A 57,671-nucleotide genomic window follows, 5' to 3' on the forward strand; every position below is an offset into this window, starting at 1 on the left:
CATTACGCAATTAAACCATGGCGAAGTTGACGGCACGGCGTATGTACCTGCCGAAGTAGACGTTTCTATCCGTCCAAGCTGGTTTTATCACCAGGAGGAAGATGCCCATGTTAAAACGGTTGCTGGCTTGTGGGACCTTTATTTTAATTCTGTAGGTCGTAATAGTGTGCTGTTATTAAACTTTCCACCGGATAAGCGGGGATTAGTTTCTGCTATAGATTCTGTAAGGGCTGCCGGTTTACACAATTTGATCGCCGGAACGTTTAAAAAAAACCTTGCTGCCGGCGCTGCTATCACATCACTTCATCCTCGGGGTGGAAAATATAATTTAAGCCTGTAACGGCATCAAGAGTCAGGTTACGGGTTACTTCGGGCAAGGCTTGTTTAGCTATCCATACTTTTAGTATTTGTAAGCAACCGTCGCTGCAATAAGGTTCAGGTGGCGGCGAACATTTAAATAGTCACTTGTTTGCTCCGTTGAGTTTTTTGATAGCATAAGGACTATTTTTGGGCAAAAAGAAAGACCGCAAAACAGGTGCTAAATCTGATTTGCGGTCTGCTTTTTTTGGGTGTTTGAATACTTCAGTTGCTACCGTGGTAATTAAAATTGATCATATTGCTTGTTCACAAAGTAAGGGCAATATGCTCTCGTAGTGGTAGCCTGGCGAAAATTGCTGATACTTTAATAAGTTTGAGCATTTGCAGTAAGGTTATATATAGTTAACCTTATAAAAAAGCGCCCTGATTTGCACCAACAAATCTTCGGCCATGTGAATATCCGGTCTATCAGGTAATGCCGATCTTTGATAAACTGATTTTATCCCCTCCATCTTTACTTCAACCATGCGCATTAGTTCATCAAATTCAAATTCTCCGTTGCGGATCTTTAACAGGAAATCGCGATCTTCTCGTTTTACTATAACCTGATGATATAGGGCGATCTCTTCAGCCATGATCAAAAGCCGAAAGGTGTGCATCATATTCTTCGCATCATAACTTTTGCCATGTGATAACGTACTTTGATAACGATGCTCATTTCGTTTTTCTTCCCATTCTAAATACTCTTTATATTCCCGGCAATAAATGGAGTAACTATCCTTATTGAAGTTCATTACAGCTATGTTTTCTACACCTTTAGGTATAGAACTTAATTGAACGTCATCAGCATCGGGACCCGACGATATTCCTTTAAATCGCCCATCTGTTAACTGTTTTTGATGATACAGTAAGTAAACATTTCTGAAATGATCCAGGTTCACCAAGCCACATTGTTCCTGACTAAAATTATGTTCCTTCAGCCATTCCTTTAGTGAAATGCTACCATTGTTATGGATCACAAAGCAGAAGTCCAGCACAGATTTACGTTCGGCATCTAATGGTTTATTGATCTTTTTATTTAAGCCTCTGGCTTTCTTGATTTGTGTTTGTGCATATCCTGCGAATGTATCCAGGCAAAGTTTGGACAGAAAATCTTTCGGTTTGATTAAATCCATTAGCGGATGACGAAATAATATGTGCTCTTCAGGCGTACTTAACAGTTCCAATATATTAGGATTGTTTTTCGTCAATAATTCAAGGAAACGACCTATCTCGAAATAAACTTCATCATTGGTCGCATTAGCAATCTGATCTTGTCGCTCAAAACCATAAAGCTGCTTTTGAGGCATGATGAAGATTCCTTTCTTATCCACGTCAGAACCGGCAACATTCAGGTTATAAGCCGTACTGCCACTGATACAATCCAACAGGATCAGTTCTTTTTGCTGTTTTAGCTGTGCATAAGTCATGGCTGTATGTATTTTCTAAAAACTTCATTCAATTTATCTGCGTCTTTCTTCTCCGATGGCATTAGCGGCATTTGTTCCCTGCAATAATTTAGTGTATCAGTTAACCACTCGTTAAGTAATGCAAAAGGTGTTATAAAAGCCTTTTCATCGGCGGCCTTTTTTTGTTCCAGTAAATCATCTATACTTTTTTGAACTTTGTCATCACTTATTAACACCCGCAATTGATCAAATTCCATTGGCGGTACGGTTTGTTTCTCCACTATCCATTGGCAAGCCAATGCCGGCCGCAGCGCATAAAAGTAACGCTTCAACTTTACCTGGTCGCCCTGCAGATCATCTCTAAGTGTATTGTTAGCCATTGATAAATAGTGATTCCCACCCGAACGTAAGGAAAAATAAGCAGGCATTAAATTCCGCATTTCATCAGCGAAAGCATTGTCCTGACGATATATGACAGGTGATTGTAACCACTCATATAAGGGGCCGTTAGATTTGAGGAATAGCTTTAAAGCTTTCTTCAAATCCCACCCGCCAATATCCAATACTTCATTAACCGGCAGGCCAACCACATCCGGCATTTCTTCAATGCTCAGATAATGTTTAACATTCCGGGTGTAAATAAATCGAACATCAAAGTCACTATCGGTTGAGGCAAAACCCCAGGCCCGGCTGCCCGACTCGCAAGCGTATAGAATTTTTATATTTTCCGATTGCTCAAGCTTAGATAATTTTTGCAGGATGATTTGTTTCATGTTCGTAATTATTATTTCATTTTACAATCTTGGATCCACCGGTTCGCTTTCCATAGCCAGCACACCAAATACACATTGATGCACGCGCCTTAACGGTTCTTTATCGGTGAAACGTTGTAAACCTTCTATTCCCAATGCAAACTCGCGCATAGCTAACCCTCGTTTAGCGTTTAACCCGCGTGATTTTAAGCGGATGATATTTTCAGAGGCCGTATATTCAGGGCCATAGATGATCCGTAAATATTCTTTTCCCCTGATTTTGATAGCCGGTTGTATTAGTCCTTTACCATCTTTTTCAATAAAATTATAAGGCTTCACTACCATGCCTTCTCCGCCCTTGCCGGTTAAGGCTAACCACCATTCTGTAGCTTCATTGATGCTGGCTTCGTTATTTAGTTCCACTATTTTGTAAGGGGTAGCTAACAATATAGCAGGATCGCCCGCGCAGATTTTTTTAATCTGCTCCATATGCCATTCGTGGTTCTCGCTTGTCCAAAGTTTTCCTTCGGATGCTAAGATATGGAACGGTGCCAGCTTGTAATCGTCCAGGCTGTTTACCGGCCAGCAATACTGCTGATAGGCCGTAGTGAATTGCTTAGCTTCCTTTTGCTTTTCACTGTATTCCGCTAACAATTCTTCACCGGCTGCATCCCTTTGAGTCAATTGTTTTAGTGCATCCATCACATCGCCTAAAGCATGCGTTGCAGCAGCGCCAACCGCCGCATATTGTGTTTGGAGTAAAGCCTGCGCTTTAGCGCTCCAGGGCATTAATTCGGTATCCAAACAAACCCAATCGGTATTAAAAGCATCATAAAATCCTGAAGTGATCAACGCCTCATTCAATCGTGTTAATAAGGCCTGCTCGGTTACTTTGTCATTGAAGAATGCGCGACCTGTACGGGTATAAACTGTACCAATGCCTTCTCCCGTAATTCCGAATGCTTTGCTGATCGCTTCTTCATTTTTACCGACGATAACCACTGCCCTTGAACCCATATGCTTTTCCTGACATACTACTTTACTAATCCTGGCTGCTTTGTAATAATCAAAAGCTTCAGTCGGAAATTCCAGGTAGTCATCCAGTATGCTGGTTTTGGATGGACTCATGGTAGGTGGCAAATAGATCAGCCATTTTGGATTGATAGCAAACCTGCTCATTACCTCTAGCGCAGCTATAGCATTTTCTTCCCTTATAGTGATGTTATTCCCCAAGCGTGTTTCTACAATTTGTTTTCCTGTAAATTCGGCTATATCCAACACATTGTCGTTTTCCTGTTGCATGGTTAAGTTTGCCACACTGGTTTTACCATGATCCAGAGGCCTTACTGGCTCGCAGTAAACCTGAGCAGCTTTTACAGCTACCAATTCCCGTTCAGGATAACGAAAAGCGGTTAATGATCCGCCAAATACACAACCGGTATCAATATCAATGGTATTATTGAGCCACTGTGCTTCAGGAACAGGCGTATGCCCATAAACAACCATAGCCCTGCCTTTATATTCTGCAGCCCAGTTAAGCCTAACCGGTAAACCAAATTCATCTATCTCACCTGTAGTTTCCCCGTATAAGCAAAATTCGCGTACAGCACCTGAACCGCGCCCCTGCATACTTTCTTTTAAACCAGCATGGGCAACAACTAATTTGCCATTATCGAATACATAATGGCTGATCAAGCTATCCAAAAACTTTTTAACCTGATCCCTAAATTCCTGTGTTTCCAGGCTTAATTGATCAATAGATTCCTGCAGCCCATGTTTGGCCTGCACGTTTTTACCGCTCAACCAGCGCATCAATTTAATATCATGATTACCGGGCACACAATAAGCGTTGCCGGCAGCAGTCATGCTCATTACCAACTTTAATACCTCGGGTGTTTTAGGCCCACGGTCAACCAGGTCACCGGCAAATACAGCTTTCCGACCTTCGGGATGAACCCACGTTTCACCATTGTTGATGTATCTTAAATCTGCTAAAAGTTGTGTTAATTCATCGTAGCAGCCGTGTATGTCTCCTATGATATCTAATGGGCCTGTTTCTCCCTTTTTATTGTTGTATAAAGGATCGCGTACAATACCGGTTATCGCATCAACTTCTTCAGGCGTACGTAATTCGATAATATGGCGAAAACCTTCATATTTCAACTTTTTAAAGCTTCGTTTTAATTGCGAGATATGCTGCGGTATTACATGCGCACCGAAGTTTCGGTCGGGTCGCAATGCATTTCGTTGCGCACAAACCTTTTCGGGCATATTCAATATGATAGCGACTGGCAGGCAATGGTATTCCTTAGCCAGTTTTATCCAGTCTTTACGCGCTTCTTCCTGCACATTGGTAGCATCAATTACGGTTACCAGCCCGTTCTTTAAGCGCAAACCGGTAATATACCTGGCCAATGCAAAAGCATCGGCAGAAGCCGCCTGGTTGTTTTCGTCATCACTTACCATGCCACGGCAGATATCAGAGGAAACAATCTCCGTTGCCTTGAAGTGTTTTCGGGCAAATGAAGATTTTCCTGACCCGGTAGCACCTATGAGTACAACCAACGATAATTCAGGTATTTGTATAGTTTTATTTGTTAACATTCTTTTCTTTTTAATTGTGATTACACCAATTGTTCCGCTATCTCGTCACGGTGGCTAAATACCGCCATCTGGCTTAATGCCCCAACTTCAGCATCAACTTCTCCAACAGGTTTAAAGATCACATTGTAGTTGTATTTTACAGCCAGATCGGTACTCCAGCTTTCAAATTCTTTTCTTGTCCATTCAAAGCGGTGGTCATTATGTCGCATTTTGCCTTCCTGGTAATCTGCAAAACGTACATTGTATTCGGCATTAGGGGTGGTAATGATCACTGTTCCAGGTTTAGCATATTCAAATACTGATCTTTCCAGTGCCGCTAACCGCGGCTCATCCAAATGTTCTATTACTTCTACCAATGCTGCACCATCAAAGCCTTCCAACCGTTTGTCCCTGTATGTTAATGACCCTTGAATTAATTGTATTCTTTGCAATTGCTTTTCAGACATGCGTTCCAGCTTCAACCTTTCTTTAGCGATCTCCAATGACCGATAACTCACATCCATTCCCAAAACAAATTCAAATTGCTTCTCGGTCTGTAAAAGTTTGATGAGTTTGCCCTCGCCGCAACCCAAATCTGCTACCCGTTTAGCGCCGGCCAACAATAACTCGTCTTTAGCTGCTTGTAAGCGCAATTCGTGTATGCGTAATTGCGGCTCTTCAATATCGGTCGCTGCTTCTACAATTATCTCGTTTTCCAAAGCTTCTTCAATTTCATCCTTGCTTAACAATACACCCAAAGCCTGATTAGCCAGCGACCGCTGATTTTTCAGATACCTGCGAACGATCATTTTTTTAGCCGGATGTGTTTCCAGCCAATCCTTGCCTTTGGCCAATAATTTTTCAACTTCTTCCTCGTTTACCCAATAGTGCTTGTCATTATCGCACACAGGTATCAGCACATACAAGTGCGAAAGCAGTTGCTGTAAGGTAAGCTTGTTACTTAACTCCACTGTAAAATATCGGCTGTAGCCCCATTCAGGAAAAGCGGGATCAAGCGGATGTTGTATGGTATTTACCAGGTAGCCCAGTGGCTCAAACAAGGATCGCAATATACCTTCGCCGCCCTTTACCGGCAACACCGACAGCTTAACTGTAAAAGGCATAGCTACATCTACCAGTTCCGGTTTGTCCTTACATCTGCCATTAAGGGCGGATGAATAAGCTTTGGCAATAGCTGCGCTCATAAATGAACTGGACACATATGGCCTGTCGTTTACATATTGCTCTAACGCAAAGTCGTTGCCTTTAGGCCCTGCACTTCTTACCAATCCCACCGGGTCAATATCCAGCAATAAGGCAGCTGTACATTTTTGATCACTTACTTCCGGATAAAAAATATGTGCTTTTCCAGCCGAGAGATCAACAGACTGTATTTTACCCGGATGTTTGTGCAATAAATAGCTCAGGTCATCTGCCGGGAAATGTGTGGTGGTTATAGTTAGTAACATCAGGTAATAGATTGTACGGTTAATATAGTTATTCTCCTCAATGTGGCGTGCATTGCCCTCTTTATCCAGCAATGCACGCTTTCAACACTACAAAGGTGAATGGCAAGTGCGCAGTCTTTTTGCGCAGTAAAAAAATAATTGCCATATTTATAAAATATATTTGCCTATGCCTGTTAATCGCAATGCCCTTATCCGCTACCGCACTATTGACAATTGCCTTCAAAACCGTTATAAAAAATGGACGTTAGATGATTTAATCGAAGCCTGTTCTGATGCCTTATATGAATTTGAAGGTATTGATAAGGGTGTAAGCCGGAGGTCTGTACAAGCCGATATTGAAATGATGCGCAGTAATAAGTTGGGCTACGAGGCACCTATTGTTGTGGTTGACCGGAAATATTATACCTACGCTGACAAAAATTATAGTATAACCAACAGCCCGATCAGCCAACAGGATATGCAGGTTTTAAGTGAAGTATCCAGTTTACTGAAACAATTTAAAGGCTTCAACCATTTTACCGATCTGAACGAAATGGTGAGTAAGCTGGAGGATAAGATCTATTCGCAAAAAACTCATAGTCCGCCGGTTATCGACTTTGAAAAAAATGATAACCTGAAAGGACTAGAATATATTGAAGGTATCCGTAAAGCGATTGTTGCTAAAAAAACGCTTTGCCTAACGTATCAATCATTCAAAGCTCGCGAAGCCAGTACATTTTGCTTTAGCGCCTATTTATTAAAAGAATACCGCAACCGCTGGTTTGTTTTGGGAGTACAGCATAAAAACAGGGGACAATTTTTGAATCTGGCCCTCGACAGGATACAATCTGTAGAAGAACAGGATGAAAAATATAGGGAGAACAGAATAATCGATCTTGCTACTTACTATAATGACGTAATAGGCGTTACCAAATCCCCTGGGCAGCGCGATTGTGAAGTGGTGTTCTGGATTAATAATGCCAACGCGCCCTATGTGATAACCAAGCCGCTGCATCATACGCAAAAACTGTTGGGTGAAGAAAACGATGGTAAAGTTTTCAGTATAAAAGTGATCCTTAACTTTGAACTGGAGCGGGAATTATTAGGGTTTGGTTCAAAGATGAAAGTGCTTCGACCAAGGATATTAGTCAAACAAATGAAATCGCAATTGCAAAAAACACTGGATCTCTATAACTTAAGGGCTATAGAAACTGAAAGTGCTATAGAAACTGAGAAAAATTAACTTGTTAAAAATCATTTTGATATATTTAAATCGATATCACAATTATTAATGGCCTATTTTTTAATCAAGATAAAGTTAATCTATCTGCAATTTCTGCTGGTGGCAATCGGCTTTATATTATCGTATTCGTTTTTGATTTGGCTGATTGTATACCAATTTTCTTTATTGGCCTTAAACGAGGATTTAATTAACTTTTGGCTGCCATTTTGCCTGCCTGTGATACCTGTTTATATCTGGCTAAGGCCAAGGATTAAATTACTGGTATTAAAAGATAAGAAGGGTAATTTGCCATTTCTCTATTTTTTTGCGGCTTGCCTGGCTATTTCGGTGCCAACAATGGTGTTACAAGAATATTTACTAACAGCCACAGGTAAATTAACAACGGTTGAAAATATTAGCGAAATAAGTAAAAAGCCTATCACAAGATATTACACAATTGCAAACCATTATATAGATAAACAACACGCAACGGTACATCGTAGAACAGAAGTAAGTGGCAGAAATAACGAATATTTAACTTTTCATCTATATGTTGCCTGCCCTCTTTTAGACAAGGCCCCGCAAATAGACACTGGTAATAATAGTAGTTTTATTATGCCCGCGGCATGGCTGGGAACCGAATACACAAAAGGCATTAGTAATCGCAGCAGTGACGTTGAAAAAGAACAGGCATTTAAAGAATTAGGAATAGAAACTTATAATAAACTCAAAGAACAAAACCTCGATCAGTTTATTTACTTAGACCATATTGGCAACAATGATCGCCATAAGGGTTATTACGCCGCAATTAAATCAATTCCTCAATATAATGGTGCAGAGCCGTTAATTCTGGAAGCCAAAAATGAGCCGTTCGAAACAAGAAACGGAGATAAATTTGGATGGATATTTAAATCATTCGGGATTGGCGCAGGAGTTTGGTTGCTCATGTTGATTTTTCCTAAGTTTAACAATGCGCAATTAAAAAAGCTTCCAGAATACAGCCTCGAGCGTCAGCGGGAGTCGTTCAATAAATTTGCCTCATCAATAAAAATTACCAGTAAATCGTCCGTTTCAATATTCATTATTGCATTAAACATTTTGGTTTTTATCATTATGGTTTTTGCAGGATTAGGTTTTATCTCATTTGACGGACAAGACTTATATGCCTGGGGAGCTAATTACCGGCCGGCAGTGGTTAACGGGCAGTGGTGGCGATTGTTAACTAATATCTTTTTGCATGGAGGATTAATGCACTTGATATTTAATATGTATGGACTACTTTTCGTCTCTATTTTCCTTGAACCTATTTTAGGGAGAGCGAAATTTATAATTGCATATATTTTATGTGGGTTGTTAGCAAGTCTTGCCAGTATATGGTGGCATCCGGCAACCTTAAGCGTTGGTGCATCTGGGGCGATCTTTGGGTTATACGGTGTGCTAACCGCTTTATTAACAACCAACAAAGCCGACGCAAATTCCAAAAAGGGGTTGTTAATAAATAACGCAATATTTATAGGGATTAATTTAATAATCGGGTTTACCGGAGGTATTGACAATGCTGCTCATATTGGCGGTTTGTTAACAGGATTTATTATGGGTTATATAATGTATTTTTTTATCGACAAACCTAAACCCAAGAGGGTCTATAAGAAAAGGATAAAAGTTATCGAGAACAAGGAAAATATATTAGAAAAGTAGAACTGAATAAACCATCTATGCGCCTGAAACAAAAATTACCTGTAACCTATCTGCTATTTACCGTTAATGGTCGTTTATCAAAAGGGGCTTTTTGGCTGGCTTCCCTGTTTTACTGGTGCACGTTTTATGTATTGTATAACCTATTGCTATTCAGTATAGGTGAACAAGCTACATTTATATTATATCCATTATTGTTCTGGATCATTGCCGCAACCGCTATCAAGCGACTCCACGATCAGGGCTATTCTGGTTATTGGCTATTTACTGTTTTGATACCTGTGCTTGGTCCGTTATGGTTAATATGGCGATTGGGATTTAAGAAAGGTAATTATGCTGCAAATAATTATGGCTCGGTACCCGGTTCGGCGCCTGATTATTTAAAAAATGACGAAGGCAAGGAAATTCCGCATCTTAAAACTGATGAGCGTATTATTGATGATGTAACCCGATTGAACCCGGTACTGGTAGCAAAAATAATGCGGCCAACTTCGGTTGAGGAGGTCTGCGAGATTGTGAAAAATACTACCGGGTCTATTTCAGTGGGCGGTGGTCGCTTTAGTATGGGTGGGCAAACGGCCAGTCCGCATAGCGTGCATGTGGATATGCGTGGCATGAATAAAGTATTGGATTTTTCGGCAGCTGATAAACTTATTAAAGTACAAACTGGTATCCGTTGGTGCGATATTCAACAATATATTGATGAGCACAACCTCAGCATCAAGATCATGCAGACCTATGCTAACTTTACAGTAGGTGGGGCATTAAGTGTGAACGCCCATGGCCGATACATGAGCATGGGGCCGGTAGTGTTATCGGTGCGGTCTATCGATGTAGTATTGGCCGATGGCTCATTAGTGCATGCCACCAGGGCAGAAAATCAGCAAATATTTTTCGGCGCGATAGGCGGATATAACGGCATCGGCATTATTGTACAGGCGGAGTTGGAACTGGCCGATAACATGGCCATCAAACGCGTCGATAAAAAGATGAAGGTGGAAGAATATAAGGATTACTTTTTTAAAACTATCCGAAACAATGCCCAGGTTGTTTTTCATAATGGTGATATATATCCACCCAAATACAAACGTTTACGTGCCGTAAGCTGGATAGAAACAACCGAAAAACCAACTGTTAAAACCCGGTTAATGCCCTTGAAAGAATTTTATCCGCTGGAGCGGTATTTCTTATGGGCATTTACGGAACGGCCGCTAGGAAAACCTTACCGGGAGTTTGTGATAGACCCGTTATTATTCAGAGGAAAAAAAATACACTGGCGTAATTACGAGGCTGGGTATGACGTAGCCGAACTGGAACCGAAATCAAGAATCAACAGCACCTACGTTTTGCTGGAGTACTTTGTGCCGGTAAACCGTTTTGAGGAATTTGAAAAGGCCATGGCCGAAATATTTATCCGCTTTAATGTAAATGTGTTGAATGTTTCTATCCGCCATGCCAAAGCCGATCCTGGTACTTACCTGGCTTGGGCACGCGAGGAAGTATTTGCCTTTGTTGTTTACTATAAACAGCGTACAGATGCTGCATCAAAACACGCCGTAGCCGTATGGACACGCGAACTTGCCGATGCGGTGACCGCAGTAAACGGCGCCTATTATTTGCCATACCAGGTACATCCAACGGCTGGGCAGTTTCATAAGGCCTATCCCAATGCGCAAAAAATATTTGATTTGAAAGCCAAGCTTGACCCTGAATATAAATTCAGGAACATTTTTTGGGATACCTACTATAAACCATTAAAACCACAAAACAATGGCTAATACATCCGAATTTAAAGCAGTATTCAACGATACCAAATGGAGCGACGACTTTTACCGCTTTTTGCAGGTGATATTTCATTTGTATCCCGAAGATAAATTCCATCAGCTTATAAAAGAAGAAACCGCTGCCGGCAAAAGCGATGAAGAAATTTACAAATCGGTACAAAGCAAGCTGAAAAGCATCAAACCTTTTTTATCGGAGCTGACCTACGCCTTGCCGGCGCTAAAAAAGCAAAAAAAGGAGATAGTAAGGCAAACGCTGGAATTATTAGGAGGTGTAAAGCGGATTGATGGGTATGCAGAGATAGGGTCAACAGGTAGGTATATTAGTCAGCTTAGAAAAGAAACAGAAGTTGCAGGCCATATCTATCTCATTAATGACCTGGCGCCAACCAACTCACCCGCTGATATTATGGAGCGGGGACAGTTAGGTAAACAAGGTACATTTATTAATATTAATGGTTACGACACTATCAGCAAGTCGGTTATTCCAGATAGTAGCCTTGATGTAGTTACCTGCTATATTGGTTTGCATCACTGCCCAGTAGTTAAACTGGATGGATTTGTAAAATCTATTCACCGTATCCTGCGGCCTGGTGGTTCATTTGTTATCCGGGATCATAATGTAAAAACGCGGGAGATGGCCACCTTTGTTTCGCTGGTGCATACGGTGTTTAATGTAGGATTGAACGAGAGCTGGGAGTTTGAAGCCAAAGATTTTAAGAACTTTAAACCTGCAGACGAATGGGCAGCAATTATTGAAAAAAACGGATTTAAAGATGCTGGTAAACGAATACTACAGGACAAAGACCCATCTGACAATACTTTAATGTTGTTTACCAAAATATAACCATGAGAAGGCTAAGGATCCTGACATTAATTGCGCTGCTACTATCCATAATAACATTTGCTGTTAAAAACAGGAAGCCATCCACCGTGCCCGCCGGGAAGGGACTATTGGTTGATAAATCCTGGCTGACTTCCAATCAGCATCCGCTAACACCGCAAAAAGATGTGCGCCCGCCTGATCAAACTTTTTTAACCTACCCCGAGTGGTTCCTGGTGTTTAGCCCGGCAGAACAGGCAGATTATTTTAAAAACCACACCTCAACCACTTTTCCGTATATGAAACACGTTGACCAAATGTGGGGTGGCTATGGCGTGGTGTACGATCAGATAAAAGGCAATTTTCCATTCAATACGGGCTATCATGTGATGATAATGGTGATAGCCGGCAGTACAACAGTTGAATACAGTATCAAATCATTTTACGAAACCATTATTGGCCGGATAACCGATACCAGCCCCAACGAGGAAATGACAGCTGAGGATATGTTCAACGCAGGTTATGAATATAATTACGTAAAATTTATTGACGAACTTCCTTGGTACGAATATGATTTTAATCATCAGCTTAAAACGTTGTGGAGTAATACCTCCCTCAACGGGCCGCATTTACTGCGCAAACTGGAACGTCGGTATTATTTAACTACCGAATTATTGGTTAAGAGCGGTTATGGCTGGTTGATAGGTTTGGGTACTAAATCGGCATATGAAACAGCTTCACTGCAAACTGCGGTGGTGATGGAAAAACTACCCGCCGGACTGGACACAACTGGGTTTGTTCATCACTTAAAAATATTACCAAATGGTATGATGCTGGCCAACTTACCTCGTTATGCCCAATTCAATACTTCAGTTAACAAGCTGGCTGAAAAGGGTGTTGTCTTTAATGAAATTGCAGGTAACAAAGGTGCTATTATGCTCACTGTTTTAACTAATGAGCCTGCAATTCAGACTGGAAATTGCAAAGTACTGTTTATCCAACCCATTGTTACTAAACCCGGTTTAATTAGAATAGCGATAGTAACAACAGTTGGCAATTTAAGTACTGTCGTTAAAACGCTATTAGATGATAAGGTTACTATTGAACATGTGTATGACTACTGATGTCACCTTCTTTTAATAAGATGTTAAAAGAGAACAGCGTTAAAACTGCCTCTGGAACTCAAAATGATTTTTTCGGGTTCGGATTATGAGGAAGAAGGCTGGCTGGTTGAGAAGAATCTGTGCTTCCTGGAAGGTAAATTGCAATTTGATTTTGTGTTGTATTTGGGTAAACAGATTATAAATTAGTTTCTTACATTTGCGTCAACAAAAACGCTATAAGTATTGAGCCATGTAATCGCCCGCGCATAAATCATTTATGATCTTTCCCATCCCAGGGAAGGAAGCGATTTTTATTTTCTTATTTTAATCTTGAAAACATGGCTATATCACAAAAATATGGTCGTACCTATCATTATCCGTTTTCGCCGGGCACAACCAGCGATGATCGTATAGCGCACGACTACTGGGACCACTTACAGCGTATCCCAAACTTAATACATACTGAAAAACTGGATGGCGAAAATAATTGCCTTTCCAAAATCGGCGTTTTTGCCCGTTCGCATGCGGCACCAACTACCTCATCCTGGACAGAAAGCCTCCGGCGTTTCTGGCAGTTGGTGAAATATGATCTGGGCGATCTGGAGATTTTCGGAGAGAATCTGTATGCGATACATTCCATTGAATATCGCAAACTGGAGCACCATTTTTATGTGTTCGGGATTCGTGAGCACGATCGGTGGCTTAGTTGGGAGGAGACTCAGTTCTACGCCAATATGCTTGATCTGCCTACGGTTCCGGTAGTTAAAGCGGAAGGTATGCCAGATGAGCGACAACAGTTTGAAACGGAAATACTGACACTGGTAAGGGGGCCAGGCGCGTTTGATTCTTATGATGTGTATGATCAGAAAGCAACTACCATGGAAGGTATTGTTAGTCGTAATGCCGATAGTTACGCCGTGGACGCTTTTGCGCAAAATGTATTTAAATATGTACGAAAGGGGCACGTTAAAACCGATGAACACTGGACCCGCAACTGGAAACGCGCACCATTGATAAATGAAGGAGGTAAGCATGTGGACGTTTAGTGAAAATAAAGAGTGGACATATCTTGAAGGAAAATTTGACTGGATAAGGCGCATGAACAACGTTGAGCAAGACCCGCGCTATCATGCTGAGGGCAATGTGGCTACCCATACGCAAATGGTATTGGCTGCCTTGGAAAATGAACCAGTTTTTCAAGGTTTATCTAAACAGGAACAGCAAATACTATGGGCTGCCGCTTTATTGCACGATGTTGAAAAATACAACACTACAGTTTTTGAGGCCGATGGCAGCATTACCTCTAACGGGCATGCCCGTAAAGGCGCGCAATTTGCAAGGCAATTGCTTTATGTAAATGAACCTGCGCCTTTCATGATCCGCGAACAGATTGTGGGCTTGGTGCGTCATCATGGTTTACCGATATGGTTGTTTGAAAAGCCAGACCCGTTAAAAACGTTGGCGAAAGCCAGTATGGAGGTAAACACCCAATGGCTGGCTTTGTTGGCTCGTGCCGATATGTTAGGTCGTATTTGTGACGATCAGGAGGAGATGCTCTATCGTATCGACTGCTTTGAAGCATTTTGTCAGGAAAATGATTGCTGGGGAAATGCCCATAAGTTTAGCTCGGGCCAGGCACAAATGTATTATATGCAACATAATGATGCCTACCTGGACTATATTCCTTTTGAAGAACCTGTGTTTGAAGTGATTTTAATGAGTGGTTTACCAGGTGCAGGTAAGGACACATTTATTAAGAAGCAATACTTTGGATGGCCTGTGATCTCCTTAGATCATATACGTATGGAACGCCGTATATCCCCAACAGATAAAAAGGGTAATGGCCAGGTGATACAGGAAGCAAAAGAACGGGCACGCGTTTACCTGCGCAAACAGGAATCCTTTGTCTGGAACGCTACCAATACCACCAGCCAAATGCGGATGCAGCTGATCGAACTGTTCGGCACCTATAAGGCAAAGGTGGTTATCGCCTATATTGAGGTACCTTATCAGCATTTACATGGTCAAAATAAAAACCGCGATGCTGTCGTTCCCGCCGCGGTTTTAGATAAGCTGACATATAAACTGGAGGTGCCCGCACTGTGGGAAGCGCATGAGGTAACTTATCATGTTAGTTAAACAAAATAGACCACCTCTTGAATTTTATGAGGTGGTTTTAAATAAATAATTCTGACTGTACATTTTTAATTTTTATCCTATTTTTAAGGCAAAACAACACAAACCTTTTTCACAATAAAGTAAAGTACTTTGCAGCTAACAGAAGACCAGATATACGCCCTTGCGCCTGATGAAGCTTCAAAAAAGGCCGGGCGCGATTTGGCTGCACCCGCCAAATGGGTTACCAAGGGAATAAACGAACAAGCGCTTTGGGGCGAATGCCAGGGAAGCGGAAGCAAGCCATACCAAACGCAGGTCGATCTTACCGCTATCGCTTTCAAATGCTCATGCCCAAGCCGTAAATTTCCGTGTAAACACGGGCTTGGTTTGTTATTATTATGTGCCCGCCAGCCTGGTTTATTTGCTAATTCGGATATGCCTGCATGGGTAGGTGACTGGATCAGCAAGCGATCTGAAAAAGAAGAAAAGAAAACCGAAAAAGCGGAAAAACCAGTTGATGAAGCGGCGCAGGCTAAACGCCAGCAATCACGCGAGCAAAAAGTAAGCGGCGGTATCAGCGAGCTGCTGATCTGGATAAAAGATATTATTCGTAACGGCATTTTAACCGTCCCCGAAAAAGGTGGAGTTTATTGGGATAACATGGCCCGCCGTATGATTGATGCCCAGGCATCAGGGTTAGCCGCTATGGTTAAAAACCTTGGCGCCACAAATTTCTGGAATGAAGGCTGGCAAAGCAGTTTTATGGATAAGCTATTGCAGTTATACCTGGTGGCTGAAAGCTACCAGCATTTACCTGCCATTAATCCCTTATTACAGCAGAATATACGCTCGGCCATTGGTTTTACGGTTAACCAGGAGGAACTTAAAAAGCAGAACGGCATTACCGACACCTGGTTGGTGATAGGAAAAGAAAGCCGCGAGGAACAACAGATCACTGTTGATGAAAACTGGTTATACGGCATAAAAAGTAATCAATATGCACTTGTTTTGCAATTTATTGCCCGCGGGCAGGTTGGGCAATTGTCTTTGAGCTCGGGTATGTACCTGGATGCAGAACTGAATTATTTTCCATCCGCCATACAATATAGGGCTATCATTAAAAATTATACTATCGCCGGGGCTAATGCTACGCAAAATATACAAAGTTTTACGGGGTGGAATCAGGTAGTTGAGTGCGAAACCGTGCTTAACAGTAAGCTGCCTTTCAGAAATGAGCTGCCATTTGTGGTAGCAGCCTTAAAACCGGTACAATACCAAAAACAATGGTGGCTGCAGGACCAGGATGGTTTTTTGTGCCGTATTGCTTCTGATTTTAAAAATATATGGCAGCTAATGTCTTTAAGCGGGGGACAGCCATTGATGATGAGCGTTATCGGTAAAGAAAACGAATACCGCCCATTGGGTGTTTGGCATAAAAATAAATATAAAGCTATTTGATGAAAGCCTGGGAATATGTGATTAATACCGCTATGCTGGGCACGGATAAACCGATGCCTGGCAGCGCCGACTTGCCCGATGAGGTAGCCGAAATAGCAGTTATGATCGATGCTGCAGAATCTTCAGATAAAGAAGCGAAGTTTTTGCAAAAGGCCGCTGTAATTTACAACTATCGTCAATGTGGATTTACACCTGAGCAAAAGGAGCTGCCGGTAACCGTAGCGCCCGAAGAAATAAAATCCTACTGTTCTGAAGAGGCCGCGAATGTTTTAAGTGATATCCTTAACGAGGATAACACTGCGTTGCTGGAATTATGGATGGTTCTGTGTAATACGAAGCAACAACTGTTTTGGCCTGATGTTTTACCGGCCGTTATGGATATAGCCTTAAAGGATAAATCGTTACAACCCCTGGTTAATGCATGCAGTGGAAACCGTGGATGGTGGTTAAGTACGTTAAACCCTGCATGGGATTATTTTACAATCCTTACGAATGAAGAAATCTGGCAAACCGGCAAGCCCGAAGAACGGGTCAGTGTGCTTAAAAAGTTAAGGCAAATTAATCCGGAGCAAGCAAGGGAATGGCTACAGCAAACCTGGGCGCAGGAAAACGCTGCAAGTAAAGTTGATTTGTTGAAAGCGCTTCGTATAAATGCCGGTGCCGCCGATCTGGAATGGCTGGAAAGTTTGTTGAATGAAAAGGGGCAAAAGGTAAAAGATGAAGCCCTGGCTTTACTTAAATTGATACCTGGCTCTGCCATCGTAAATCTTTACCAGGATTTATTAACGGAATCCGTCATCCTTAAAAAAGAGAAAGCTTTATTGGGGATGATGACTAAGGTTTCCATTCAGCAAAAATTGCCGGATACAGTTGATGAGAACATCTTTAGATCGGGGATAGAAAAGTTAGCCGGGCAAAAAAGTGGCATTTCTGATGAAAGTTTTATTATATACCAATTGATGGCTGCTGTTCCGCCTTCATTTTGGGAAAAGCAATTTGAGGCCACAGCTGAGCAGGTGGTGAGCTACTTCGAAAAGTATGCCTTGTCGCAAATGGGCGCATTAATTAAAGCTGTAATAACATTTAAAGCCGATAGCTGGATTCCCTATTTGCTAAATCAGGCTGGTTTGTATGCCGATTTTGTCAATAAGCTACCATCACAGCAGCGGGACAAATATATGTTAAGGTTCTTTGCAAACGATCCGCAAAATACCATCAATATAGCACTTAATTGTGAGCAGGAATGGGGTGCAGAATTTGTCATATCTGTATTACCCTATATGGCTAATAACCCTTATATATATAACCGCGCTTTCTTTAATAAACATATTAAACTCATCCCGACAGCCGTTATCAATCAGCTTGAAAAAATAGAGTCTAAAGATGCCAGTCAGCAAAATGCTTGGGAAAAAAACAGAGATCACTTATTTAAATTACTGGGCTTAAAGCAACAAACACTTAAAGCCTTTAACGTATAAATACCTTAACATGTCACAGCTATTACGTCAGCATGCAGAGCAATTATTTGCACACGAACTGGAAGAACTTAAAAAACAGGATAACGATAAACGACCGGCCAACTGGGTCCTTTCGCCACAATCTGTAGTTACTTATCTAATAGGCGGTAAACTCAAAAACGGGTTTGAGGTATCACCCAAATATATCGGTAACCGCCGCCTGATGGAAATAGCTGTTGCTACGCTCACCACGGATCGGGCTTTGCTGTTATACGGTTTACCCGGTACTGCTAAAAGTTGGGTAAGCGAACATTTGGCAGCTGGGGTAAGTGGTGATTCAACCCTCATCATCCAGGGGACGGCAGGTACCAGCGAGGAATCAGTGCGTTACGGGTGGAATTACGCCCGTTTGATAGCGGAAGGTCCTTCTGCGGGGGCATTGGTTGAAACCCCGGTAATGCGGGCAATGAAAGATGGCAAGATTGTTCGGTTGGAAGAGTTAACCAGGATAGGTGCAGATGTGCAGGATACGCTGATTACCATACTGTCTGAAAAAACGTTACCGGTGCCTGAACTAAATACGGAAGTACAAGCCATTAAAGGCTTCAATGTAATTGCTACAGCCAATAACCGCGATAAGGGCGTAAATGAATTATCCAGCGCGCTAAAACGCCGGTTTAATACCGTGATATTGCCACTGCCTGATTCGATAGAGGAGGAGATTGATATTGTACGCCGCCGGGTAGAAAGCTTTGAGAAAGTGATGGAGTTACCTGCCGAGCCGCCAGCTTTGCAGGAAATACGCCGGATAGTAACCATTTTTCGTGAGCTGCGTAGCGGCGTTACAATGGATGGCAAAACCAAGGTGAAAATACCTACGGGTACGCTAAGCACAGCCGAAGCTATTTCGGTAGTGAACAGTGGATTATCAATGGCTGCCTACTTTGGCGATGGAACTTTGAAGGCGGCAGACCTGGCAGCAAGCATAATAGGCTCGGTAATAAAAGATCCCGTGCAGGATAAACTGGTATGGCAGGAATACCTGGAAACCGTTGTGAAAACACGCGGTGATTGGAGTGATATTTACCGTGCCTGCCGCGATTTATAATAAAAAGCAGATCAGTTCATGGCTATAAACATATTAGGTATAAGGCACCACGGCCCCGGTTCGGCCAGGAATGTGAAAGCATTTCTGGAATCGGTTAAGCCGGATATTGTATTGGTGGAAGGCCCGCCGGAGGCCGATGATATGCTTCAATGGGTGGGACATGCCGATCTAAGGCCTCCGGTGGCTTTGCTTTGTTACCAGCCGGATGATCCGCAAAGGTCCGTATTTTATCCCTTTGCAGATTTTTCGCCTGAATGGCAGGCTATTCTTTATGCCCGTAAGCAAAACATTCATGTGCGTTTTATGGATCTGCCTGCAGGTAACCAAATGCTGATAGAGAAGGAACAACATGAAAAAGATGATGCTCCTATTAATCCGGATCAAATCAACCTGGAAGCGCAATCTTATGAGCAGTTATATAAATCCCCCATTAGCTACCTATCAGACGCGGCCGGTTTTGCCGACGACGAAAAATGGTGGGAACACACTTTTGAATATCGCTTAAATAACGATGAAGTATTTGATGCTGTAGCCGAAGCCATGCAGGCTTTGCGCGAAGACCTTCCGAAAAAAGATAAAAAACTGGAGGAACTGCGGGAAGCCTACATGCGCCGTTGCATCCGGCAAGCCGAAAAGGAAATGTTCCACACCATCGCGGTGATTTGCGGGGCATGGCATGTACCAGCCTTGAAAAATAAGACCTCACAAAAAGATGATAATGAATTACTCAAAGGCCTGCCTAAAGTAAAAACCGAGTGCACCTGGATCCCCTGGACGTTTAGCCGATTAAGCTTTTACAGCGGTTATGGCGCCGGTATTAATTCGCCGGGATGGTATAACCATGTTTGGCACCATCCACACGATGATGGTACTTTGTGGATGGCCCATGTTGCCCAATTGTTCCGCAAGCAGCAAATGGACACTTCGGTTGCACATATTATAGAGGCAGTGCGCTTAGCAGAATCGCTTGCTTCCCTGCGTGGCCTTCCAAAGGCGGGTTTGGAGGAATTAAATGAAGCGACACTAAGCGTATTATGCAATGGAGAAGCTATTCTGCTGAAACTGGTGCATGATGAGCTAATTGTCGGTCATCAGATAGGGGAGGTACCCGTAGAAATACCTAAGCCACCACTGCAGCTGGATATTGAAAAGCTGCAAAAGAAATTAAGACTGCCAGCTACAGCCGATTTTAAAGACTATACGCTCGATCTGCGCAAAGATACGGATCTGGAACGGAGTGTTTTTCTGCACCGGCTTATCTTGCTGGGCATTCAATGGGGCAGGCAGCAATATGTTGCAAGTAAAGGGACTTTTAAAGAGCAATGGCGCCTGCAATGGGATCCTGGTTACTCTGTTGAAATCATCGAACGCGGTAATTTAGGGAATACGGTTTTAGAGGCTGCTGCCAATAGTGTATTAAACCAGGCAGAAGAAGCTACAGATCTGAAAGTGATCAGCGATTTGCTTGAAAAAAGCATCCCGGCTGAATTGCCTCAGGCTATCCAGGTTTTAATTCATCGGTTGAACAACTTAGCGGCAGCATCGGCAGATGTGATTGAGTTAATGGAAGTTGTGCCCGGCTTAATTACGGTTGCCCGTTATGGCAATGTGCGTAAAACGGATGCCACGGTTGTCTTAAGTATCATTAGCAGTATCATAACCCGTATTTGCATTAGCTTGCCTAATGCCTGCGTGGCTATTGATGATGATGCCGCGCAACAATTGCTTGGTTTATTTTATAAGTTAAATGATGGTATTAATTTATTGCAGGAACCTGAAACTACCACAAGCTGGCAACAAACTTTGCAGGTAATTGCAGCTAACAAAAATACATCGCCTGTAATTGGAGGTTATGGTACACGCTTGCTAAATGATAGTAAACTGTTAACGGCCGATCAGTTGATGCAATACTTTGGCTATGCCATGTCGGCCGCCACTGCTCCTGTGATTTCGGCCGCCTGGTTGGAAGGTTTTTTAAAGGGCAGCGGGACTTTATTACTGCTCGATCAGGATTTATGGCAGGTGATCGATAACTGGGTATCAGGCTTAAACAACGAAACCTTTATGCAGGTACTGCCATTACTGCGCCGTACTTTTGCTAATTTCTCCAATCCGGAACGGCGAAAGTTAGGAGAAAAAGTGCGTACAGGAGGGACGGCCGGGCAACAACACACCACAGCTATTGCAAACTTTGATACCGAACGGGCCAAAAAAGGACTCCCGGTAATAATGGAACTATTGGGCTTAACCATTAACAACAGCGAATTAAATGGAAATTGAACCACAGCACCTGCGTAAGTGGCGGTTGATCCTGGGTGGTCACCAACAGGAAGGGACACAGTTTGATCTGGATGAAGCCGATCTGAAGGTCGACCGTACGCTTGAAGCTTTATATGATAGTAATAAAAGCGGAGGCTTGGGTGCATCATCACCAAACGTGAGCCGGTGGCTGGGCGATATTCGCACATTTTTCCCGGCAAGTGTAGTACAGGTAATGCAGCAGGATGCATTGAAACGCCTCAATTTAACCCAGATGCTTTTTGAAAAGGAAATGCTGGAGAACATTGAACCCGATGTGCATCTGGTAGCCACTTTAATGACTTTAAGCCGGGTGATCCCCGATAAAACCAAAGATACCGCCCGGCAGGTAATACGTAAAGTAGTTGACGAACTCATGAAAAAACTGACTGAGCCAACACGACAAGCCATTACCGGCAGTTTGAACAGAAGTATCAGAAACACCCGGCCACGCCATAATGAAATTAACTGGGGCGCTACCATACTTAAAAACCTGAAGCATTACCAGCCTGAATATCAAACGATCATTCCAGAAAGTAGGGTAGGTTACGGTCGTAGGCGATCGTCATTAAAAGATGTGATTCTTTGTCTGGATCAAAGCGGCTCAATGGGCTCATCTGTGGTTTACTCAGGCATATTTGGCAGTGTGATGGCATCCATCCCGGCTATAAAAACAAAAATGGTTGTGTTTGATACTGCCGTTGCCGATTTGACCGAAGAGCTGACCGATCCTGTTGAACTCCTGTTTGGCGTACAGCTTGGTGGCGGTACTGACATTAACGCGGCCTTAACTTATTGCCAGCAAATAGTAACCAAACCCTCAGATACCGTACTGGTGCTGATCACCGACCTGTACGAGGGCGGAAATGTGAACGAAATGCGCCGCCGCGCTGTTGAGCTGGTTATTGCCGGTGTGCAGCTTGTGGTGCTTTTAGCCCTGAACGACGATGGAGCGCCCTCATATGATCATCGTAATGCCCAGTTTCTGGCCGATTTGGGTGTGCCTGTTTTTGCCTGTACGCCCGATAAATTTCCGGAATTGATGGCCGCCGCATTAACTAAACAGGATATTGGTTTGTGGGCTGCTAAAGAGGAGTTGATCGTTAAAACCTAATGATGGCTTATTTAGGCCATTTATTGAAATAAACCTGGTAGGGTAAGTGTTCTGTTGTAAGTCCTTCAAGCGCTGTTCCCTTTTCTGAAATAACAAGTTTAAGTTCAAGGAAATCTGTAACGGAAACCTGATTTTTAGGTTTCACCAGCGTGATCTTCCTATTCTTGCCATAGTCAAATTCATTTGGGTTGGCCAATAGGCCCGGGTGATTTAGGTGTCCTTCAAAATCTCGTCAATTTTTGAGCGGCAATGTATTTGACTTGCATATAGAATTTTAATTATTTCTTTGTTTTTCAGGACCTGAGAATGTATAGTTAAAAAAGTCGATATCTACATATCCTTTTTCCCGTTTGTTATTGTAAGAATATATCCCCAAACGATCACCTCTATAGGCCTCCCACACTAACTTGTACGCAGGCCCAAAATTCTTGAAATTCGTACCATCGGTACTGTATGAATACTGACTAACACCATCAAGACCCCAAACAGACCGCAGCCAAAGAATGTTCTGATTTATTTGATCTCCATCTGTTATCTGGCCTTTTAAGTTGTATTCCAATCTTTTTATCTTTCCGTCAAAACGTACGCCTATGGCCGAATAAGCTGGATGCCCGAAATGAGTGAACCCGGCTTTTTGGCCGTCCGCCATTCTATTCAGATCCAGTTTAACAATTACTTCGTTAGCCTGAGTAGACATAGACCGCTGCGTAAGGATATTACCCACCTTTGTAAGGTTATCATTCTTTTCAAGCGAACTGAACGCATAAAGCCTAAGCCAACCCTTTCTTTCCTTCAAAGACCACTTATCAGCCCTCGGCTGGTAGTTCCATTCCCATTGTTCATTCAATCGGGTTCCCGAAAAATAATCACTTGTTTGGGGAGTAATGATTTTTTTTCCAGCAACAGGTTTCCTGCCCTCCCAAACCATGGTGCCAATTCCATCTTCGCCCACTTTTCCTAAAATTGGCCAGCCATCTACCCAGTTCACGGGGATCAAACTCATGATCCTGCCAAACCAATCTCCGTCTCCATGATGGGTAAGAAAATACCAATCCCCCTTCTGTGTTTGTACAATACCGCCCTGGTTGGGTGATTTTATACAGCTTTGTGCATGGCTCAACTGCTTAACTTCTGTATAAGGCCCCCAAATATTCTTTGAGCGCTCCATCATTACAGTCCGGCCGTCTGCCTTCATTTCACTGAATAAATGGTAGTAGATTCCGTTTATCTTGTAAAGTTTGTTAGCCTCACTTCCCTTTGATTGGTAAATAACCTTATCAGTACCCTTAATGATATCTTTACCGTCAGCAGTGAGTTTAAAGAGGTGTATTTTATAATTATCCTTGAAATTTGTACCAATGAAATACCCCTGGCCGTCATCATCCCAGAAAGGACAGCAGTCATCCCAACCGGCTTCACCCATGATTTTATGTAACGGAGTCCATGGTCCCTTTATATTTTTAGCTGTTGTCATAAAATACCCCTCGTCAGGCGTTCCGAAATAAATCCAGAATCTACCTTGATGATAACGTATTGCTCCGGCCCAAATGCCATTACCATACCGGTTCATTCGATCCCAGTTCATTTCAGGAGATATTTGTGTAATATCAGGCACTGCATGGCTTTTTATGGTCCAGTTTGCCAGATCTTTTGAATGAAGGATGATTATTCCCGGAGAATATTGAAAAGTAGAAGATATGGCGTAATAATCATCTCCTACACGGATACAATCAAGATCGCTGTAGTCCGCAGGCAATATTGGGTTCCGATAAGTGCCATCGTTCTGATCTCCCCAGGTGGCCCAGGTATTCCATTTTAGATTTTGATTATCTTGCCCTCTTACAGATTTAAGAGCAGTGATCAGGATGATTACAATAAGAAATTGCTTATACATAATTTAAGATACTTTGGTGATTACCTTGTTTTAATTGCCGGGAAATCGCTGTTAACATTTTGGATAAGGTAATACCTTTCAACGGGCAGAATAGGTAGCCGCTATGCGGCATTTTTCCTGATTCTTTTCTTTCTACAAACAGGTAGCCGCTATGCGGCATTCTTTCATATTATTAAATATTGGTGCCGCATAGCGGCTACCTATTTGTAGAACAAGTGTCTTTATGCTTTTTTGCTCCATAGGAGCTACCTTTTTGTATGAAAATCTTTAAAAGCGATTTCCCTTGTTTTAATTGCACCTGGCTATTATTTCTTTATTTCCTTTTGTTGATTGCTTGTTGATCCAATATTTGGGGCCGCTATTTGCCTTTTGTTTTTAACACCAGGGTGGTTACCAGCGAATCTAATTGCACTGTAGCCAGATCAAGTGTGATGCCCGCATCTGCTGGCTCTTTACAGCAAAAGAATGGCATATAAGAGCTAATACAAGCCCGGTTGCCGTAATTTTTATTTTTTGTTTGAACATAGTTTGGGTTTCATTGCCGCAACTGAAGCTGCCAGATGCTTTAAAAGTTGTCTGCGTTTCATGATATTTTTTATTTAAGTGTGTTTGAGTTCTACTCGCTAATTACTCCTGCAAAACCGCCTCTTGGCAGGCATTGGATTTGCAGCATATTTGATTTTTTGATGCTTCTGGCTTCGCCTGTAATAGATTTTGTATCTATTCCGTCCTTGAATATTTGGAAAGAATAGTTTGAGTTGCCTAAAAAGTTAAACGTAAGATTGAGTGTTTGCGTTGTATCTTTTCCATTAAGCCCGGCAACATACCAAAGTTTACCTTTTCTTCGAGCTATAACAACCATTTCGCCCGGATAACCATTTATCAGCTTTGTTTCATCCCAGGTTGTAGGAAAGTTCTTTAGAAATTCCCGGGGGGCTTCAGGTAAGTCATAATAAGCAGAAGGCCTGTCTGCAAAATGCTGTAATCCGGATTCAAATGCCACAGCCAAAGCCAACTCATGAGCAAAGGAAGTTTTATGTTCATGTTGCGAATTGGAAAAAGTTACCGGTGTGTAGTCCATAGAACCCACTATATTCCGAGTAAATGGAAGAGTGGTATTATGCGAAGCAGCCTTATCTGTTAAAATGCCGTTGTTATTATACCATTCTGCACCATACACCGCTTCGGTACTCATTAAATTGGGATAAGTGCGCGCCCAGCCACGTGGTACGGTAGCTCCGTGAAAGTTTACCAGCAGATTGTGTTTTGCCGCATCTTCCAGAATATCAATATAATATTGCATCATAGCCTGTTGGTCTCCCGCAAAAAAGTCGACCTTGATCCCTGATACTCCAATCTCTCTCAGCCATGAAAATTCTTTTTCTCTTTTCTCGTGTGTTAAGAGCCTGTCAGCAGGTGTCGCGCCAAGCCACTCGGTACCCGAGTTATACCATAAAAGCGTTTTGATGCCTTTGCTCCTGGCATAATTCAACGCGTCATTTAAAGTTCCCCCGTTTGCCATTGTATCCCATTCCCAGTCAATAAGTACATAGGGCCATTTCATTTTTACTGCCAGGTCAATGTATTCAATCACCCTTTGATAATCCTTTGAGCCGTGATTGTAGGCCCAATATACCCAAGCTGCACTTCCAGGTTCAATCCATTTTGTGTCTTTAAAGGCGGCAGGTTCGCTCACATCAGTAATTAGTGTACTTTCTACCAAGTCGGCCAGCTTTCCTACTATCATCACATGCCATTGCGATTTCCACGGTAAATTGGAAACAGCTCCTCCGTGCATGTCTTTTTTTGCCACAGGATAACTCACCTTATACAGGTTTGTATTTTGTTTATTGTTAAGTTTTGCTGCGCAATTTTGCCTGGTTATACCTGCCTCAGAAATGAGTACCCATAATGACTGGTTATTAACCTTATACAAGGCCGGATATCCCCATTCGCCGCTGTTTTTCTCATTAGTTCCAGTGGTGCTAAGCGGATAAAAATTTTCATAAGATTGATCAAATGGCTGCATCCACCTTGCGGTACCTTCAGGGATAACATAAGCTGTCGCTTCGTCTTTAATAGATAAACTGGAGTCTGAGCGATTGGGAAAAGTATATCTGAAAGCAAGCCCATCGTTATAAACCCTGAAAGTGATATTCAGGGACTGTTTTGAGTCATTCTGATAATTAAATGTTTTTTCGGTACCAAAGTTTTCGCAAAGCTTCCGCTTTCCTGTCAGCATTTCGTATTTGTCATGAACCAATACAGGCTTGCTTTCACCAATCAGTTTGAGATTTAATATGAATTGCTGATCCTCCCTTGAAATGCCTAATGGCGAAGCTGGCAACACTTCAATATAAGCCTCCTTGCTTTTATACAGCACTTTAAAATAGGCTTGACCTAACCCTTTCTGGCCTGCTGGCTGCATTTCCACAACCAACTTAATTTTTTTATTAGGGGATAGAATTTGTTGGGCATAACCAACTGAGCCTAAAAAAAAGCTCAGAATAAAAAAAACGCTTTTCATATTAAATTTTTATAAAAGTTTAATCCTGTAGTTGAAATATTTTATCCATTGTCACCCATTTCTCACCGTTTGTAGCCCGGAGAGGGGAGATCCTGAAATTTTATAACGGTTTGGCTCTCTATAGAATGAGGTACATTATTCATCGGCTTATAAAAGGTTCGATAATAATTTACTGTTACACGGTGTTCCAATAAAGCTATTTGGTGAAAACAAAATAAGATAAAGCCACCGTCGCGGAATTGCGTCAATCAGATTTTACTTGCATGTTTTTATAGCTGAAAAATCTGTTCCATGATCACCCATTTTTCCCCATCCTTTGCCCAAGGGAGGGGTTGTTGAAATAGCCACATTAACTGTTCCCATTCCTGTACTTTTGGGTTAAGTGCATCCATTTGCTCTTTTTTTTTAGCCTCATACAGATCGCTTGTTTCCATGATCATAAACAAGCGGTTGCCCGTACGGTAGATCTGCATATCCAGAATTTCCGCATCCAATATGCTTTTTCGTATTTCCGGCCAGCTATTTTCAGCCTTATGCCAATGCTCATATTCTGCTATCAATTGCGGATCATCCTTTAAATCAAGGGCCAAACAGTATCTTTTCATAGTGCTATTTAATTTTTTACAAATAGGCGGAAGCGTACGATTCGTCAACTAAACCGTATTGTATCATCTCTTTCCAAAATTGTGCTGGAATTTTTAATGAGGCCAACGCAATATTTTGTGAAACCCTATCAGGATTGGTGGTATTCAGGGCAATACTTTTAACGCCAGGCCCATTTAGTCCAAAAGCCACACATGCATCGGCCGGTTTTATATTGTAATTTGTACATAAGCCATAAAACAACTCCCGCCAGTTATATAGATGTTTGTCTTTTATCGGATCAGTCAATCGGTAATTATAATAAGCTGACCCGGTTAAAAAGCCGCCGTTAAAAACGGCCGAATTGATGATCTGGGTACCTTGTTTTTCAAGCTCCTGCATAAATTCTATTAATTCCGGAGGATGGCTATGAATTGTCATGCTATTGGCTATCATTACCCAATCAAGTTTCACGTCATTAGTTATTTTTTTTATGATCCGCCAATCCTTCGAACCTACACCGATGCCCTGCACTTTACCATCCCGTTTCAATTCATTCAGCGCGCGGTAAGCCTCCATTATATCCCGGTAGCGTTGTGCTTGTTCCTGCTCATCTTTTGCTGCATTCAGATATTCATCGGGGTCATGTACCGACACCAGTTCTGCATGATAATTGCCCAGCAGCCCATTGCCCTGTTCATAGCATTCCAAAATTCCTTCATAACTTATCCGCTGAATGGCATCATATTTCAGATCGCGCCATACACCGGGTTCAAAAGTAGGTTCGGGGGTTTTTAATGCGGTGCGCAGCCAACCCAGTTTATTGCTGATCAATACATCTGAGGGCTTTACATCCAATTGTGTCAAAGCGTTTCCCAGCGATTCAAGCGCGAGCCCGGCACCGTATTTACCAGCAGAATCAAATACGGCTGGTTTAGGGGAGCACCTGACGCTTTCCGCAACAATAGCACATTTAGCTTCATCTGAAAGCGCTACGTATAAGTTTCCTAAGCCACTGGTTCCAAAAATTACTTTGGGTAAACTAATTTCTTTCATGTAAGGATGAATTATTTTAAAAGATAGCTGAAACCGGTAACTCTTCAGGTTGCACTTTTACGCGGTAGCCTTTAAATCCAAAAAATGCTATCACCACAAAACAGATCAATGGCACCACATAGCCGTATTGAATATTACCGGTTATATCGCTGATGTAACCAAATATTCTCGGCATAATGGCTCCGCCGACGATGGACATAATGATGAGGCTACTGCCGAACTCCGTATCAGCTTTTAATTCTTTTATACCCAGCGCAAAAATGGTTGGAAACATGATGGACATAAAAAAGCAGATGCCGATAACCGTGTAAACGGTAACCATGCCATGGCCTAAAATGGCGACAACGCAAAGTAAGATATTGATGCCGGCATAAACTGCCAGCAAACTTGCCGCGGCGTAGTACCTCATTAAAAATGTACCGATAAATCGGCCTATCAAAAAAGCAGCGCCGCATAACCCCAAATAGTAGGTAGCCTTTACCTCGGTAAGGCCTGCAGCTTTTGGTGCATACAGGATAAACAAACTAAATACACAAACCTGCGCACCCACATAAAAAAACTGTGCGGCTACACCCCAGGCCAAATGGCGGTGCTTTAGGGCATGGAAAATATTTTTACTGGCGGCATGCCCTTCATGCTGCTGAATACGCGGCAGTCGGGTAAAGGCAAAGATAATAGCGATGATTACCAGTATGCTACCGAGTATAAAGTAGGGCATTTTCACGGAAGAAGCTTCGGCGGCAAGCGCCAGTTTGCGGCCCTGCTCTGTCATTGCGCTTAATTGCGCTGTTGTATAGCCTTTGGTAAGTATAATACGCCCGCCAATTATAGGCGCCAGGGTTGTAGCCAGTCCGTTAAACGATTGTGCAAAATTAAGCCTTTGTGTAGAAGTTGCGGGATCGCCTAACGATGAAGCATACGGATTGGCGGCTGTTTCTAAAATAGTTAATCCGCAGGCAATAATAAACAAGGCAACCAGGAAAAATGAATATTGCTGCATATTGGCTGCAGGTATAAATAAATAGGAGCCAAACGCAAAAATAAGCAGGCCTGTTATAATGCCTGTTTTATAACCATATTTTTTCATAATAAAGCCCGCTGGCAAGGCCATCAAAAAATAGGCTATGAACACAGCCGAATCCACCAGCGTAGCCTGAACGGTTGTAAGTGTAAAAGACTTTTTTAGGTGAGGAATCAATATAGGGTCGAGGTTGTGAGCGAAACCCCATAAAAAGAATAAACTGGTAATTAATATAAATGGGAAAAGACTTTTATTCTTTGTCATGATATTTATTAAATAGCCCCCTCTATTTTTAAAACGAATGCATCTTTACCCGGAGCCTGTTCCGGCAATTTTACTTTGAGGCCAGCCTCTGTCTGTTCAAAACTCAATTTATCGTTTCCAAGCATACTTACGCTGGTTATATTACCTGCTTCGTTACCTTTTGCTAGCTTTTTAATAAGCGCCTCATTCCCAGTGGGCCAACCCAGCATAGTAGCGTAAAGGGTTTTACCTTTTACTGTAAACCGGATATCCTGGGCCCCGAATGGTTTTCCCTTGCCTTCATTAAAGCCCTGCGCATTGATAGGTGCCGCCGAATCTGTTGCCGGGCCTTCTCCAAATACCTTCCAAGGGCGGGTGCCATAAATTGCCTCACTGTTAACCTGCATCCAGGCTCCTATGCCTTCAACTACCGCACGCTCTTCGCTGTCAATGGTGCCATCACCACGTAATGGGATGTTTAAGAGCAAGTTGCCATTTTTACTTACAATATCAACCAGGGTATGCACCACCGTTTTGGCGCTTTTGTATCCTTTATTATCAAATATGCGGCGATCATAGTGCCATGCACCAATACAGGTATCCGTTTGCCATGGCAAAGGCTCTATCTGGTTGCTTTGGCCGCGTTCTATATCCCATATCATGCATTTGCGCTGTTGCTCATTCAATACTTTACCAAACAGCGCGGCTTGTAGTTTACCATGTTTTTTAATACTGGTATTGTACATATGCGCCGCTATTTTTAAGCCGGCATCGCTTACCGGCCAAAGAGGCAATGCAGTGTCGTCAAAATAAATCAGCTCGGGGCCATACTTGTCAATCAACTCTATGGTGCGGTTCAAAAACTTATCACAATAAGCTTTATTGGGTACACTTGCGCCATTGCCCCAGTCCCAGTGGGCGCCCATACTGTCGTCATTAAGGCTATCCTTGCTTAATGCATGATTTTGCGCATATAATTCCTGTGGGTCATAGCCACTCCACCATTTACCAGCACCATCCGCTTTGGTGAGCTTGCCATCATAGGGCACACCCGCGTACGGTCCGGTTTTATCAGCGCGCTGCGCAACTTCATACCAGGTCCATGGGTGGGAGGCGTGTACAGTTACACCAAAAGGCAGGCCGTGTTCTTTAGCGGCTTTAGCCCAGCCGCCAACCAGGTCTTTTTTTGGGCCCAGTTTAGTGGAGTTCCAGCTTTGGTATTTGCTGTCGTAAAGGTCAAAATTATCATGGTGATTGGCCAGTGCCATAAAATATTTGGCTCCGGCTTGTTTGTATAGGCCAACCAGGTCTTCAGGGTTCCAGTTCTCGGCCTTCCATTCATTAATAACGTCTTTAAAACCAAATTTTGAAGGATGCCCATATTTTTGAACATGGTATTTATATTGGTCACTGCCTTCCTGGTACATCCCGCGTGCGTACCAGTCGCCGCGTTCGGGCTGGCATTGAGGGCCCCAGTGCGCCCACATTCCGAACTTGGCATCACGAAACCAATCGGGCACCTGGTATTGAGCCAATGAATCCCATTTTGGTTGAAACGGCCCGGCGGCAATGTCAGGATTTGAATGGGTTTGCAACAAATTGTTAGCATAAAGTTTAGAAAGGTATAAGGAAGATACCCCCGTGGCTAAACCTTTTATTAATGTTCTTCTGTTCATAATTGGTTCTGGTGATTTAATAAATAGTTATACCTATCTGCAATAAATAAATAGCAGGAAACGCTATAAGTCACTCTATATTTATAATTGGTTAATCGGCAATTCGCATTTACAATTGATAAATCAAATTTCTTTGAAAGAATATCTAAATAATTGACCTAATGGGACTTTTTTTTGTAAAAAACCGACTTTTTACATAATGTTACAATAACGGAAATTGGAATTGGTAAAAGGAATTAATTAAGCCACAGGGATTATATGAATCTAATTATAATTGGCTTATATAATGAAAGTTATTATTTTGATGAGGTTGAGCATTTTTTCGCACCATTGCTTTGTTGATCGTGTAGCGGCCGACCCCGAAAAGGAATTATTAAAACGTTTTCTGTGCTTATTTCAGACTATGATGAGCTCAATATTGTATCATAGCTGATGATAAAAGCGTGTTACTATTGCCGCATTTGGAGGCTAATGATTAAAACCGACCTGGTACATCTGTTTTTTATATTCGCTGGGCGACATGCCAGTCAGTTTTTTGAAGGTTTTAGAAAAATAAGAAAGGTTGTCAAATCCGGTTTGAGTGCAAATTTCCGAATAAGACATTCTACTTGTCGCCATCAGATATTGCGCACGCTCAACACGTTTTTGATTTATATAATTTAATGGCCTGGTTCCCGTGTGCTGCTTAAACTGCCTTGAAAAGTAATCCACATTTTGATTAGCCCGGGAGGCGAGCAGTTGCACCGAGAGATCTATGTGTAAATTAACAAGGATATAATTTAGGGTTTCGGCAATTTTTACCGGGATAGGTTTATTTTCCGGATGTTTGAATAATTGGGGGTTCAGGAACTTGGCGGTCAGCATCATCAGGATACCCTGGGTTTCCAGGTATGTTGAAGTGTTTTGCTGATTGTTAAGTTCCTGGTATTCTTTATAATAAATGTCTTTTTCATACACCTTGGGGTTATCAGACCGGTTAATTCCTCTTCCCGGGTTAATTTCAAGGAGTCTGTTAAAAAGGCTAATATCCATTTCGGTAGCTTTTGTTTTCAATACAGCCCTGTTATTGGCAAAAAGTGAGGTTCCATCTATCGAATCCTCAAAAAACTGAACAAAAAACTGGCCCAGGTAATTACTGCAGTTTAAATTACATAGGGTGAAACTCGGAATGATGTACAAATAGCCTGGTTCAAGCTTCAATGAACAGGCCGCATCTGATATATCACCTTCTCCATCATCTATATAATATATACGGTAATATGGGCTGATCACATTGCTGTAATTCCATTTTGAGTTAAGCCTTACATGGTCAACATTAAGGAGCGAAAAAGTGTGTTTTAAATTCCTTTTAATCATCTGAACAACAAATATGCAAATTGCTTTGATATACCAGAGTGTATATGAATGCTTTAAATATAATAAAGTCGGGTTTTTACAAAAAAAAGTCTATTTCAATCAAATTTTCAAGTAATGGTTTGCTGTAGGTTTGAATCAACCAATATAAAGAACGAATACCTTAAAACTTTGCATTAATCTGGGCATTAATGGGCCTTACTGATGGTGAAAATCATCGGCGGCATATGTGTTATGCTTAAAGTATTCAGAGATGTTACCATACAGATGCGCAGACGGAAAGAAAAACATTGGTCAAAGGCAGTACTTTTGGATTTACACGTTCAAAATTCGATATTTACTAAAGCCATATCCATAAATTTTGCATTTGTTGCAGATAGCCTAATCTATTAACTGAATGTTATTAATACCCCTACTTTCAAGCTATGAGATATAAATTATCGCTAAGCGCTTTTATTTTACTGTTGATGCTTGATGTTGCTTTTGCCCAAAACGGCAAATACCAATTTTCGCAGCTAAACAGAAGCAATGGTTTGTCTAACAACCAGGTTAACTCCGTCTTTAAAGATTCTGAAGGTTTTATGTGGTTCGGCACGGCAGCGGGCCTTAATCGTTACGATGGATACACTTTTAAAATATTCAAACATGATGTTTATAACAAAAAATCCCTTATCGATGATTTTGTAACCGGTATTTTTGAAGGACCAGGTAAAAAATTATGGGTATCAACGCGCAGCGGATATTGTTTTTACGATCCTGAAACAGAACAGTTTGATAGTGATATATCGCTCATGACAGGTTCTTTAAAACTTCCCGGATATCCTTTTGTCTCTAAGATAATCCGCAGCGGCAAAGGCGAGTTTTGGTTTGTTTGCCCCGATTCTGGCCTTTACAGGTATAATGAATTAAACAAAACAACCAGGCGGTACTATCACCATCGCTTAGGTGCGTCATTACATTCAAATCTTATTGCAGATATTGCACAGGATGCAACCGGTAATATATGGTTAGCATATCGCGATGGGGTAGTTGAGAGATTTGACATCAACCAGGATAGAATTGGTTATAACACCGATGTTTTTAGTAAAGCTGCCAGCAATAAGGATGGGAATTACTCAATTACCGTAGACAGGGATAATGATTTATGGTTATATTCTTCTAATTTTAATTCCGGCGCATATTATTACAGTCCTTCTTCCGGGGCATTCCGGCATATTACTGAGGAGTCGACCGGGGCAAAATTAAGGTCAGACATCATCACTAATATTATTCAGGCCGATGATGGCTTGATATGGATAGCCACCGATCATGGCGGTATAAACGTGTTAGATAAAAAAAAAATCACCATAACCTATTTACTGAACCGGGAGGACGATGCCAAATCGCTAAGTCAAAACAGTGTGACCCTTTATAAAGATGATTCGGGTATTATGTGGGCCGGTACATTTAAAGAAGGGGTAAGTTATTATCATAAAAATATTATCCGGTTTCCACTCTACAGGCATTTCGCCTCGGATTTCGAAAGTTTGAGTTTTGAGGATGCTAACAAGTTTGTTGAAGATAAAAATGGCAACCTGTGGATTGGTACCAACGGAGGGGGCCTGATTTACTTTAACCGTAAAACCGGCGGTTTTAAGCAATACAAGTACGAGCAGGGAAATTTAAACAGCCTCAGCAATGATATCATTGTTAGTTTATGTATCGACCATGATCAGAAATTATGGATAGGAACCTATTTCGGCGGGTTGGATTGTTTTGACGGAAAAAAATTTATTCATTATAAACATGATGATAAGGTAGCCGGCAGTATTGCAGATAACCGGGTATGGAGTATTCTTGAAGATTCTTCGAACAGGTTATGGATAGGAACATTTGCGGGGGGGCTTCAAATATTTGACAGAGACAAAAAGATGTTTTACGCCCCTTTTAAGCAAGTGGATATCAGGTCTCCATACATAGCCACACTCTTGGAGGACAAGGTGGGTAATATTTGGGTAGGAGGATACTTTGGCGTTGATGTAATATTGAAAAACAAGGGCCGGGTTATTCATTACAGCGCTGATAAAAAAGGCACAAACAGTTTGATCAGTAACAGTATAAATTGTATCACACAGGACAGTCGCGGCCTCATCTGGATAACAACGCGCGAAGGGGTGAGCATAATTAATCCGGAAACAGGGTCTGTCAGTTCATTAACAGAGCAAAACGGATTGCCGGCCACCACCATAATGGATGTACTGGAGGATAACCGGGGAACAATCTGGTTAAGTACAGCCAATGGATTGAGCAGGATAAGCTTTACCACCAAAAAAGTGCCTTATACTTTCAGATTTGAAAACTTTGATGAAACAGATGGCCTGCAAGGCCGGGAATTTAATACACGTGCTGCCCTTAAAACCAGAAAGGGCGAATTGATATTTGGAGGTGGGCATGGTTTTAACATTTTCGATCCTTTAACCATACATGCCAATATATATAAGCCAAAATTGACTTTTACTGATTTTTTGCTGTTTAACAAAAGCATAAAGGCTAATGAAGAAGTTAACGGACATATAATATTGTCAAAAGCCATTTCGGCAACCCGCGGGCTGACACTGACACATAGCGAAAACGTATTTACAATTGAATTTGCCGCACTCAATTTTTTTAACCCCAATAAAGTAAAGCATCAGTACATGATGGAGGGTTTTGACAAGGATTGGCTTGACGCGGATAATGCTACACGAAAAGCTACATACACAAACCTTGATGGCGGTGATTATGTTTTTAAGGTGCGGGCCGTTAGCCAGGAGGGAAAATGGGCGCCTGATTATATATCATTAAAAATTAAAGTATTGCCTCCGTTCTGGAAGTCGACAATAGCCTATTTTATTTATATACTGCTCATAGCAGGAATGCTTTTTTTTATGCGCCGAAGGGGGATTCAAAAAATAAGAAGGCAGTTTGAAAATGAAAAGGAGAAGCGGGAGGCTAAATTATTAATTGAACAGGAACGCCAGGAGGCGCGGCGTATGCATGAACTTGATATCATGAAAATCAAGTTTTTCACCAATGTAAGCCATGAATTCAGAACCCCCTTATCGTTGATAATGGCCCCGGTTGATAAGATTTTAAAGCATACTGTAGTAGAGGAACAAAGAGATCAGCTGCATTTGATAAACCGTAACGCCAAACGTTTATTAAATATGGTAAACCAGTTGCTTGATTTCAGAAAAATGGAGGTACAGGAACTCAGGCTGCATGCACGGAACGGGGATATTATAAGTTTTATCAAGGAAATGGTTTACTCTTTCTCGGATGTGGCCGAGAAAAAACACATCACGCTGGTATTCGATTCGGAAATTCAAAGTCTGACAATCAGTTTTGATCACGATAAAATAGAGCGCATCATCTTCAATTTGCTTTCCAATGCATTTAAATTCACGCCGGATGGCGGGCATGTAAGTGTTTTATTGGCAATGATTGAAAAAACTCCTGAAAAACGATTGCTGGAGATAAAGGTTCTTGATACAGGCATTGGAATTCCGCTTGATAAGCAAGAGAAGATTTTTGAACGCTTTTTTCAAAACGAAGTCCCCGGCACTATGGTTAACCAGGGAAGCGGAATAGGATTGTCAATAACGAAGGAATTTGTAAAGCTGCATAATGGCAAAATATCAGTAGAGAGCGAACCGGGAAAGGGCAGCTATTTTACGATACTGTTACCGGTTGATTTAGCAAGCGAGGAACAAGTATCCGCCAATGAACCTGAATTACCTGTTGTAGCAATAACCGAAGCCCCAGACTGGGTACAGGCAAGAAGCGACAATGCGATTAAAAAACTTACTGTTTTACTGGTTGAAGATAACGAGGATTTTCGTTTTTATTTAAAGGATAATTTAAATGATACCTTTAACATTATTGAGGCTGCTAATGGAAAGGAGGGATGGCAAAAAACCCTCGCTCTGCATCCTAACCTTGTAGTCAGCGATATCAGTATGCCCGAAATGAATGGTATCGACCTATGCCGAAAAATACGCAACGATAAACGAACATCACATATACCTGTGGTATTACTTACCGCAGTTACCGGAGAAGAGCTGCAATTGCAGGGGCTTGAAACCGGCGCTAATGATTACCTGACCAAGCCCTTCAATTTCGAGATACTGACCTCCAAATTAAAAAATATATTGGCCATACAGCAAGATATGCGCAAAACCTATCAAAAGCAATTGGATGTTAAGCCAACGGAAATAGTGGTCGAATCATTTGATGAAGCGTTTATTAAAAAAGCAGTACAGGTTATTGAAAAAAACATTGGCAACAGCGATTTCTCGGTAGAGGAACTGAGCAGTGAAATGTGCGTAAGCAGGGTTACATTATATAAAAGAGCGTTGGCTTTAACCGGGAAGTCGCCGGTAGACCTTATCCGGTCTATCCGCCTAAAACGCGCCGCTCAATTGCTTGAAAGCTCACAATTAACCATATCACAGATATCATACAAAGTTGGCTTTAAAAGCCAGAAGTATTTCGTGCGATGCTTTAAGGCCGAATTTAATTGCCTTCCATCTGCATATGCTAGTAATAAAAAGCATGTGGCACCTAATTAACAGCCATCCAATCTGATAAGCCCTTTTACAATTTCTATTTTTTAGGCCCATTTTGTTAACCAATTTAGTTATTGTAGGTCTTTTTATACGCTATAATGTTTGCTTTTTTTATTTAAATTATTGTTAATCAGGTAATTGTGACAGCTTAACATTTGTGCCCCTATTTGTAAACAATCGATTGCGTCGAGCCCTTTAATTTTATCCTCCATATAGCGGTGTAAGCTCGATGTACTGCCGCATACCTGTTGATCAACAATGGTGCAGGTATAGTAACCAATTTTATAGTAACCTAATTTTAAATTAAGCATTATGCCAAAACGCGTACTTAAATAGGCGCTTGTGTTATTTGCCTGCCAGGCAGTGGACAAAACCTATTCAGCTGCCATGTTTAATACCGCCTAAATGAGAAGGTAAGCATGAGTTGCCTGCTACGGTAGCAAGCGATATCTCACTAGACGCTCTTTATGCCATTGTCGATAATGCCATTAGCCGTTGTGTGTAGTTATGAGATTAAAAACGATGCGAGGAAAGTGATACCTGAAAGTTAATCAGCAACCAAATTAACAAACCAATTGGCTGTATCTGAATTTTTTTACTGATTGTCCGGGTATTTATTCACGTAAGTAACTGAACAGTAAATAGTTTAAAAGTTGTTTCCAGGCATTTGGGTATCTCAAAAGATATGATAACAAACCAATTATGAATAAAAGAAAAACCAATTAATAGTTAACCAAGCAACAATGAACCAATTATCAAACATTAAAATCCTATTATCAGATGGATAAAAATTTACAAAAGAGGGTGAAATGCCAAATTTTATTAATCATCACGGTCATATTCCTTTATTTTTCGGCCCATGCACAAACCGTAAATATTACTGGCAAAATAACAAGTTCCGATGATGGTCAGCCGATACCAGGAGCAAGTATTAAAATTAAAGGGACCGGTCTCGGAACCATATCCAGCATTGATGGTAGTTATACCATAGCGGCTGAGCCAGGCAAAGTGCTCGTTTTTAATTTTTTGGGTTATGCGCAACAGGAAGTAGCTGTTAAACAAGCTGGCGTAATAAACGTCAGGCTAAATTCAACCTCCAGCAACTTAAATGAAGTGGTGGTTATAGGTTATGCCAAAATACAAAGAAAAGATGCTACCGGGGCCATCAGTTCAATATCTGGAACCGATCTGCGCCAAACGCAACCAACTACTTTTGACCAGGCCCTGCAGGGCAAAGTTGCAGGGGTTGTGGTTCAACAAGTGTCGGGCCAGCCAGGTGGCGGGGTATCTATTCAAATACGTGGCGTGTCGTCAATAAGCGGCTCTAATTCGCCACTGTACGTTGTAGATGGTATTATTATCCCTCCGGTTTCCGACCCCGGTAATGGTTCAAATCCATTAAATGCTATCAATCCTGCCGAAATTGAATCAATAGATGTATTGAAAGATGCTTCGGCAACAGCCATATACGGTTCGCAGGCAACCAATGGCGTAGTTGTTATCACTACAAAAAGGGGCAAAGCCGGACCACCGCGGATAAGTTATGATTTCTATACCGGTTACCAGGAAATACCCAAGCGGCTCCCTACAGTAAATTTGCCACAGCTTGCTACTTTTATTAATGCCCGGGCCGTTGCCTGGGGCTTTGATGCCAGGCCCGAATTTGCCAATCCTCAATATTTAGGCCCTGGTACCGACTGGCAAAAAGAATTATTCCGGAAGGCACCGGAGATGAGTCACACACTTACTGTAAGCGGGGGGGATGCCAGAACCCAATATTTACTATCAACCTCGTATTTTGACCAGGAAGGGATAGCCCTTGGATCTGACTTTAAAAGATACTCCCTAAGGCTGAATTTAGATAACAAAACCACAGATTGGCTAAAAATAGGAACCAGCCTTCAATTGGCGCATATTAATGAAAATGTAAATTCAACCGCCAGTAATGTAATCAGCACCGCGCTAAGCCTTACCCCGGATGTTCCGGTAACTAACGCTGACGGCTCCTGGGGTGGTGTTACCGACCCCAACGGTTGGGTACAACCTGTTGCCAACCCGGTGGCATTGGCGCAAATTGTCAAAGACCTAAAAAGGAGGAATCAAATATTCGGCAATGTGTATGCCGAAGTACAATTTACTAAAGATCTGTCGCTGCGAAATGAATTATCTGGTAACTTCGATTTTAATACGGAAGATAAGTTTTCACCAACTTATAGTTTTGGTAAAGGCACTCCCAGCCCTAACTACGGTTCCTCTGCCGCCGGCCAAAATTTTTATATTGTAATACGCAATTTTTTAACTTATAACCATAATTTCAATAAATTTCATATTAATGCTTTAGCAGGGCATGAATCGCAGGAGAGCACTTTTCAAAATCTTAGCGGCGCGCGAAAGAATTTTCCTTCAAACAATGTGCAGGCCATTAATGCGGGGGATGCTATTACTGCCACAAACTCCGGCGATAATTCAAATTCAAACCCCACTGGCGGCTCTGCGCAGGAATCTTATTTCGGCCGTGTCAATTTTTCATGGGATGATAAATACCTGCTCACCGGCAATGTACGGAACGATGGTTCCTCAAATTTTCCGTCCAATAATCGTTGGGTTACTACCTATTCAGGTGGATTTGCCTGGAAAATTAGTAACGAGGCATTTTTGAAAGATGTGAAAAGTATAAATGAATTGAAGCTGAGACTCGGTTATGGCCTTACCAACAATCAAGGGATACCGGGCAATACCTTTGTAACCCAACTTACATCGGTGGCAAATGGCTTATCAGGTACAGCGCAGTTTCAAAACAATTTGGCAAATCCGTCTGTAAAGTGGGAAAAAACAGATTATTACAGTGCTGGGATTGACGGATCATTTTGGAATGGGCGGTTAGGTTTTTCATTAGACGTTTACGACCGCGAAACACACGGCCTTTTGTTACAGGTGCCGCTTCCAGGATACACTGGTACTGTTGCGGGTTATGGGCCGGGATCCATGCAGGCGCCTTATGCCAATGTCGGCTCGCTGAGCAACAAAGGGTTTGATTTCCAAATCAATTCTACCAATATTATTTCTAAAAATTTCAGTTGGAAAACTGCTTTTACCATATCGCGAAACAATAATAAAGTGACCTACTTAGGTGCAGGGGGAAGTGACGCTAACTTAAGCAAGAAATCTTATGTAATTAACGATATAATTGAAAAAACGACTGTGGGCCAGCCCATTGGCGAATTTTATGGCTATGTATTCGATGGGGTTTTTGCAACTCCAAAAGATTTTCAAAACCATGCCCGGCCTGCTGACCCAAGCGGTAACCCTTATCCGATTTCTCCATCGGGCGGAGGTATTTGGTACGGCGACCGCATGTTCAAGGATTTGAATGGCGACGGTATTATCGACTCAAAAGATCAAACCTTTTTGGGCTCCCCGATCCCCAAATTCCAGTATGGTATCAATAATACATTTAACTACAAAAATTTTGATCTGAATATTTTCTTCAGTGGCAGCTATGGCAACAAAGTGTTCAATCAAATGGCTATACCGCAAACCGATCCGCAAAATCATACTACCTATTTTACATCGGTATTAAATTATGCAAAATTGGCAATGGTAGATCCTAACGGCTCTTCATCCGATGTTAACAATGTATATGTTACCAACCCGAATACAACAGTTGTAGGCGTGAGAAATGACAATACCAACAGTAATAATCGCCCTAATAGTTTGATGATCGAGGATGGCTCATTCCTGCGGTGCAAAAATATCACTTTAGGTTACCGGTTGCCAGAAAGTCTTTTATCAAAAATATCTGTGCATTCTGTTAGGATATATGCCAATGTATCCAATGCCTTTATAATTACAAAGTATAAAGGCATGGATCCTGAAATTGGTTCGTGGGACCCGCTTCAGGCAGGTTGGGACAGCGGTTATTATCCGCAGCCAAGAGTATTTACTATTGGTGCAAACATAACCTTGAAATAATAAAACGATCACCGATTAAAAATATATGTTTATGAAATTAATTAACAAAATTATCATCATCCTGCTATGTGCGGCAGCAGTGGCAGGATGTAAAAAGAGCTTTTTGGACCGTCCGTCCAACTCGCAGATAAGTTCTAATAATTTTTACAAAACCACGTCCGATTTACGCCTGGCTACGGCAAGCCTTTACGGCGGTTCGCTGTGGTGGCAATGGAGCAATGGCGCCTTGATACCACTTGGCGACGTATTGAGCGGCACCGGCAGCTTTCAGTACAACGGCGATATAGTACAGCTTTTTACACGTACTATTACTGCGCAAAATGGTCTCGTGACAACTGGTTGGGTTGGGTTGTACAATGTTATAGCGCAATGTAATAGCGTTATCAATGCCATACAGCAACAGGCGTCTCCGTCCATTTCGGCAGCAGACAGAAATGCCGCCTTAGGTGAGGCAAAATTTATTCGTGCAGTAGCTTATTATCATTTGGCGGTGTACTGGGGTGCGGTGCCAATTATTGAAGATAACAGCAAACTGATAAAAGATCCGCTGCTTAATCGCAACATTGCTTCGGATGTCTATAAATTCGCTGCTAAAGACCTGACTTACGCAGCGCAACACCTCCCCAAAACAGATGAAAAAGGCCGGGTAACTACCTGGTCGGCACAGGGAATGCTGGGCAAGGTATATTTGACGATGGCGGGTTTAGGCAAAAGTGGCAGCCGCGACCAGGCTTTATTGGACAGTGCCAAAAAGTATGCGGGCAATGTGTGTAAAAATAGCGGGTTAAATTTGCTTCCCAGTTATTATGATCTTTTCAAGGCGCAAAACAACGATAACGTTGAATCATTATTTTCCCTTCAATGGGCCGCAGGTGTAGGTTATGGAAACGGCAACAATCTGCAAACTTATTTTTCGCCAACGGCCGCTGTCCTTCCTCAACAACAAGGTGGATGGGAGGGCTTACAACCAACCTATGATTTATACCGGATGTATTCTGCTAAGGATACGGTAAGGCGCAAAGCCACTATTATGCTCAACGGCGATTTTTATCCAGAATTGAATGCTGCCGGCGGTGGTTATAAGGCGACAGGTACGGGCCTGAAAAAACACATTATTGGCAACGAAAAAGATAACAATTCGCCAACAATGGATACATGGTCATCCATCGAACACAATGCAATTCTTAGATTGGCCGATGTGTATTTGGTATATGCCGAAGCTATTTTGGGCAATAATACTACTACGAGCGATGGTGATGCCTTAACTTATTTTAATAAAGTGCGGGCAAGGGCCGGCGTGGATATTGTGACTGTGATAACCCCTGCTATACTGCGTACTGAAAGAAGGGTTGAGCTTGCTTTTGAAGGACAATATTGGATTGACCTTGTTAGGTATTCTTATTATGATCCGGCTAATGCTGTGAAGTTTCTTAATGATCAGGATGCCACTCATGGCCGGATTTCGTTTACTTATGACCCTGCAACGAAAACAGCAAAAAGGGACACCACTGCACTGCCATCTACGCTTCCGGCAATTATCAGTTCATTTACGTTGCCAATTCCGTCATCAGAGTTGACCAGTGATCCTAAATTGACACAGCCACCGGTACCATATTATTAATTAAAACATTTAAAACATATTGTTATGAAAAAGAAATCATACCTACGCTTGTGTTTTTTGCCGCTTCTCTTCATGGTAGTGGCCTTATTACCAGCTTGTAAAAAGAATACTGATGGCGGCGGAGGTGCCCCTCCTGTTATCGCGGCTATTAAGAGTTATGTAGCTTCGCCTAATGATACGGTTTTGCATAGCGCAGTGGCAAAAGGCCAGTGGGTGGTAATAACCGGGCAGAATTTGCAAAATGCAACTCAAATTTATTTTGACGGTGTTCCTGCTCCTTTTAACAGTGCTTTATTTGCTCCCAACAGTGCGGTGGTACAAATACCTGCCATACAGTTTTCAACAATTGATACTACCAAACTGTATACGGTAAAGTATGCTACAACGGCAGGCACAACAACGTTCTCTTTTAAATTAGGACCGCCGGCGCCTACTCTTTCGGCTATATCTAATGTGTTTGCCGCCCCGGGCGATTCGGTTTATCTGTATGGTACAAATTTAGTGTTAGTTCAACAGTTTATATATGGGGGAACCAAAATTCCATCATTTAACTCAAGCGCTGATGGAACCTCTTTGGGTTTCCGCATGCCGGCAACAACACCCAACAGCCAAATAGTAGTAACCACCAAGTCTGGTACCGTTCGGGATACAATAAATGCCAAACCAACCATTACCGGGGTTTCCTACGAAAATGCCAACCCAGGCGATTCGGTTTATATTTACGGTACCTATTTAAAGAATATTCAATCGCTAACTTTTGCGGGTACTGCAATTACCACTTTTACAACGTCAAAAGATTTAAAGTCTATCGGTTTTGTTGCGCCTCAGCTATCGCAAAGCGGGCCGGTATCTGTTACTACAAAGTTTGGCACAGGTACTACCGTATACAATGTGCACGATGGATCGACAGGTCTGATAGCCAATATGGAGTGGAGTGGCCCTTTTGGCTTTACATGGAATGGGTCAAACCTGTATAACGGTACCTACGTTCAAGGCGATTGGGAGTCATATGATGCTTCTTTTTCCGGGATCACAACAAATAAATCACAACATGTTGCGAAAAAAACAGATATTCTCAAACCCGGGGAGGGATCGGCTTCCTGGCCGCCCACTTATGAAATACCATTTGACGAAGAACAGTGGATACCAACAGCCAGCCTTGGTGATGCTCCAGGTAATTGGGCCTTTAAATTTGACGTAAGTGTTCCTAAAGCCTGGAATGGCGGTACAATTAATTTTGTAACCGGAATAGGCGGCTATATAGCCAGATGGGAACCATGGCAAAAAACTGGAACATCGTTCACTACAAAAGGCTGGATTACTGTAACAATCCCACTGTCATCGTTCCGCGCAAATGATGCTACACTTGGCGATGGTATGGGAGATTCCGTATCCGACCTTATGAAATTGGTGGGCCCGAAAGGAAAAACCAGCTTCATATTGTATATCCATAACTATAGCGGTTCGGGCACGTCAACAGGATTTTATGCAGCCTTTGACAATTTTAGGGTCGTAAAAATTAAATAAACAGGTTAAAGCTTCATAGCGGCATACTGTTATGGAGCTTTAATTAAAAGATAACATTTTCAATAAAAAAATAAATATGAAAATAACAAGAATAAAGAGGGCCTATAAAATTGCGGGAATATTGTTTGCAGTTTTAGTTGTGGTTTCTTGTAAAAAATCGGGAACCGGGCCTGCACAGCTTACGCTTTCAAATTTAACAGATACTATCCCGGAAGCTGGTGGAACCGTGGCCTTAAAATTTACCACTAATGCCGCGTGGAGTGTTGATACTGCCGGATTAGGATGGCTTCATTTAAGCCAAACGTCAGGTAACAGCGGCGATGTTGCCATTAATTTAACAGCAGCAGCAAATTCATCGGGCATGAGCCGCTCCGTACTTTTAAATTTGAGTTCAACTAATGGGCAAAGAAGGCGAATTTCCATATTACAAAATGCCAAAATTTATCCATCATATAATATATCGGCCAAAGCCCCCGATGCAACCGGGATGGGCAGTACTGCCACACAGCTGGCGGCAAATATTAAAATGGGATATAATATTTTTAACACCATGGAAGTTCCGAGTGGAGAAACCGGATGGGGAAACCCGGCAGTTAGCCAGCAGCTGATCGATTTGGTAAAATCATCTGGTATGAATGCCGTAAGGATACCCATTCAGTATGATTTGTCGCACATAATCGATAAAAAAACTGCCAAAATTGACCCAGTATGGCTTGCCCGGGTAAAAGAAGTGGTTCAATATTGCATTAAGGATAATGTGTATGTGATGGTTGACATTCACTGGGACGGTGGCTGGCTTGATTGTACAGCAACTGGTGCTAAACAGGATACTATTAACGCTAAGCAAAAAGCTTATTGGGAGCAAATAGCCACAACGTTGCGGGATTTTGACGAACATTTAATGTTTGCCAGCGCCAATGAACCTAATGCTACAGATGTACCAACATCTAATGTGTTAATGCGTTATCATCAAACGTTTATTAACGCGGTGCGCAGTACCGGCGGTAAAAACAGTTATCGTACGCTGATTCTCCAATCACCTAATACTTCAATCGATTTGGCTAACCAGTACTTGAAGGCGAGTAACGTGTTTAAAGCGGTGCAATTACCGGTAGACCCAACGCCTAATAAAATGATACTTGAGTTTCATTATTATACCCCGTCAAATTTTTGCATATTATCTGCCGACGCCAGCTGGGGAAAAGAATCGTTTTTCTGGGGAACCAGCCTTCATACAAAAAATCCGCTGTTCCTGGACCGAAACTCTTCGGCCTCGACAGAAGAGCATTATGTAGATTCTATATTTCACACCGCCAAAGTAAACTTTGTAGATAAGGGGATGCCAGTGATCATGGGCGAATATGGTACGGAATATCACGCTGATAAATTAAAAGGGTATTCGGCGGATTCACTGTTGTCGGTAAATTCCCAAATGCATTTCTATCGTTATGTAACACAGCAAGCCAAAGCAAATGGTGTGCTGCCATTTTTATGGGCAAGCGACGTATTTAACCGCCAAACTAACACCATAGGAAACCAGCGTACATTGGATTCGCTGAAAAAAGGAGCGGGCCTTTAGAAAGTACGACAGGCGACGCACAACAATTAAAATGACTATTGGCGATATCAGTTAAATAAAAGAGAGTGTTAGTTGATTATAAGTGGATGTCCGGGGCTTTACTGAGAGGTCCCGGCATTTTTTTACAAAAAAAACTTTGCTACAGAAAGCCGCTACTATTATACGTTTACCGGCGAAACAGACAACGGAGATTTTTTAGGGAAGGTGTACGTCAATAGTAACTGGCCTGACGGCGCAGCCGGAGAGCTATCAAACGGAGGACTTCCTGATATTGAATATGCAAAGCAATTTTCGGCAATGGCGAAAAATAGCATAAACATCAGCTCACCGGCATATTCTGATCAATACATTTTAATCGACAATGAAAAATAAAATAAAGTTACTTATGAAATATACAATTACCTGTGTTATAATGCTTTTTCTATTTAGTGGGGTTTCGGCACAAAACAAAAGGGAGGCGGCACTAAAAGCAAAGATCAACAGCATCATAAAAAAAATGACGCTGGAAGAAAAAATAGGGATGCTTCATGGCAACGCGTTATTTTCTTCGGCAGGCGTAGCCCGTTTAGGCATCCCGGAGTTAACGTGCGACGATGGCCCATTGGGAATACGCGAAGAAATAAAGCGTTTTGATTGGGCGTCGGCTAACTGGACGACGGACTCCGCTACATTTTTACCAAACGGTTCGGCAATAGCAGCCACCTGGAACCCCCTAATGGCAAACAAATATGGTGTAGTTATAGGTGAAGAAGCAAATGCCCGAAAAAAAGACGTGATGCTTGCACCCGCATTTAATATTTGCAGAATGCCGCTTTGCGGTCGCACCTATGAATATTATTCAGAAGATCCGTATTTAAACAGTCAATTGGCTATTCAATCTGTAAAAGGGATTCAAAGTCAGCACGTAGCAGCGTGTATAAAACATTTTGCAGCCAACAATCAAGAACTTGACCGTGATAGTGTAAACACATTAGTTGACGAAAGGACCTTACGCGAAATTTATTTCCCGGCATTTAAAGCCGCAATACAGCAAGGCAATGCTTACACCATTATGTCGGCCTATAATAAGGTGAATGGTTATTGGTGTTCCGAAAATGATTTTTTATTGAATAAAGTGTTAAAAAACGAATGGGGGTTTAAAGGGGCGGTCATGTCAGACTGGGCCGGTACTCATCATACCATTGCGGCAGCCAACAACGGGCTTGACATTGAAATGGGATCAAGCGGACCGTATGAGCAATGGTATTTTGCCCAACCATTACTTAATGCTGTTAAGGCCGGCCGGGTATCAGTAAAAACCATTGATGATAAAGTGTACAGGGTTTTGTGGGTGATGTACCATACCTCCCTGAGTGTCAATCATCCTAAAGGATCTATTGCTACACTGGCGCATACCAAAGCCGCGTATGATATTGCCTCAGAATCTATCGTGTTGCTAAAAAATGACAGCCATTTATTGCCTTTAAAAGCGGGCACCATTAAAAGTATTGCTGTTATAGGCGATAATGCCGTGCGCACTTTTGCTTTGGGAGGGTATGGTGCAGGTGTAAAGGCTAAGAACGAGGTTACAGCATTAGATGGTATAAAATCCAGGTTTGGCAAAACCGCACGTATCAATTTTGCCCAGGGATACAGAGCGAACTACCTGGCAAGTAAAACTGACGACCAAAATCGTGGCTATGATCAACCCGACCAAAACCTGATTGATGAGGCGGTGGCAATTGCAAAAGCCAGCGATGTTGCTATTTTATGTATTGGTTCAAATCGTGAATATGAAAGTGAAGGTCATGATCGTAAAAACCTGGCGCTGCCTTTTGGGGAGCAGGCATTGGTTAACGCGGTTAGCGCCGTTAACCCTAATACCATTATTGTGATTATGGCCGGCGCCCCATATGATCTTAATGAAATTAAAAAATCGAACCACAGCGTTGTTTGGTCGTGGTTTAACGGTTCAGAAGCCGGTAATGCACTTGCCGATGTATTAAAAGGCGTTATAAACCCTTCGGGCAAATTGCCGTTTACTTTCCCTGTGTCGTTAAAAGACTCCCCCGCTGCCTACTTAAATACTTATCCGGGTAAAGACCAGACGGCCGAATATAAAGAAGGCATATTGGTTGGATACCGCTGGTACGACACCAAGAAAATTCAACCGCAATTTCCCTTTGGTTATGGGCTTTCATATACTGATTTTTCCATCAGCCATTTTTCGACTGATAAATTAAGCTATGGAAAAAGTGAAACCATCCGTGCAAAATTCACTATCAGAAATACAGGAAGCCGTTACGGAGCCGAAGTTGTGCAGTTATATGTGAGCGATCCGGTTTGTTCGGTATTGCGTCCTGAAAAAGAGCTTAAAGGGTTTAATAAAATCTTTTTGAAGCCCGGCGAAACAAAAACGGTAGAAATGAAGGTGAAAGTTGCCGATCTGGCATTTTATGACGAATCAAAAAAAGCATGGAATGCAGAAGCCGGTGAATACATCCTTCGGTTAGGTAATTCATCCCGTAGCATTACTCAAAAAGTAAAAATTTCAGTTAAGTAACAGTGCGATGAAAGATTAAACTAACTGCCGATCGTAAAGAAATATTGGCCAATCGGCAGGACTTATCATATATAACGATTGAGATAACGGATAACGACGGAACAATTCAACCGAACGCGGCAAATCGCTTGCATTTTAAAATTGATGGGCCGGGTATAATTGCCGGAATAGATAATGCCGATATTAAAGACTATGACCAATATGTAGGCAACTCACGTAAAGCCTGGCACGGACGGGCGATGGTTGTTATTAGAAGCACTCATAGCGCAGGTGATATTAAATTTACGGTTACTTCCCCGGACCTACCTGAAGCAACCTTAGACATCAAAACACTTAGATATTGATACTTTAGGTTATATGGTGCTTATAAACTTTTAAGTGCTTTTTAAAATAATTTGAAATAATAAAAAAACTATTGATAAGGTGAAAAAATCTATACCACTAACCATATTAACAATACTTATTTCAGTATTGAATGTAAAATCGCAGGAGGTCAATCGTTTTTTTTCTGAAAAGGACCTGGTAACTACGGGGATCTATTATTACCCAGAACACTGGAACGAAACCCAGTGGGAAAGGGATATAAAAAAGATATCCGCGATGGGTTTTGAGTTTGTTCACCTGGCTGAATTTGCCTGGTTTAAAATGGAGCCCGAGGAAGGCCGGTTTGATTTTACCTGGCTTGATAGGGTGGTGGGCCTTTGCTCAAAGTATCACCTTAAAGTATTGCTATGTACGCCTTCCGCAACCACCCCAACGTGGATGCGGCTAAATTACCCGGAAACGTTTGTTATGGATGGCCACTATATCCGTGCGGAGAATGGTACACGGGGATTAGAGTCGATGGTAAATTCGAAATATCGAGGCTACGTGCAAAGGATAGTAACGGAAATGGCAAAACGATACGGGCAGAACAGCAATGTGATGGGGTGGCAAATAGATAATGAACCGGGCGCTGTTCCGGATTATAGCCCATCATCGCAGGAGGCATTCCGAACCTGGCTGAAAAATAAATATAAAAACATTGACGCGTTAAATACCGCCTGGGGGGCGGCCTTCTGGAGCCAGTGGTTTAATAATTTTGACCGGGTGATTATACCGAACACCAACCTGGTAGGCTGGTGGGGTAACAATCCCCATGCCTTGCTGGATTTTAAAAGATATTCCGCAGATGCCCAGGCCGAATTCCTTGATTTTCAGGCGGGCATTTTACGCAATTCCATTTCAAAGGTGCAATTTGTTACCACCAACTATACTGCCGTTTGTACAGGTTCAGACCCTAACCGTACCAGGAAACTGGATTTTGCAGCATACACGGCTTATCCAAACGGAGGTAGTGATAACATTGGTGAATCGGGCTTCCGTTTAGGCAACAGCGATGTTGTTCTTTTTGCTTCAGAATATTATAAATCCGTAGGCGGTGTGTCCGGAGTCTTGGAGATTCAGCCCGGCCCCGTTAATTGGGGAAGCTACAATCCCCTGCTTTTACCTGGTACAGTTAGGTTGTGGCTATACCATAGTTTCGCGGCCGGAGGAAAGATCGCCTGTTCCTACCGTTTTCGTCAGATCTTATATGGTGCAGAACAATACCATGCCGGGGTGATACAAACGGATGGCGTAACACCTTCGCAGGGCGGTAAAGACTATATGCAGTTTATGAACGAAATAACAGATCTGCGGAGGCAATTTAAGCCAGGCATGAAGACGCCCGCAAAGCTGGCCGCACGGTCGACAGCGCTTCTGTGGAATGTGGAGAATTACTGGAGCATTGACAGACAAAAACAGACAGGACAATGGAATACATGGGATTATTCCCTGAAATTTCTAAAAACTGCAAAGGCATTGGGTGCCCCTGTTGATGTAATTCAGGAAACGGCAGATTTGTCGAAGTATAAGGTAGTAATAGTTCCAGCCTATGAAATGGCTGATTCTGCATTGGTAAAAAAATGGACTAATTATGTAGCAAAAGGAGGCAACCTGGTTATTACCTGCCGTACCGCTACTAAAGATCGCAGGGGGCATTTTTGGGAAGGGGAGACCGCCGTGCCAATTTCAAACCTGATTGGTTCCCATATAAGCCAGACGGATATGCTTTCATCATACGGGAAAGGCGATATACTGATGAATTCGAATCATTATTCATGGCATAGTTGGGCAGATTTGCTGGCACCCGATCAAAGCACTGAGGTACTCGCTACTTATGATAATCAGTTTTATAAAGGCAAAGCGGCTGTTGTAAAGCACCGGATAGGCAAAGGCTGCGTAACCTATATTGGCGTAGATACCGATGATTCTAAATTAGAAAAGGATTTGTTGAGGCAGATTTATAAAGACGCAGGCGCTACAACGGAGGAATATCCTCCCGGTGTATTTGTTTATTGGCGCGATGGCTTTTATACGGCATTAAATTATTCATCTGAAAATTACACCGTCAGTCTGCCGGATACTGCAAAAGTTTTAATTGGAGAGAAGACATTGAAACCCGCAGGGGTATTGGTTTGGAGCGAGTGATTAAAGATATTAAAAGTGGATCCTTTTAGTATCGAAAAGTGGGATACTCCGAGAAGACTTTAATAAAGAAAAAGGAAGTTTAATATATCGTTTAAGGTATGTGGTGAAAATCAGTTGGTTCTGTTTGCTAACGAAACGTATGGCCAGTAGTTATGAAAATTGAAAAAGAAACGCCTGGTCCTCTATCTCATTATTTCAATTACTAAAATTATGGGCCTTTCGTTTATCTTTGCATATAATTCAATACTCCCATACTGTGATTAATGTAAATAACATTTCCGTTTCATTTGGCGGAACCACCTTGTTTAGTGATGTTACCTTCCCGATAAATGAGAATGACAAGATAGCCCTTATGGGTAAAAATGGTGCAGGAAAATCCACCATCCTCAAAATCATTGCTGATGTAGCCAAACCTACTACGGGTAGCGTAACCGGTCCTAAAGACGCAGTAATAGCCTATCTGCCGCAGCATTTACTTACCCAGGATAAGGTTACCGTTTTTGAAGAAACCATGAAAGCATTTGAAGAGGCGAACCAAATGCAAAAGGAGCTTGATGAGGCTAATGAGCAGCTTAACATTCGTACTGATTACGAAAGCGATGACTACATGAAGCTGATTGAGCGCGTATCAGAACTGAGCGAAAAAGTTTATACGATAGAGGGAACCAATTACGATGCTGAGGTAGAGAAAGTACTCAAAGGCCTTGGATTTGAGCGCAAGGACTTTGGTCGGCAAACTTCCGAGTTTTCGGGCGGATGGCGCATGCGTATCGAGCTGGCCAAAATTTTATTAAAAAAGCCCGATCTCATTTTATTGGATGAGCCTACCAATCACATGGATATCGAAAGTATACAGTGGCTGGAAGACTTCCTGATCAATTCGGCAAAGGCTGTAATGGTAATCTCGCACRATCGGGCCTTTGTAGATAACATTACCAATCGCACCATCGAGGTGACCATGGGTAGGATATACGATTACAAAGCTAAATACAGTCATTATTTGCAGTTGCGTGCCGACCGCCGTGTGCATCAATTGAAAGCTTACGAGGAGCAACAGCGTTTTATTGCAGATAACCAGGAATTTATAGACCGCTTTAGAGGTACCTATTCCAAAACCCTGCAGGTGCAATCGCGCGTAAAAATGCTCGAAAAGCTTGAAGTAATTGAGATAGATGAAGTGGATACGTCGGCATTACGATTGAAATTCCCACCTTCACCACGTTCCGGTCAATATCCGGTAATGGTAGAAGACCTGACCAAAACCTACGGCGATCACGTTGTATTCAAAAATGCATCGATGGTAATTGAGCGGGGAGAAAAGGTAGCTTTCGTAGGTAAAAATGGTGAAGGTAAATCGACCATGATCAAAGCCATCATGAACGAGATCGATTTTGAAGGAAGCTTAAAAGTTGGTCACAATTCCAAGATCGGGTACTTTGCCCAGAACCAGGCCGCATTACTGGATAGGAACTTCACCGTATTTGAAACGATTGACCAGATTCCGTTAAGCGATAGCACGTTAAAGATCAAAGATCTGTTGGGCGCGTTTATGTTCAGCGGTGATGACACCACCAAAAAAGTCAAGGTTCTTTCCGGAGGAGAGAAAACCCGTTTGGCCATGATCAAGTTGCTGTTAGAGCCCGTGAATTTGTTGATACTGGATGAGCCCACCAACCATTTGGACATGAAGACCAAAGACATTATTAAAGATGCGCTTAAAGATTTTGACGGGACTCTGATCCTGGTATCTCACGATCGGGATTTCTTAGACGGGTTGGTAAAAAAAGTATTTGAGTTTGGTAATAAGCGGGTACGCGAGCATTTTGAAGATATCAAAGGGTTTTTGGCCTACAAAAAAATGGATAGCTTAAAACAGATCGAACAAAGTTAAAAAAGGTGTTTGGTGGATATAGCAGACATTAGCTTGCTTGTGTTTACTCATATTTTTTCTTTTACGCCTCGCGCTCAGTCTTTTATGGTTGATTCGGAATGTGGTGCTCAGGTTCATCAGAATCTTCAAGCAAATAAATGAACCCACTCAAACTTGTATTATGTTCCGAGTGGGTTCCCTGTATTATTCAAAAGCGATTATTATTTCTTGTGAAACATATGTGAAACAATCCTTAAAAAATGGCCGTATTTCGATAAAAAAGCACTTCTTTGAAACATAAAAACCGCCTCTATGATATAACAGAAGCGGTTTTTGATTAGCGTGGTAACCCATCCACCCCGATTAGATTAATGGTGAATAAAAACTTTATAAGATATACTTTGCTTGAATTTTTTACTCATAATGTATAGAAATTAACCGCGAAACATACGCGAAACATTCCTTTAAAAATGGCAGTATTTGGCTAAAAAAAGCACTTCTTTGAAACACAAAAACCGCCTCTATGATATAACAGAGGCGGTTTTTGATTAGTGTGGTGACCGATAAGGTACGTATGTCGAACTCATTTATTGAAGATTGTAAGAAAATAGTGGCACTGAAATTTCAAATTAAGCCTGAATGAAGATTATTTCCAATTAGGGTAATCTATAATGTGTATTAATTCCTCAAGCACGATTCGCAAATCGTCTTTTAGTTTATCTATATCTGGTTTTCTTGCTATATATCTTCTGTTATGAGCACTCAAATCACCCATTTTCTTTAGATTGGGCATACTATTTTTGGCGTTCCTGCCAATGTTCCATGTGGTTTCTAATTTAAAAACATCTATCAAGTCACTCAAATAAAAGAAATTACCAGCGCTATTTTTAATTTTCGATTCTATTTTAAATCGTTCAAAAGCCTCGATAATTAATATTTCTAATAATTTTCGTGTCATCACAGAACAAGCATCATAAAGCCCGGTATCATAACATCCGGCAGCCTGATCGGCAATAGTTTTTAAGTATCCTCTTGTATTGTTAAATATTTCAAGAGGAAAATAATTGTTTGTCGGATTTATAATACGTGGAGCATTCATCAATGTGTCAATCTCTGCTTTTTTAGTTCTCTCTAAACTATACAAGCCTTTTTGAACAATGAATTTTGGAGATTTGCCTTTCGCTTTTTTTGTATTCGTTATAAGATATTGAGATATATTACTATACTTCGGAATTTTAAGTTCATCAAAACAAGTATCAATATCTTTGCTTTTTGCGCCTTCGTTCTTATTAATAACTGTGTGAAAGTAAACGAAATAATCAATTTTGTTGCTTGCTGAAATATTATCAAAATCTTTCACTTGTGAAGCAAAATGCTCTAAACTCATAACTTAATCTTTTTTATCCCAAAATTTTATTTTATTTCTTCCTTTTACAGTAACTGTAATGTTTGAAGCGTCTTCTGTTTCTAACCAACCAGTTCTATTTTTGGTAGTAGCTATACTTTGTGGCATATTTTCAGGAATTCTTAAATTCAGTTCATCATAACAAGTATAAACATGCTCAATAGATATCTTATCAACCTTAAGTATTTCCAGTAAATAATAAACAAACAGTAAATTCTTTTCGCTATCATTTTTCACAGAAAAAGATTTGTAAAAAACTTCTAAACTATCTTTTCCTGGAGGGTGAAAATCTATATCTGTAAGTCGTTTAATAGATTTATTACCTTTTGACGAAGTTTTTCTTTCTTTCTTATCTTTCCCCTCGTTAGTTTGATCTTCTTGATTCTTTGTTGGTTTTGTAGTTTTTCTATTTACTTTTGAACTTGAACCGCTTGTTCTTGAAATTATTTCTTTGGCCTTTTCAATTCCTTTGTCAAGCATAGAATACCCGGTTTGCAAAGGGTTAATGTAACTAGGCACTACCGCCCTTTTTATATTGGTGGATAATCCGTTCCGAGTAGTTTCTTTGTTAAATCGATTAGACTCAATGTATTGATTTACTAAATCTTCACGAGTAAATATCTTTTCACCGTAATTTGAAGCATAGAAAGCATAAACTACTATCCACTCAGTTTCAGAATTTGGCAAATTTTTCATTGCAATTGCTTTCAACGTAGGATATTCAGTTGATGAAACAGGGATGATATTTGAATCTGCTTTAGTTTTTTCATCCCTTATTATCTCTGCATCCTGAATCAGTTCGTCATTAACTGCCTTAATTTGAGACTTACCTGGAATTTTGCCTAAGGAATCGCTGGTCGTTGTTGAAGCACCGTTTAATTTATTAATTAAAACGCTAGCAAAATCCTTGCTAACGTTATCGCTATATGTCCCATCAATGGTTCTTTCTGTGGATGTTTCTGTTATAATCTCATGATAGCGAAAAGTATTGTGCGTGTTTTTACCATTAGTTGATGTTTGTTCATCTTTTGGGGTTCCACAAAAAATACAACCAATGCTATCTTTTTCCAAGAATGCTTCACATGATTTGCATTTGAATTGCGTTAAACAACCGCTGCAAAAAAAACCGACAGATGGTAATGGCTTATTACAGCTTGCGCATACCTCAATTTGATTTGTTTCCATGACTTTAATAATTAAACTCGTGGGTAGTCATGTTCCACATGATTTTCTCCAGCAACAGTTATTTTTAAATTGTTTATATCTTTAGATTCGATCCATCCTTTTAAATTTTTTGTATCAACCAAACTTTGGTATAAATTTCCAGGAACTTTTTCTCCAACATTTTTGTAGCAAGTATATACGTGGTTAATACCTATATCTGATATTTTTAAAACCCTTTCCATATAATAGATAAAAAGTAGATTCTTATCTAAGAAAGTTTTAGCTATAAATTCGCTAAAAAAAGACTTTAAGCTTTTTTGAGCCTGAGGATTCAAGTTTAAAGAAGCTACTAAACTAAAAGATGTATTTTTTGCATTACTTTTTACTTTCATTTTTTTTCCTCGCTTTTGTAATTGCTTATATTCCTGTTCAATAGGAGAAACAGATTCGGTATTTATACTCGACTCATTTAATATTCCAGTAGCTTGATCGATTCCCTTTTGCAATAAAATGTATTCTATTTCATTAAGTACGCGAATGAATCCATTATTAAGCACCTTGCTAAAATTCACAGAGAAATTTTTCATCCTACTTTCATTCTTTCTTTTTGAATCTTCATACAGCTTTTTTATATCTGATTCAGCAAAGGGTTCTTTGCCATATTTGGAGGCATAATAACAGTATACCAATATCCACTCGGCTTCAGTTTTAGGAAGATCCTTCATCACAACTTCCTTTAATAGCGGAATGTTAGCCGGGGTAATCTGAATAATCTGTGATTCGGTTGATTGAAGAGAAGAGGCTGGAATTTCTGTTAGATTTACTTTGCCTATAAGGGTATTCATTACAAAATCTTTAAAAACAGATAACTCGCTCTTCACAGTATCTTCATTGCCTTCCAATTCAAATTCTAAACCGTTTAGTTTAAATCTAACTTTTAACTTTTCCATATTTGTTTCACTCACATTTGAAATTCAGTCAGTATCAAAAATTAAGATAAAGATTACTAAGTACAAATATGGCGTTTATATAGATATGAAAAGAAGCGTAGCAAAAAAAGTTATCAACATAATAGTATTGATTAACAGTTAATTGAAAATTATAGAATAATGATTCTTTAAATATGAAAACAATCATAGTTGAATTTCACTTAAGTTCATTATCTATACATTAAGAATGAACCTTAAAAAATCATTATAATATGTATTTTAAAGGTTTTTGTATTTAAGATTAGCTTTTTTGCCAAATATTTGCAAGATTAATTGATAGAATATACTCGTCTACTGTAAATTTACTACTCATTTAGAAAAGAATAAAATTAAATGTGTAAAATAAATCGGTTACCCCAGAAAAAGCAATCGAAATATTAGCAAGCCACAAAATAAGAGTAACACACGAACAGGCAGAGCAAATATTAGACTTTATGAGCAAGCTTGCTCGGATCGCTATCGATGTATATGTCAAAGATGATATCGAACACTACAAGGAATGATTAATGTTGAATTATTCATTGATTTTAAACTAATTATAAGCTTTCCAATTCAGGATATCGTATATAATTACAGCTTTGTCTCGTTGGGGTAACCCAACGAGGTTCGAACTCAAAAAGTGGCTCTATTGCGCAGAAATACAATATCTGAAAATAGCCTAAAAACAAAAACCGCCTCTAATTGCATTAGAAGCGGTTTTTGAAATTCTGTGACCCGGGAGGGGTTCGAACCCTCGACCCACTGATTAAGAGTCAGTTGCTCTACCGGCTGAGCTACCGAGTCATTTTTTTGACGGGATGCAAATATGCTGATTTATTTTTGATTTT

At 41.3% G+C, this 57,671-nt stretch carries 37 protein-coding genes and 1 tRNA gene (1 of these 38 only partly in view); 22 read left to right on the forward strand and 16 right to left on the reverse strand.

The genetic code is table 11. The annotated features are described in order from the left end of the window. On the forward strand, positions 1–340 hold the 3' portion of the coding sequence (locus tag AC1DYB_RS22100; protein ID WP_477438058.1) for an alpha-L-fucosidase. 305 nt of this gene lie to the left of the window's left edge; 340 of the gene's 645 nt are visible here — the last part of the coding sequence; the start codon falls outside the window, past its left edge; the stop codon is at positions 338–340. Positions 341–710: 370 nt separating this feature from the next. Here the strand turns inward: AC1DYB_RS22100 and AC1DYB_RS22105 are convergent, their stop codons facing one another. Genes AC1DYB_RS22105 through AC1DYB_RS22120 form a run of 4 tightly spaced genes read right to left on the reverse strand, consistent with a single transcriptional unit; the run spans position 711 to position 6,570 of the window. Next, positions 711–1,787, reverse strand: a complete 1,077-nt coding sequence (locus AC1DYB_RS22105; RefSeq protein WP_477438060.1) for a DNA polymerase beta superfamily protein — start codon at positions 1,785–1,787, stop codon at positions 711–713. Further along, positions 1,784–2,539 (reverse strand): nucleotidyltransferase domain-containing protein, encoded by a 756-nt coding sequence (locus AC1DYB_RS22110; protein ID WP_477438062.1) that lies wholly within the window; start codon positions 2,537–2,539, stop codon positions 1,784–1,786. Before AC1DYB_RS22110 ends, AC1DYB_RS22105 begins: the two co-directional genes overlap by 4 nt. A gap of 21 nt (positions 2,540–2,560) precedes the next feature. After that, positions 2,561–5,122 (reverse strand): polynucleotide kinase-phosphatase, encoded by a 2,562-nt coding sequence (locus AC1DYB_RS22115; protein ID WP_477438064.1) that lies wholly within the window; start codon positions 5,120–5,122, stop codon positions 2,561–2,563. Between the two features lie 20 nt (positions 5,123–5,142). Next, positions 5,143–6,570, reverse strand: coding sequence for a 3' terminal RNA ribose 2'-O-methyltransferase Hen1 (locus AC1DYB_RS22120; protein WP_477438066.1), 1,428 nt, complete (start codon positions 6,568–6,570; stop codon positions 5,143–5,145). A gap of 166 nt (positions 6,571–6,736) precedes the next feature. Here AC1DYB_RS22120 and AC1DYB_RS22125 point away from each other — a divergent pair, with 166 nt between their 5' ends. The 12 genes from AC1DYB_RS22125 to AC1DYB_RS22180 all read left to right on the forward strand — a co-directional run bounded on the left by AC1DYB_RS22125 (position 6,737) and on the right by AC1DYB_RS22180 (position 22,726). Further along, on the forward strand, positions 6,737–7,792 hold the full coding sequence (locus AC1DYB_RS22125) for a helix-turn-helix transcriptional regulator (RefSeq protein ID WP_477393507.1): 1,056 nt from the start codon (positions 6,737–6,739) through the stop codon (positions 7,790–7,792). 216 nt (positions 7,793–8,008) lie between these two features. Continuing rightward, the gene (locus tag AC1DYB_RS22130) at positions 8,009–9,469 is read left to right on the forward strand and encodes a rhomboid family intramembrane serine protease (protein ID WP_477438068.1); all 1,461 of its coding nucleotides are present in this window, start codon (positions 8,009–8,011) and stop codon (positions 9,467–9,469) included. 17 nt (positions 9,470–9,486) lie between these two features. Continuing rightward, positions 9,487–11,244, forward strand: coding sequence for an FAD-binding protein (locus AC1DYB_RS22135; RefSeq protein ID WP_477438070.1), 1,758 nt, complete (start codon positions 9,487–9,489; stop codon positions 11,242–11,244). Next, positions 11,237–12,094 (forward strand): methyltransferase domain-containing protein, encoded by an 858-nt coding sequence (locus tag AC1DYB_RS22140; RefSeq protein ID WP_477438072.1) that lies wholly within the window; start codon positions 11,237–11,239, stop codon positions 12,092–12,094. The genes AC1DYB_RS22135 and AC1DYB_RS22140 overlap by 8 nt, the downstream gene beginning before the upstream one ends. A gap of 2 nt (positions 12,095–12,096) precedes the next feature. Next, positions 12,097–13,194, forward strand: coding sequence for a hypothetical protein (locus AC1DYB_RS22145; RefSeq protein WP_477438074.1), 1,098 nt, complete (start codon positions 12,097–12,099; stop codon positions 13,192–13,194). A gap of 317 nt (positions 13,195–13,511) precedes the next feature. Then, complete coding sequence (locus AC1DYB_RS22150) at positions 13,512–14,219, forward strand: RNA ligase family protein (protein ID WP_477438076.1); 708 nt, start codon at positions 13,512–13,514, stop codon at positions 14,217–14,219. Further along, a complete protein-coding gene (locus AC1DYB_RS22155; RefSeq protein ID WP_477438078.1) occupies positions 14,191–15,312 on the forward strand; it encodes an AAA family ATPase in 1,122 nt (373 codons plus the stop codon). The genes AC1DYB_RS22150 and AC1DYB_RS22155 overlap by 29 nt, the downstream gene beginning before the upstream one ends. Positions 15,313–15,441: 129 nt before the next feature. Then, on the forward strand, positions 15,442–16,749 hold the full coding sequence (locus AC1DYB_RS22160) for an SWIM zinc finger family protein (protein WP_477438080.1): 1,308 nt from the start codon (positions 15,442–15,444) through the stop codon (positions 16,747–16,749). After that, complete coding sequence (locus tag AC1DYB_RS22165; protein WP_477438082.1) at positions 16,749–18,227, forward strand: DUF5691 domain-containing protein; 1,479 nt, start codon at positions 16,749–16,751, stop codon at positions 18,225–18,227. The genes AC1DYB_RS22160 and AC1DYB_RS22165 overlap by 1 nt, the downstream gene beginning before the upstream one ends. A gap of 10 nt (positions 18,228–18,237) precedes the next feature. Continuing rightward, the gene (locus AC1DYB_RS22170) at positions 18,238–19,314 is read left to right on the forward strand and encodes an ATP-binding protein (RefSeq protein WP_477395950.1); all 1,077 of its coding nucleotides are present in this window, start codon (positions 18,238–18,240) and stop codon (positions 19,312–19,314) included. An 18-nt stretch (positions 19,315–19,332) separates the two neighbouring features. Further along, a complete protein-coding gene (locus tag AC1DYB_RS22175) occupies positions 19,333–21,594 on the forward strand; it encodes a DUF5682 family protein (protein ID WP_477438084.1) in 2,262 nt (753 codons plus the stop codon). Then, a complete protein-coding gene (locus tag AC1DYB_RS22180; RefSeq protein ID WP_477438086.1) occupies positions 21,584–22,726 on the forward strand; it encodes a VWA domain-containing protein in 1,143 nt (380 codons plus the stop codon). Before AC1DYB_RS22175 ends, AC1DYB_RS22180 begins: the two co-directional genes overlap by 11 nt. Before the next feature lie 7 nt (positions 22,727–22,733). Here AC1DYB_RS22180 and AC1DYB_RS22185 read toward each other — a convergent pair whose 3' ends face one another. From AC1DYB_RS22185 to AC1DYB_RS22220, 8 genes are all read right to left on the reverse strand, one after another. Beyond that, positions 22,734–22,922 carry a hypothetical protein gene (locus tag AC1DYB_RS22185; RefSeq protein ID WP_477438088.1) on the reverse strand — a complete coding sequence of 63 codons (189 nt, stop codon included), beginning with the start codon at positions 22,920–22,922 and terminating at the stop codon, positions 22,734–22,736. 78 nt (positions 22,923–23,000) lie between these two features. After that, a complete protein-coding gene (locus tag AC1DYB_RS22190) occupies positions 23,001–24,620 on the reverse strand; it encodes a glycoside hydrolase family 43 protein (protein ID WP_477438090.1) in 1,620 nt (539 codons plus the stop codon). A gap of 616 nt (positions 24,621–25,236) precedes the next feature. Next, positions 25,237–27,147, reverse strand: coding sequence for a glycoside hydrolase family 97 protein (locus AC1DYB_RS22195; protein WP_477438092.1), 1,911 nt, complete (start codon positions 27,145–27,147; stop codon positions 25,237–25,239). A 269-nt stretch (positions 27,148–27,416) separates the two neighbouring features. Continuing rightward, positions 27,417–27,752 carry an L-rhamnose mutarotase gene (locus AC1DYB_RS22200; RefSeq protein ID WP_477438094.1) on the reverse strand — a complete coding sequence of 112 codons (336 nt, stop codon included), beginning with the start codon at positions 27,750–27,752 and terminating at the stop codon, positions 27,417–27,419. 16 nt (positions 27,753–27,768) lie between these two features. Continuing rightward, a complete protein-coding gene (locus AC1DYB_RS22205) occupies positions 27,769–28,785 on the reverse strand; it encodes an aldo/keto reductase (RefSeq protein WP_477438096.1) in 1,017 nt (338 codons plus the stop codon). Between the two features lie 16 nt (positions 28,786–28,801). Continuing rightward, positions 28,802–30,070, reverse strand: coding sequence for an L-fucose:H+ symporter permease (gene fucP / locus AC1DYB_RS22210; RefSeq protein WP_477438099.1), 1,269 nt, complete (start codon positions 30,068–30,070; stop codon positions 28,802–28,804). An 8-nt stretch (positions 30,071–30,078) separates the two neighbouring features. Next, entirely contained in the window at positions 30,079–31,725 is a 1,647-nt protein-coding gene (locus tag AC1DYB_RS22215; protein ID WP_477438101.1) for an alpha-L-fucosidase, read from the reverse strand. 468 nt (positions 31,726–32,193) lie between these two features. Then, a complete protein-coding gene (locus tag AC1DYB_RS22220; RefSeq protein ID WP_477438103.1) occupies positions 32,194–33,081 on the reverse strand; it encodes a helix-turn-helix domain-containing protein in 888 nt (295 codons plus the stop codon). Between the two features lie 422 nt (positions 33,082–33,503). Between AC1DYB_RS22220 and AC1DYB_RS22225 the strand changes: the two genes are divergently transcribed. The 9 genes from AC1DYB_RS22225 to AC1DYB_RS22265 all read left to right on the forward strand — a co-directional run bounded on the left by AC1DYB_RS22225 (position 33,504) and on the right by AC1DYB_RS22265 (position 53,307). Then, a complete protein-coding gene (locus AC1DYB_RS22225; protein WP_477438105.1) occupies positions 33,504–37,667 on the forward strand; it encodes a hybrid sensor histidine kinase/response regulator transcription factor in 4,164 nt (1,387 codons plus the stop codon). 777 nt (positions 37,668–38,444) lie between these two features. Then, positions 38,445–41,636: a SusC/RagA family TonB-linked outer membrane protein gene (locus AC1DYB_RS22230; RefSeq protein ID WP_477438107.1), complete on the forward strand. Its 3,192-nt coding sequence runs from the start codon at positions 38,445–38,447 to the stop codon at positions 41,634–41,636. Between the two features lie 31 nt (positions 41,637–41,667). Beyond that, complete coding sequence (locus AC1DYB_RS22235; RefSeq protein ID WP_477438109.1) at positions 41,668–43,257, forward strand: RagB/SusD family nutrient uptake outer membrane protein; 1,590 nt, start codon at positions 41,668–41,670, stop codon at positions 43,255–43,257. Between the two features lie 24 nt (positions 43,258–43,281). Beyond that, positions 43,282–44,784, forward strand: coding sequence for a glycan-binding surface protein (locus tag AC1DYB_RS22240; protein ID WP_477438111.1), 1,503 nt, complete (start codon positions 43,282–43,284; stop codon positions 44,782–44,784). A 76-nt stretch (positions 44,785–44,860) separates the two neighbouring features. Next, positions 44,861–46,363, forward strand: a complete 1,503-nt coding sequence (locus AC1DYB_RS22245) for a cellulase family glycosylhydrolase (RefSeq protein ID WP_477438113.1) — start codon at positions 44,861–44,863, stop codon at positions 46,361–46,363. Positions 46,364–46,748: 385 nt separating this feature from the next. Next, positions 46,749–48,905, forward strand: coding sequence for a glycoside hydrolase family 3 C-terminal domain-containing protein (locus tag AC1DYB_RS22250; protein ID WP_477438115.1), 2,157 nt, complete (start codon positions 46,749–46,751; stop codon positions 48,903–48,905). Between the two features lie 14 nt (positions 48,906–48,919). Beyond that, positions 48,920–49,249 carry a hypothetical protein gene (locus AC1DYB_RS22255; RefSeq protein WP_477438255.1) on the forward strand — a complete coding sequence of 110 codons (330 nt, stop codon included), beginning with the start codon at positions 48,920–48,922 and terminating at the stop codon, positions 49,247–49,249. A 79-nt stretch (positions 49,250–49,328) separates the two neighbouring features. Then, on the forward strand, positions 49,329–51,416 hold the full coding sequence (locus tag AC1DYB_RS22260) for a beta-galactosidase (protein WP_477438117.1): 2,088 nt from the start codon (positions 49,329–49,331) through the stop codon (positions 51,414–51,416). Between the two features lie 256 nt (positions 51,417–51,672). Next, positions 51,673–53,307: an ABC-F family ATP-binding cassette domain-containing protein gene (locus AC1DYB_RS22265; protein ID WP_477438119.1), complete on the forward strand. Its 1,635-nt coding sequence runs from the start codon at positions 51,673–51,675 to the stop codon at positions 53,305–53,307. 625 nt (positions 53,308–53,932) lie between these two features. On the opposite strand, the gene AC1DYB_RS22270 is transcribed toward AC1DYB_RS22265, so the two are convergent. The 4 genes from AC1DYB_RS22270 to AC1DYB_RS22285 all read right to left on the reverse strand — a co-directional run bounded on the left by AC1DYB_RS22270 (position 53,933) and on the right by AC1DYB_RS22285 (position 57,627). Further along, positions 53,933–54,673, reverse strand: a complete 741-nt coding sequence (locus tag AC1DYB_RS22270) for a hypothetical protein (RefSeq protein ID WP_477438121.1) — start codon at positions 54,671–54,673, stop codon at positions 53,933–53,935. Positions 54,674–54,676: 3 nt separating this feature from the next. Continuing rightward, a complete protein-coding gene (locus AC1DYB_RS22275; RefSeq protein ID WP_477438123.1) occupies positions 54,677–55,876 on the reverse strand; it encodes a hypothetical protein in 1,200 nt (399 codons plus the stop codon). An 11-nt stretch (positions 55,877–55,887) separates the two neighbouring features. After that, complete coding sequence (locus AC1DYB_RS22280) at positions 55,888–56,805, reverse strand: hypothetical protein (RefSeq protein ID WP_477438125.1); 918 nt, start codon at positions 56,803–56,805, stop codon at positions 55,888–55,890. Between the two features lie 749 nt (positions 56,806–57,554). After that, positions 57,555–57,627: transfer RNA gene (locus tag AC1DYB_RS22285), tRNA-Lys, on the reverse strand. Between the last annotated feature and the right edge of the window lie 44 nt (positions 57,628–57,671).

The organism is Mucilaginibacter sp. P2_A4 (assembly GCF_056405015.1).

Bases quoted from the DNA above. Each gene is read 5' to 3' on its own strand.
- AC1DYB_RS22115 (WP_477438064.1), bottom strand. From the start codon at position 5,122: ATGTTAACAAATAAAACTATACAAATACCTGAATTATCGTTGGTTGTA.
- AC1DYB_RS22220 (WP_477438103.1), bottom strand. From the start codon at position 33,081: ATGATTAAAAGGAATTTAAAACACACTTTTTCGCTCCTTAATGTTGAC.
- AC1DYB_RS22200 (WP_477438094.1), bottom strand. From the start codon at position 27,752: ATGAAAAGATACTGTTTGGCCCTTGATTTAAAGGATGATCCGCAATTG.
- fucP (WP_477438099.1), bottom strand. From the start codon at position 30,070: ATGACAAAGAATAAAAGTCTTTTCCCATTTATATTAATTACCAGTTTA.
- AC1DYB_RS22105 (WP_477438060.1), bottom strand. From the start codon at position 1,787: ATGACTTATGCACAGCTAAAACAGCAAAAAGAACTGATCCTGTTGGAT.
- AC1DYB_RS22275 (WP_477438123.1), bottom strand. From the start codon at position 55,876: ATGGAAACAAATCAAATTGAGGTATGCGCAAGCTGTAATAAGCCATTA.
- AC1DYB_RS22175 (WP_477438084.1), top strand. From the start codon at position 19,333: ATGGCTATAAACATATTAGGTATAAGGCACCACGGCCCCGGTTCGGCC.
- AC1DYB_RS22240 (WP_477438111.1), top strand. From the start codon at position 43,282: ATGAAAAAGAAATCATACCTACGCTTGTGTTTTTTGCCGCTTCTCTTC.
- AC1DYB_RS22230 (WP_477438107.1), top strand. From the start codon at position 38,445: ATGGATAAAAATTTACAAAAGAGGGTGAAATGCCAAATTTTATTAATC.
- AC1DYB_RS22215 (WP_477438101.1), bottom strand. From the start codon at position 31,725: ATGAACAGAAGAACATTAATAAAAGGTTTAGCCACGGGGGTATCTTCC.
- AC1DYB_RS22110 (WP_477438062.1), bottom strand. From the start codon at position 2,539: ATGAAACAAATCATCCTGCAAAAATTATCTAAGCTTGAGCAATCGGAA.
- AC1DYB_RS22150 (WP_477438076.1), top strand. From the start codon at position 13,512: ATGGCTATATCACAAAAATATGGTCGTACCTATCATTATCCGTTTTCG.
- AC1DYB_RS22205 (WP_477438096.1), bottom strand. From the start codon at position 28,785: ATGAAAGAAATTAGTTTACCCAAAGTAATTTTTGGAACCAGTGGCTTA.
- AC1DYB_RS22225 (WP_477438105.1), top strand. From the start codon at position 33,504: ATGAGATATAAATTATCGCTAAGCGCTTTTATTTTACTGTTGATGCTT.
- AC1DYB_RS22250 (WP_477438115.1), top strand. From the start codon at position 46,749: ATGAAATATACAATTACCTGTGTTATAATGCTTTTTCTATTTAGTGGG.
- AC1DYB_RS22245 (WP_477438113.1), top strand. From the start codon at position 44,861: ATGAAAATAACAAGAATAAAGAGGGCCTATAAAATTGCGGGAATATTG.
- AC1DYB_RS22165 (WP_477438082.1), top strand. From the start codon at position 16,749: ATGAAAGCCTGGGAATATGTGATTAATACCGCTATGCTGGGCACGGAT.
- AC1DYB_RS22145 (WP_477438074.1), top strand. From the start codon at position 12,097: ATGAGAAGGCTAAGGATCCTGACATTAATTGCGCTGCTACTATCCATA.
- AC1DYB_RS22190 (WP_477438090.1), bottom strand. From the start codon at position 24,620: ATGTATAAGCAATTTCTTATTGTAATCATCCTGATCACTGCTCTTAAA.
- AC1DYB_RS22135 (WP_477438070.1), top strand. From the start codon at position 9,487: ATGCGCCTGAAACAAAAATTACCTGTAACCTATCTGCTATTTACCGTT.
- AC1DYB_RS22120 (WP_477438066.1), bottom strand. From the start codon at position 6,570: ATGTTACTAACTATAACCACCACACATTTCCCGGCAGATGACCTGAGC.
- AC1DYB_RS22270 (WP_477438121.1), bottom strand. From the start codon at position 54,673: ATGAGTTTAGAGCATTTTGCTTCACAAGTGAAAGATTTTGATAATATT.
- AC1DYB_RS22170 (WP_477395950.1), top strand. From the start codon at position 18,238: ATGTCACAGCTATTACGTCAGCATGCAGAGCAATTATTTGCACACGAA.
- AC1DYB_RS22155 (WP_477438078.1), top strand. From the start codon at position 14,191: ATGAAGGAGGTAAGCATGTGGACGTTTAGTGAAAATAAAGAGTGGACA.
- AC1DYB_RS22140 (WP_477438072.1), top strand. From the start codon at position 11,237: ATGGCTAATACATCCGAATTTAAAGCAGTATTCAACGATACCAAATGG.
- AC1DYB_RS22195 (WP_477438092.1), bottom strand. From the start codon at position 27,147: ATGAAAAGCGTTTTTTTTATTCTGAGCTTTTTTTTAGGCTCAGTTGGT.
- AC1DYB_RS22180 (WP_477438086.1), top strand. From the start codon at position 21,584: ATGGAAATTGAACCACAGCACCTGCGTAAGTGGCGGTTGATCCTGGGT.
- AC1DYB_RS22280 (WP_477438125.1), bottom strand. From the start codon at position 56,805: ATGGAAAAGTTAAAAGTTAGATTTAAACTAAACGGTTTAGAATTTGAA.
- AC1DYB_RS22235 (WP_477438109.1), top strand. From the start codon at position 41,668: ATGAAATTAATTAACAAAATTATCATCATCCTGCTATGTGCGGCAGCA.
- AC1DYB_RS22125 (WP_477393507.1), top strand. From the start codon at position 6,737: ATGCCTGTTAATCGCAATGCCCTTATCCGCTACCGCACTATTGACAAT.